The following is a 55,243-nucleotide window of genomic DNA, read 5'->3' as shown; positions in this document are numbered from 1 at the left end:
CGGCTTGGCCGCCAACCCCGGCACCGCCGTGGAGCCGACGTGCGCCACCCCGTCCACCAGCCACGCCCCGAGCACCTCGACCAGCCGGGCCCGCTCCGCCTCGGCCCGCACCGCCCAGCCCGGGTCGTGGGGGTGCACCTCGACCTTCTCGTACGCCCACGCGGGAACCGTCATGCCACCACGTTAGGACAAAGCCGGGCCCGTTCCCGGCACTTGGGAAAACGGGTCAGTCCGCGGTTTTCCCGACGCTCGCCTGGGAACGCGCGATCTCCGACGTCAACTGGTCGCCCACGTCGATCTCGTCGGGCCGGAACACGCCGAGCATGTGGGGTTCGACGCCCACCCGCCGGGTGGCCTCCGCCACCGCTTCCCGCAAAAAGGGGAAGAGGGTCTTTATGCCGACCTGGGTGACGAACCGCGCGACCAACTCCGGGGGATAACCCAGAATTCCCTTCGCGACGTAGGTGACCACCGCGTCCGCGTGCACCTCGGCGTCTTCGGTGAGCAGGCTGGTGCGGACCCGGATACCCAATTCCTGCGGCCTGATCCGGACCTGCACCCGCATATCTGCGGGAGCGTCGTCCCGGGCCTCGGGTTCGGCCAACGTGAAACCGGCGCGGGCCCGCGCGGATATCTCGAAGAAGCGCAGATCGTCGAACTCGACCTCGGTGACCATCCGTTCGAGGTCGGCGGGCCGCACGCTAGGCACTCAGCAGCCCGTCCTCGACGTTGCGCACGACCACCCGGAACGGGCGGTTGCGCCGCGCGGCGTGGGCGCCGGGGTTGGCCACCCGGGTCCGCGCCACGAACCGGGCGTCGCCGTTCCACTCGCCGTCGACCGGGATCGCGACCAGCCTCAGCGCGGCACCGGTGGCCCGCGCGTACCGCTGGAGGGTGCTCAGCCGGGGGTCTACCGCGGTGCGCTCCAGGTCGGACACGGCCGACTGGGTGGTGCCCATCCGCTCGGCCACCTGCTTCTGGCTCAGGCCGAGGTGGGTGCGCAGCTCGAACAGGCAGCGCATGAAGTCGGCCAGGTTGACGTCGTCCTCGGTGGCGGCCACGACTCCGGGGTCGTCCGGGTCCAGGCCGAGCAGACCGAACAGCTCGTCGGACATCGCGTCCTCCTCGCTCCGTGGAACACATGATGCATCGGTCTGGACCGATATCGCCAGTGGGCGACCGGACGTTACACCCGACCGGCCCAGTCCAGGAGCCGTCGCCGGGCAAGTTCAACCTCTCGTGGGACGATGCGCCGCTTCTTGCCCGTGAAAAGGAGGGCGAGCAGCACCAGGCCATCGGCCGACCGGGTGAAGAAAAGGCGGTACTCACTCCCGCGATGGGTGAGCCGGGCTTCGAACAGACCGCGTTTCAGATCTTTGACATCGCGCGGCAGCGTCTCCCCGGCGGCGATCCGGTTCATCAGGCCGGCCAGCCGGACCCGACCGCGTTCGTCGTTCCCGAGTGCGACCCCGAGTTCTTTGTCGACCGGACTGCCGCCGCCGGGGGCCTCGTAGAAACGCCAAGCGGGCTGGGTCACCCGTCCTCCAGTTCGCATGCTCGGTCGAGGCCCCCGGAAATAACCATACGCTTTCCTCGCGGGTACTCGACCACACGACCCGGGAAACGGGTGCCGGACAACGCGAGCAGCACTCCGGTTATCGGTGATATCGGCGATCTATTCGAGACCGGCGCGAATAGCGGACTTATCGCGGATCGAGTTCGCGCAACGCGTGGTGGAGCCGTTCGAGGGCCGGGCGGTGCGCCGCGTAGTGGCCCGCCGCCGCGGCGTCGGGGTGGATCACCCGGGTCGGCCGGATCAACGTCGCCGCCGCGCGCAGGTCCGGGAACTCGCCCAGCGCGTGCCACGCCAGCAGCGCCGCGCCGACGCCCGAGCCCTCGCTGTCCTCGGCGAGTTCGAGGTCCAGCCCGAGCGCCGACGCGAGCACCGACGCCCACAGGTCGCTGCGGAACGCGCCGCCCGTCACCCGCACGGCGTGCACCTCGGCCACCGAGCGGACCGCGTCGAGCACCAGCGCCATCTGCTGCGCCACGCCCTCCACCAGCGCGCGGGTGATCTCCGCGCGCCCGTGCTCCCGCCGCACCCCGATCAGCGCCGACCGCGCGTCCGGGTCCCACCACGGGGCCCGCTCGCCCAGCAGGTACGGCAGCGCGACCACGCCCGACGCCCCCGGCGGCACGGTCGCGGCCTCGCGCAGCAGCGTCGCCACGTCGGCCTGGAACGTGTCGGCGGCCCATTGCGCGACGACGCCGCCGTTGCTCACCGCGCCGCCCAGCACCCACAGCCCGTCGGCGACGGCGTAGCAGAACACCCGGCCCCGCTCGTCCACGGCGGGCTCGTCGCGCACCACCCGCAGCGCCCCGCTGGTCCCCATCGACACCGCCGCGACGCCCGGCACCACCGCGCCGACCCCGAGGTTCGCCATCGGCCCGTCACCACCGCCGAGCACCACCGGCACCCCGCGCGGGACCCCGGGCACGTCGAGGACCAGCGGGAACGCCGCCGTGGGCGGCAGGAGTTCGGGCAACGCCGCCGCGCGCACCCCGGCGAAGGCCAGCGCGCCGGGGTGCCAGGCCAGCGCCCGCAGGTCCATCAGGCCGCTGCCGGACGCGGACGAGTGCTCGGTGACCAGCCGGCCGGTCAGCCGCAGGGCGACGTAGTCCTTGAGCCCGCACCACGAAGCCGCGGTGGTCCCGCGCGCGGTGAACCAGGCGAGCTTCACCAGCGGCGACATGGGGTGCACGGGCGTGCCGGTGGCGCGGTGCAGCGCGCGCCCCTCGGCCGTGCCGCGCAGGGCGGACGCCTCGGCCACCGCCCGGTTGTCGGCCCAGCTCAACGACGGGGTGACCGGTACGCCGGCGGAATCGAGCCCCAGCAACGTGTGCATCGCGCCGGTCAGCACCAGCGCGCGCACCCGGTGCCCCTGCGCGGCGACCTCGGCCAGCGCCCGGAGCGCGGCCCGCAGCACCACGTCGGGGTCGTGCGTCGCCTCGCCGGACGGCGTGGTGCGCATCGGGTAACCGTGCTCGGCGGACCCGACCACGCGCGCGTCCCGGTCGACCGCGATGACCTTGGTCGCCGTCGTACCGAGGTCGACCGCCAGCACCGCCTCCGCCATGCTGCGAACCTACCCCGCACCCGACCGCGACGACCCCGCCCGAACCCGGCGGACCGGGACGGACGGGGTCGGGCGAGGGGGTGGCCGGCTACAGGCGGCCGACCAGCTCCTCCGCGATCTCGTAGGTGTTGAGCGCCGCGCCCTTGCGCAGGTTGTCGCCGCACACGAAGAAGTCCAGCGTGTTCGGGAAGTCCAGCGCCTGGCGCACCCGGCCCACGTACGTCGGGTCCTCGCCGACGACGTCCACCGGCGTCGGGAACTTCTTCGCCGCCGGGTCGTCCACCAGCACGATGGTCGGCTGCTCGGCGAGGATCTTGTGCGCCTGCTCGACGGTCACCTCACGGGCGAACGTCGCGTGCACGGCCAACGAGTGCGTGGTCACCACGGGCACCCGCACGCACGTCGCCGACACCTTCAGGTCCGGGATGCCGAGGATCTTGCGCGACTCGTTGCGGACCTTCAGCTCCTCGCTGGTCCAGCCGTCGTCCTTGAGCGAACCCGCCCACGGCACCACGTTGAGCGCCAGCGGAGCCGGGAACGGCGACTCGGCCACCGGCAGGCCGGCCGCCTCCAGCGCCTCCCGCACGTCGCCGGCGCGGACGCCGACCTGCTTGCCCGCCAACGCCTCCAGCTCGCCGTAGAGCCGGTCGATCGCCGACTGGCCGCCGCCGGACGCCGCCTGGTAGGACGCCACGACCAGCTCGCGCAGCCCGAACTCGCGGTGCAGCGCGCCGAGCGCGGCCATCATGGACAGCGTCGTGCAGTTCGGGTTCGCGATGATCCCCTTGGGGCGCGCGGAGATCGCGTCCGCGTTCACCTCCGGCACCACCAGCGGCACCTCCGGGTCCATCCGGAACGCCCCGGAGTTGTCGACCGCCACCGCGCCGCGCTCGGCCGCGATCGGGGCCCACTGCGCGGACACCTCGTCCGGCACGTCGAACATCGCGATGTCGACGCCGTCGAACGCCTCGGGCGACAGCGCGACCACGGTCAGCTCTTCGCCCCGCACGGTGATCTTCTTGCCCGCCGAGCGGGCCGAGGCGATCAGCCTGATCTCGCCCCACGGCACCGACGCGCGGCCGTTGATGATGTCGATCATGACGGTGCCCACGGCACCGGTCGCGCCCACCAGGGCGAGAGTCGGGCTCATCGTCCACTCCCCGCGTACACCACGGCCTCTTCGTCCCCACCCAACTCGAACGCGTCGTGCAGCGCACGCACCGCGTCGTCCAACTGGGTGTCGCGGCAGATGACCGAGATTCGGATCTCCGAAGTCGAGATGATCTCGATGTTGACGCCGGCCGTGGCCAGCGCCTCGCAGAAGGTCGCCGTCACGCCGGGGTGCGACCGCATCCCCGCGCCGATCAGCGACACCTTGCCCACGTGGTCGTCGTAGAGGACCGCCTCGAAGCCGATCTCCTCGCGCACCTTCTCCAGCGCCGCCACCGCGCGCGGCCCGTCGTCCTTCGACAGCGTGAAGGTCACGTCGGTGCGGCCGGACATGGCCTGGGAGACGTTCTGCACGACCATGTCGATGTCGAGTTCCGCCTCGGCCACGACCCGGAAGATCCGGGCCGCCACGCCGGGGTGGTCGGGGACCGCGGTCACGGTCACCTTGGCCTCGGACCGGTCGTGCGCGACGCCGGTGATCATCGCCTGTTCCACGGGAAGGTCCTCCACTGACCCGGACACGATGGTCCCGGGCTTGTTGCTGAACGAAGATCGGACGTGCACCGGGACGCCGTAGCGGCGGGCGTACTCGACGCAGCGGAGCATGAGCACCTTGGCCCCGCACGCCGCCATTTCGAGCATCTCCTCGTAGGTGATGGTCTCCAGCCGCCGGGCGTTCGGCACGATGCGCGGGTCGGCGGTGAACACGCCGTCCACGTCGGTGTAGATCTCGCACACGTCGGCTTTCAGGGCCGCCGCCAACGCCACCGCGGTGGTGTCGGTGCCGCCCCGGCCGAGCGTGGTGATCTCCTTGCTGTCCTGGCTCACGCCCTGGAAGCCCGCGACGATCGCGATGGCGCCGTCGGTCAGCGCGTCCTGGATGCGGCTGGGCGTCACGTCGATGATGCGCGCCTTGCCGTGCACGGACGTGGTGATCACGCCGGCCTGCGAGCCGGTGTACGAGCGCGCCTGGGCACCCAGCGAGTGGATCGCCATCGCCAGCAGCGACATGGAGATGCGCTCGCCGGAGGTGAGCAGCATGTCCATCTCGCGGGCGGGCGGCACCGGGGACACCTGGCGGGCGAGGTCGAGCAGCTCGTCGGTCGTGTCGCCCATCGCGGAGACGGCCACCACGACGTCGTTGCCCGCCTTGCGGGTCGCGACGATGCGCTCGGCCACCCGTTTGATCCGCTCGGCGTTCCCGACCGAGGAACCGCCGTACTTCTGGACGACGAGCGCCACAGATCCTCTCCCTCCGAGCCGATGCCTGAGCGGGAAACCCCAGCTCGAAGGGCAGACTACCCGTCCCGCGAGGTGGACAGCGGCGACCGTGACGGGCACTACCCTCATGGTCGTGTCAACCCTGGAGGCCGTCCCCGTGGAGCCGGAGGCCGCACCCGTGCCGGTGCGCGAGCGGCTGGCGCGCGCGGCCAGACACCGGGTGACCTTGGCGCTCGCGCCCGCCGTGCTCTACCTGGCGGTGCGCGAGAGCGGCCTGCTGGCGCTCCAGCTGATGGCCGAGCGGTGGAACAAGGACGTCACGCGGGCTCTCACGTCGTGGGACGGGCAGTGGTTCCTGGGCATCGCCGAGGGCGGCTACGCGAACGTGGACCGCGCCCTGGTCGACGCGTTCTCCCGGCGCACCGACGAGACGCCGCTGGCGTTCTTCCCCGGCTACCCGGCGCTGGTGCGGTGGGCCGACGGGCTGCCCGGCGTCTCGGTGGTCGGCGCGGCGTTCGCGGTGTCGCTGGTGAGCGGGCTGTTCTGCGCGTACGGGCTGCACCGGCTGGGGCGGCACGTGTTCGGCGGGTCGAACCGGGCCGGGCTGGTCCTGGTGGTGCTGTTCGCCGCGTCGCCGATGGCGGTCGTGCTGTCGATGACCTACTCGGAGGCCACGTTCTGCGCGCTGGCGGCGTGGTCGCTGGTCGGCGTGGTGGAACGGCGGTGGGTGCTCGCGGGCCTGTGCTGCGCGGCGGCGGGGCTGGTGCGGCCCACGGCGGCGGCCCTGGTCCTCGCGGTGTGCGCGGCGGCCGCGGTCGCCATCCTCACCCGCAAGGACGGCGTCCGACCGTGGCTGGGCGCGGCGATCGCCCCGCTGGGGCTGCTCGGCTACCTCGGGTACGTGGCGGTGCGCACCGGCCAGTGGGACGGCTGGTTCGCGGTGCAGCGGGAAGGCTGGGACTCCCGGTTCGACGGCGGCGCGGCCACCTGGAAGTTCGCGCTGCTCGTGCTGGGCGACCCGAGGTCGGTGCTGGAACTGGCCACGGTGTGGTTCCTGGTGGTGGCGATCGCGCTGGTGGTGCTCGGCGTCCGGCGCGGGCTGGAGTGGCCGCTGGTGGTGTACGGGGTGGGCGTGCTGGCCATGGACCTCGGGTCCAACGGGCTGATGAACTCCAAGGCGCGGCTGCTGCTGCCCGCGTTCACCCTGCTGATCCCGGTGGCGCTGGCGCTGGCGCGGCGGCGGACCACGACGGCGGTGGCCGTGCTCGGCGGGATCGTGGTGTTCAGCGCGTGGTTCGGCGCGTACGCCATCACCGCTTGGCAGTATGCGATCTGATGGAACTCAACCGGATCATCGCCGACCGCTGGAGCCCGCGCGCGTTCGACGCGGACGCGACCGTGGACCCAGCCGACCTGACCCTGCTGCTGGAGGCCGCCCGGTGGGCGCCCTCGCACGGCAACACCCAGCCCGCCCGGTTCGTCGTGGGGCACCGGGGCGACACCACGTTCCAGCGGATCTTCGACGTGCTGCGACCCGGCAACCAGACGTGGGCGTGGCGGGCGTCGGTGCTGCTGCTCGCCGCGCGGGCGACCACCGACGAGCGCGGACCGGTGCCCAACACCGAGTTCGGGCTGGGACTGGCCGTGCAGAACCTGGTGCTGCAAGCCGTCGACCTCGGTCTGGTGACCCACCAGATGGGCGGCTTCGACCACGACGCCGCGGCGCGGGCGTTCAACCTGCCCGAAGATGTTGTGCCGGTAGTGGTCGTCGCCATCGGAAAGCTCGGCGACGCGGCCGTTCTGCCGGAAGACCTCCAGGCACGCGAACAGCGCCCGCGCGAGCGCAAGCCCTTGGCGGAGATCGCTTTCACCGAAACCTGGGGAAACGCTCTGTAGGATTTGCCGCTGCTTCGCAGACGGCGGCGAGGTCGCCTGGAAGTCGGTAGGTCGAGTCTCATTTCACGTCGATCGAAGAGCGTGATCGACGTGAAATGAGACTCGACCTACCGACGCGACCTCGCGGGGGGCTACCGGGCTTGCGGGACCTGCTGGGTGTGCTGGGCGTGCTGGGCTCGGTGAGGGGCTCGCGGGGGTCTGGCGGGGGTCTAGCGGGCTACTACGCGGGCCAGCAGGCCGGTGACTACCAGCCAGAACACGGCTGCCAGGCCGTAGTTGACGATGACGTCTAGGTTGGCGTTGCCGAGCTGGAACAGGCCCGGGAAGAACAGTGCCAGCGGCTCCGCGAGCTGCTGGATGAAGCGGAAGAACGCGTTGGCCTGGTTCGCCCCGAAGAGGATCATGAGGATGTAGAGCACCTCGATGAGCGCGAACACTGCGCCGACGCCGCTGATCACTCGGGCAGCGGTGAAGCCTCCGCTGCGCGTTGAGGTTCGGGTTCGCCATCTGGACATGCCGTAGAAATTCCCACCCCACGATCGAGTGAAACTCGTACGGGTGAAGTTCCATCATCTGGGCGCCCGGTTCCACCGCCGGACGGATTCCGGCTAGGGTGTGGGCGTGGCACGTGCCCTCCTGCTTCGCCGCCGTGACGGGGTCTGACCAGACCGGCCCCCCGTCGCGGGTCGAGCGTTGCCGCCGGTCGTTTCCCGCACGCCCGGCAGGAGCAGCCACCGCATGACGACCTCACCCGACGCCTACACCTCCGGCGTCAGCCGCATCCGTCCCCCCGCGCGCCCCGCCCCGGCCGACCAGCCGGTGTGGAACCCGCAGCGCGGCACCTCGATGCCCGTGCACCGCTACCGGCCGTTCCACGAGCTGGTCGAGGTGGTCGACGTACCCGACCGGACCTGGCCGACCAAGCGGATCACGCAGGCCCCGCTGTGGTGCGCGGTCGACCTGCGCGACGGCAACCAGGCGCTGATCGACCCCATGTCGCCCGCCCGCAAGCGCAAGATGTTCGACCTGCTGGTGCGCATGGGCTACAAGGAGATCGAGGTCGGGTTCCCGGCCGCGTCGCAGACCGACTTCGACTTCGTCCGGGAGATCATCGAGGACGGGGCGATCCCGCCGGACGTGACCATCCAGGTGCTCACCCAGTGCCGCTCCGAGCTGATCTCGCGCACGTTCGAGTCGCTGCGCGGCGCGGGCAGGGCGATCGTGCACTTCTACAACTCGACGTCGGTCCTGCAACGCCGCGTGGTGTTCAAGTCCGACCGCGAGGGCATCAAGAAGATCGCCACCGACGCCGCCCGGTTCGCGCTGGAGGAGGCGAAGAAGTACCCGGAGACCGAGTTCCGCTACGAGTACTCCCCCGAGTCGTACACCGGCACCGAGCTGTCGTACGCGCTGGAGGTGTGCGACGCGGTGTCGGAGATCGTCCAGCCGACGCCGGACAAGCCGTTGATCGTCAACCTGCCGGCGACCGTCGAGATGGCCACGCCGAACGTCTACGCCGACTCGATCGAGTGGATGTCGCGCAACCTGGCCCGCCGCGACTCGATCATCCTGTCGCTGCACCCGCACAACGACCGGGGCACCGGCGTGGCCGCCGCCGAGCTGGGCTACCTGGCGGGCGCGGACCGGATCGAGGGCTGCCTGTTCGGCAACGGCGAGCGCACCGGCAACGTCTGCCTGGTCACGCTGGCGATGAACCTGTTCAGCCAGGGCGTCGACCCGCAGATCGACTTCTCCGACATCGACGAGGTCCGGCGCACGGTCGAGTACTGCAACCAGCTGCCGGTCGCCGAGCGCCACCCGTACGGCGGCGACCTGGTGTTCACCGCGTTCTCCGGCTCGCACCAGGACGCGATCAAGAAGGGGCTCGAAGCCCTGGAGGACGCCGCCAAGGCCGTCGGGCAGCACGTGGACGAGTTCCCGTGGGAGGTCCCGTACCTGCCGATCGACCCGAAGGACGTGGGCCGCAGCTACGAGGCGGTCATCCGGGTCAACTCGCAGTCCGGCAAGGGCGGCGTGGCCTACCTGATGAAGACCGAGCACCACCTGGACCTGCCGCGCCGGTTGCAGGTCGAGTTCTCCCGGGTGATCCAGGAGGTCACCGACACCCACGGCGGCGAGATCTCGCCCAAGGACATGTGGGACTCGTTCTCGACCGAGTACCTGGACGGGGCGGTGCCGCTCAAGCTGGTGCGGCAGAAGGTGACCGCGGACGGCGGCGGCCACGAGAAGATCAAGGCCGTGCTGGTCGTGGACGGCGAGACCCAGGAGGTCACCGGCACCGGCAACGGCCCGATCGCCGCGTTCGTGGACGCCCTGGCCACGATCGGCTACGACGTGCGGGTGCTGGACTACTCGGAGCACGCGATGTCGTCGGGCGACGACGCCCGCGCCGCCGCCTACCTGGAGTGCGCCGTGGGCGACCGGGTGCTGTGGGGCGTCGGCATCGACAGCTCCACGGTCTCCGCGTCGCTGCGCGCGGTCGTCTCCGCCCTGAACCGGGCCCACCGCTGAGGTCGGTCGGGCGGTGCGCACCGGGTCGGTGCGCACCGCCCGTCCACGGCCCGGATCCGACCGGTCACGGGCCGTTCACCTGAGGCTTTGCTGAAGAGGTCGGTCGCGGCGGAGTGATCGGGCCGCGGGTAGCGTTGCCCCATCATGACCGCTCTCCTGCTGCTGTTCGTGGTCGCCGCCGTGCCGCTGCTGCCCACGGAGGCGGTGTTGATCGGCACCGGGGTGCTGGCCGCGTCCGGGGAGTTCTCGCTGTACGCGGTGATCCCGGTGGCGACGGCCGGGTGCTTCCTGGCCGACCTGGTCAACTACTCGATCGGCCGCGGGGCGGGGCGGCCCGCGCTGCGCCGGTTCACCCGGCGGCCGGGGCCGCGCGCGGTGGTCGAGTGGACGGCGGACAAGCTCGCCGCGCGCGGGGAGACGATCCTGATCGCGGTGCGGTGGGTGCCCGGCGGCGGGGTGGTGGGCGCGCTGCTGGCCGGCTCGCTGCGGTGGCCGCTGCGCCGGTTCGTCCCGGTCGCGTTCGTCGGCTCGGCGCTGTGGTGCGCCTACACCGCGCTGCTCGGGTACTTCGGCGGCCAGGTCGTGGAGGAGCCGGTCGCCGCCATCGCGCTGTCCTGGGGCGCGGCGCTGCTGATCAGCCTGCCGGTGGGGATGGCGGTGCGGGCCGCGCAGCGCAAGGTCACGACGGCCGGGTAGCCCGGTCCAGCGCCTGGCGCACGGCGGTGCGGGCCCGCGCGTAGGCACCGGGGTCGTCGTGCAGCACGGACCGGGCGTTGGCCAGCTCCAGGTACGCGACCAGCTCGAACGCCAGCTGGGCCGGGTCCACCGCGAGGTCGGGCACGTCCGCCGCCGAGGTCCGGATCAGCTCGACCCAGCGGCGGTCGAACTCGGCGATCGAGTCGCGCACCCGGCCGGCGCGGGCGTCGAACTCGGCCTGCACGGAGTAGAAGAAGCAGCCGCCGGGGAACGTGCGCCGCTGCGAGTAGTCGAGCCAGCCGTCCAGCAGGCGGGCCAGCCGGGCCAGGCCGGTCTCGCCCTCGGCCGGGGCGACCACCTCGTCGACGAAGATCTTCGCCGCCGCCCGGACCGTGGCGAGCTGGAGTTCCTCCTTCGACCCGAAGTGCGCGAACACCCCGCTCTTGCTGACCTCCAGTTCGGTGGCCAGCCGGCCGATGGACAGCCCCTCCAGCCCCTCCACCGACGCGATCTCCGCCGCCCGCAGCAGGATCTGCCGCCGGGTCTGCTCGCCGCGCTCCACCCGTCCGTCGACCTTCACCCCGCCCACGCTAGCCCCCTTGACCACTCGAAAACTAATTGTACGATCGTTCGTACAACTTCTTAGGGGGCTTCGTGGACCTGCTCGACCTCGACCGCACCGCCATCGACCGCAACGCCGCGCTGGTCGCGCGGCTCACGCCGGAGGACTACGACCTGCCCACCCCGTGCGCCGGCTGGACCGTCCGCGACGTCGTGCGGCACCTGGTCGACATGGCGATCAAGTTCGACGCGGGCGCGCGCGACGGCGAACCCCGCACCGGCATCTCCGACGACCTCGTCGCGTCCTACGTCGCGGCGAGCGACCTGGTCACCGAGTCGTTCCGGACCGACGGCTTCCTCGATCGGGACGCGCTGATCCCCGGCTTCGGCCGGCACCCCGGCCGCAACCTGGTCGGCACGCACTTCGTGGACAACGTGGTCCACTCGTGGGACCTCAAACGCGCGCTGGGCGTGGACAGCGCGGTGGACGACGACCTGGTGCTCATCGCGTACAAGATCGCGGGCCGCTACCCGGCCACGCCGGACGTGCGCGGCCCCGGGGCGGCGTTCGCGCCGCCGGTCGAGGTCGCCCAGGACGCCCCGCCCACCGACCGGCTGGTCGCCCTGCTCGGCCGCGCCCCGGACTGGAAGCCCTGAACCGCCGTGCGGGGTGCCGTCCAGGGGGAGGCACCCCGCACGGGGGTCACGGGTTGAGCGCCTCGGTCACCGACGCCGGGCCGACCAGCGGGATGTCCGGCGAGATGCCGTCCTCCTCCACCAGCACGGCCTCGACCTCGTGCGGCCGGATCTTCCCGGCGCGGATGTCCTCCGCCCAGTGGCACGCGACCTTGTGCCCCGGCAGCACCTCGCGCAACCGCGGGCGTTCGGACGCGCACTTCGTGTCCTGCTTCCACGGGCACCGGGTGTGGAACCGGCAGCCGTCGGGCGGGTTCGCGGGCGAGGGCAGGTCGCCCTTGAGCAGGATCCGCTCGCGGCGGTCCTCCACCAGCGGGTCGGGCACCGGGATCGCCGACAGCAGCGCCCGGGTGTAGGGGTGCAGCGGCTCGGCGTAGAGGTCGTCCGAGGTCGCCTCCTCCACCAGGCCGCCCAGGTACATCACGCCGACCCGGTCCGAGATGTGCCGCACCACGGCCAGGTCGTGCGCGATCACCAGGTAGGTGAGCCCGAACTGGTCCTGCAATTCCTCCAGCAGGTTGACCACCTGCGCCTGCACCGACACGTCGAGCGCGGACACCGGCTCGTCGGCGATGATCAGGTCCGGTTCCACGGCGAGCGCGCGGGCGATGCCGATGCGCTGCCGCTGACCGCCGGAGAACTCGTGCGGGTACTTGCGCAGCGACCTCGACGGCAGGCCCACGGCGCCCAGCAGCTCGCGCAGCCGCTTGCCGGTGGCCTCCTTGCCCTTGTCCAGGTCGTGCGCCCGCAGGCCCTCGACCAGGATGGACTCCACGGACTGCCGGGGGTCCAAGGACGACATGGGGTCCTGGAACACCATCTGCATCCGCCGCCGCATGGTGCGCAGCGCCTCGCCCTTGAGCGTGGTCAGGTCCGTGCCGTCGAACACCACCTTGCCGGCGGTCGGCTCGGTCAGCCGCAGGATCGCCCGCCCGAGGGTGGACTTGCCGCAGCCGGACTCGCCGACCAGGCCGTAGGTCTCGCCGCGCCGGACGCTCAGGTCCACCCCGTCCACCGCGTACACGTGCCCGACCGTCCGGTCCAGCACGATGCCCCGCTTGATCGGGAAGTGCACCTTGATGCCCTGCACCGACATCAGTTCGTCCGCGGTGGACACGTCGGTGGCCGCGCCGGCCGACTCGTCGGCCGCGGCCGCGCCCTGCGGGCTCATGCCGACACCTCCTCGGGCACCGGGGGCAGGACCGGGTTGTGGCAGCGCAACAACCTGCCGGAACCCAGGTCCTCCTGCTCGGGCGTCACCTGGACGCAGCGGTCCAGCGCGTTCGGGCAGCGGGGCGCGAACGCGCACCCGTTGTCCCACGGGATGTTGTCCGACACCGAACCCTTGATGGGGTGCAGCTTCTCGCCGCGCGGCGCGTCCAGCCTCGGGATCGAGGCCAGCAGCCCGTGGGTGTAGGGGTGGCGCGGCTGCGCGAACAGCTCGTGCCGCTGCGCCTTCTCCACCACCCGCCCGCCGTACAGGACGTTGACCTCGTCGCACAGCCCGGCCACGACGCCCAGGTCGTGCGTGATCATCACCAGCGCGGTGCCCAGGTCCCGCACGAGTTCCTTGAGCAGGGCCAGGATCTGCGCCTGGATGGTCACGTCCAGCGCGGTGGTCGGCTCGTCGGCGATGAGCAGCCGGGGCCGGCAGGCCAGCGCGATCGCGATCAGCGCGCGCTGCCGCATCCCGCCGGAGAGCTGGTGCGGGTACTCCGACAGCCGCCGGGTCGGGTCGGGGATGCCGACCTTGTCCAGCAGGTCCGCCGCCTCCACCATGGCCTTCTTGCGGCTCATGTCCCGGTGCCGCTCCAGCACCTCGGTCACCTGCACGCCGATCGGGATGACCGGGTTCAGCGAGGACAGCGGGTCCTGGAACACCATGCCCAGGTCGCGCCCACGCCGGTCCCGCATCTCCTTGTCCGACAACGACAGCAGGTTCGTGCCCTCGTAGGACACCGACCCGCTGACCCGCGCGCCGCGCTTGGGCAGCAGGCCCATCACGGCCAGCGAGGTGACCGACTTGCCGCACCCCGACTCGCCGACCAGGCCCACGGTCTGGCCCGGCTCCACGTCGAAGCTCACGTGGTCGACGGCGGTGAAGGGCTGCTCCCCCTTGCGCTCGAAAACCACGGTGAGGTCACGCACTTCCAGCAACGCCATGACTCACCGCCTGCTCTTGGGGTCGAGGGCTTCGCGCAGGGTCTCGCCCATCAGCGTGAACCCGAGCGCGACCAGGATGATGCAGCCCGCCGGCCAGAACGCCAGCTGCGGGTGCGTGTCGAACACGTTCTGCACGTCGCCGAGCATCTGGCCCCACTCCGGGATCCGGTCGTCGGGGTTGCCCAGGCCGAGGAACGACAGCGCCGCCGCGTCGATGATGGCCGTGGCCAGCACCAGCGTGGACTGCACGATCACCGGGCCCAGCGAGTTGGGCAGCATGTGCCGGAACACGATCGCCCCCGGCTTCACGCCCAGCGCGGTGGCCGCGAGGACGTGGTCGCTGTGCCGCTGCGCGAGCATGGAGCCGCGCAACAGCCGGGCGAAGACCGGGATCTGCACCACCGCCACCGCGACGATGACGGTGAACTGGTTGGGTCGGGCGAACAGCGCGCTGATGCTGAACGCCAGCAGCAGGCTGGGCAGCGACAGCATGACGTCGACCAGCCGCATGACGACCGAGTCGACCCAGCCGCCGAAGGCGCCCGCCAGCGTGCCCAGCGTGAGACCGCCGGCCAGCCCGATCAGGGTGGCCAGCACGCCGACGATCAGCGTCTGCTGGGAGCCGACCAGGACCCGGGAGAAGAAGTCCCGGCCTTGCAGGTCGCCGCCCAGCGGGTGGCCGGGCTGGGCGGGCGGGATCTCGTTGCGCGCCTTGACCACCTGGTCGATGAGCATCGGGTCGGACGGGTCCTGCGGCGCCAACCACGGCGACAGCAGGGAGACCAGCACGAACAGCCCGATGATGACCGCGCCGGTGAGGAACACCGGGCTGCGGCGCAGCGTCCGCCACGCGCTCGCGGCCAGGCTGACCCCGGCGTCGGAGTCGGCCGTCGACGCGGCCAGCGCGTCGATCTTGTCCTTCTTCTTGCGTCCGAGTTTCTCGGTGGGAGTGACCATCGCGGGCTACCTCGTCCTGATCCGCGGGTCGATGAACGCGTACGAGAGGTCCACCAGCAGGTTGACCACCACGTAGACGATCGTGGCCATGATGATCAGCAGCAGCAGCACCGGGTAGTCGCGTCTCTCGAACCCGATGGCCAGCGCCTGGCCGACCCCGGGCAGCGAGAACACCTTCTCGGTCAGCACCGCGCCGGCGAGCAGAGCGCCGGTCTGGAGACCGATCGTGGTGACCACCGGGAGCATCGCGTTGCGCAGCACGTGCCGCCGCCGGATGGTCGGGGCGGTGAGGCCCTTCGACTCCGCGGTGCGCACGTAGTCCTCGTCGAGCACGTCGAGCACCGCCGCGCGGGTGATCCGGAAGACCACCGCGAACGGGATGGTGGACAGCGCGATGGCGGGCAGGATCAGGTGCTCCAGCGCGTCCCACGCCGCGTCCCACTCCTGCGTGATGATGCCGTCGAAGACGAAGAACCCGGTCACCCGGGTGGCGTTGATGGCGCTCTGGCGGCCTTCCGTGGGCAGGCTCAGCGCCGCCGACAGGGTGTCCTTGAGGACGTAGGCCAGGAAGAACACCGGGACGGCGACGCCGATCAGCGAGCCGCCCACGCTGAGGTTGTCGAACCAGCTGCCGCGCCGCTTCGCCGCCATGTACCCGAGCGGGATGCCGAACGCGATGGCGATCACGATCGCCAGGAAGCTCAGTTCGATAGTCGCGGGGAACCGCTGGAGGAAGATCTCCATGGCCGAGTCGCCCGGCTGGACGCCGGTGGAGACGCCGAAGTCGCCGGAGAGCGCGCGGCCGAGGAACTTGAAGTACTGGGTGACGATCGGCTGGTCCAAGCCGAGCTGTCGGGTGAGGGCTTCCCGCGACTCGGGCGTGGCGCGCTCCCCCAGGAGGGCCGAAACCGGCCCACCCGGGAGAGCGCGCAGCCACGCGAAGAGCAGCAGGGACAGCACCAGCACCACGCCGACCAGCTGGATGAGCCGTCGGATCGTGTAGCGGAGCATTGAGCTACCCCGTCGTCTCTGTCAGTTCGTCAGCCCTTGCTGGCCGAGCCGAACCGCTCGTCGGTCAACGGGCTGGGCGTGACCCCCTGGATCTCCTTCTTGAACACGATGGCCGGCGGGGAGTGCGAGATGGCGATGGCGGGCAGGTACTCCTCCATCAGCTTCTTGTTCAGGTCCTCGTACTGCTTGGTCCGCTTGGCGGCGTCCGGCTCGGCGTTCGCCGCGGCCAGCGCGTCGGCCAGGGTCTTGCCCCACGGCGCCTTGCCGGTGTTGAACCGGTTGTCGGTGCGGCCGAAGAACGTGCCGACCCAGTTGTGCGCGGTGCCGTTGTCACCGGTCCAGCCGAGCAGGAAGATGTCCGGCGCGCCGTTGTCGACGTCGGTCAGGTAGCCGCCGTTCCACGGCTTGCTGGTGGTCTCGATCTTGATGCCGGCCTTCTGCAGGTCGCCGGCGATCGCGCCGTAGAGGTCCTTCGGGCTGGGCATGTACGGCCGGGTGACCTCGGTCGGCCAGTAGAACTTCAGCGTCAGGTCGGACGCGCCCGCCTCGGCGAGCAGCGACTTGGCCTTGTCCAGGTCGTACTTCACCGCGGTCAGCGACTTGTTGTAGCCGTCCACGGTCGGCGGCATGAACTGGGTGGCCACGGTCGCGCCCTCGGGCAGCTGGGACTTGACCAGCTGGTCGCGGTTGATCGCGTACTGGAGCGCCTGGCGGACCTTGAGGTCCTGGAGCTTGGGGTTGTTGAGCTGGTTGATGCCCAGGTACAGCACGTTGAACGGCGGGCGCACCTTGACGTCGAAGCCGTCGCTCTTCAGGCCCGCCCAGTCGGCGGCGTTGGGCAGGTCGTAGCCGTCGATGTCGCCGGCCTTGAGCGCCTGCTTGCGGGCGGTCTCGTCCGGGATGATCTTGAAGACGACCTTGTCCAGCTTGGCCTTGGTGCCGTGGTAGTCCTCGTTGCGGACGATCTCCACCACGTTGTTGGCCTTGTCGAACTTGCCGAACTTGAACGGCCCGGTGCCGGTCGGGTGCTCGTTGGCGTAGGCCGGGTAGGTGAACGCGTCACCGGCCGCCACGACGTTGTCCGCCTCGTACTTCTTCAGCGCCTCGGGGCTGGAGATCGAGAACGAGGTGAAGCCCAGCACCGACGGGAACTGCGAAGTCGCCGAGGTCAACTCGACGACCGCGGTCTTCGGGTCCTTGGCCGCGCACGACTTGAACAGCGACGGCTTGTCCGGGGTGTCCGCGAAGCCGCCGAAGTTGTCCAACCAGTACTGCGAAACCGCCTCGCTCTGCGCGGCGCCCTTCTGGTTGTACCAACGGTTGAAGTTGAAGCACACCGCTTCGGCGTTGAACGGAGTGCCGTCGTGGAATTTCACATTTTCTTTGAGTGTGAACGTCCACGTCTTGCCATCCGTCGACGACTCCCACTTCGTCGCCAGAGCGGGCTCGACCTCGGCGGTGCCCGCCTTGAAGCCGACCAGACCCTCGTACATCTGGCGGGAGACCCGGAAGGTCTCGCCGTCCGTGGCGTAGAACGGGTCGAACAGCTTGGGAGCACCGGCCGCGCCGAAGGTCAGCGTGCCACCCGTCTTGCCGGACCCCGATTCGTCACCGCGGTCGGATTGCGCGCAAGCGGACAGTGCGAGCGCGGCGACGCCGGTCAGGCCGATCGCGGCCGTCCAGCGGCGCCGGGCCGTTCGGGAATGAGCCATCAAACACCCCTAGTGGAAATCCGGGATCTCACGGTGTGGTCAGCGACCCTAACCGGTCACCACAACCCTTCAGAGGTAACCCAGGTCACGATCCGGCCACGCGAATGGGCATTCTCGTACTTCTGGCGCACGTTCGCTGACCCAACGTGACGACGACCCATCGGGCAAACGCTCTCCTACGCTGTACAACGGACAACAGAAAGCCGCACACACGCGGAGGGGAGGTCGGGGATGGGCCCACAGGTCGAGTTCCGCGTCCTCGGGCCGTTGCAGGTGCTGGTCGACGGCGAGCAGGTGGTGGTCCGCGCAGGTCGTCAGCGGTCGCTGCTGGTCTCGCTGCTCATGCGGGCCGGCTCCAGCGTGTCGGTCGACGAGCTGGCGGAGCACATCTGGGGCGCGGATCCGCCCGCGCGGGCGCGCGGCACGTTGCAGACCTACGTGATGAGACTTCGGCAGGTGCTCGGCCCGGCCGTGCCGATCCGCACCGTCCCCGACGCCTACCTGATCGACGTCGACGAGCGGACCATCGACGTGGTCCGGTTCGAGCAGCTGGTCGAGGAGGGCGAGCAGGAGCGCGCGGCGGGCCGGCTGGAGTCGGCGTCCGCGATCTTCACCGCCGCGCTCGGCCTGTGGCGCGGTCCGGCGATGGTGGACGTGCCGTCGGAGGTGCTGCACCGCGACGAGGTGGCCCGGCTGGGCGAGCGCCGGCTGCACGCCGAGGAGCGCCGGGTCGAGGTCGACCTGGAGCTGGGCCGGCACGCCGAGCTGGTGCCGGAGCTGTTCCGGCTGACCGGCGAGCACCCGCTGCGCGAGCGGCTGTGGTCGCAGCTGATGGTGGCGCTGTACCGGTCCGGCCGGCAGGCCGACGCGCTCGGCGCGTACCGCAAGGTCGGCGACCTGCTGGCGGAGGAGCTGGGCATCGACCCCGGCGACGAGCTGCGCCGCGTGCACCAGCAGGTGCTGGCCGGCGCGCCCGCGCTGGACCTCGGCGCGGCCGCGCCCGACCGGCGCGACCGGGTGGTGCCCTCGCAACTGCCCGCCGACATCGGCGACTTCGTCGGCCGGGAGCAGGCCGTGCAGCTCATCGAGGCCCTGCTGCGCACCGCGCAGGGCGTGCCGGTGGTGACCCTGGCCGGGCCGCCGGGCGTGGGCAAGACGGCGCTGGCCGTGCACGCGGCGCACAAGATGCGGCGGCACTTCCCGGACGGGCAGCTCTACGTGAACCTGCGCGGCTACGCCCAGGGCCCGCCGCTCAACGCCGTGGACGTGCTGCCCCGGTTCCTGCGGGCGCAGGGCGTGCCGCCGGAGTCGGTGCCGCTGGACCAGGACGAGCAGGAGGCGATGTTCCGCTCCCGGCTCACCGACCAGCAGGTGCTGCTGGTGCTGGACAACGCGGCCAACGCCGAGCAGATCCGGCCGCTGCTGCCCGGATCGCCGGGCTGCGCGGTGCTGGTGACCAGCCGGGACACCCTGCGCGGCCTGGCGGTCAGCCACGCCGCGTCGAACGTGCGGCTCGACGTGCTCGACCACGAGGAGACCCGGGCGCTGCTGGCCGGGATGCTCGGCGAGGAGGCGGTCGCCCGGCAGGCGGACGCGGCGTCCGAGCTGGCCGAGCTGTGCGCGCACCTGCCGCTGGCGCTGCGGATCGCGGCGGCGAACCTGCTGTCCCGGCCGGAGACCACCATCGCCTCCTACGTGGAGGAGCTGCGCGCGGGCAACCGGCTGGCCGCGCTGGCCGTGGAGGGCGACGAGCGGGCCGCCGTGCACGCCGCGTTCGACCTGTCCTACACCGCGCTCAAACCCGAGCTGGCGACGCTGTTCCGGCTGCTGAGCCTCGCGCCCGGCGACATCACGCCGGACGTGGCGGCGGCGCTGGGCGGGTTGACCACCCAGGACGCCCGCCGCCGGCTGGACCGGCTGGCCACCGCGAACCTGGTGGACAACCACGCGCCCGGCCGCTACCAGTTCCACGACCTGCTGCGCGACTACGCGGCCGAGCGGCTGGCGTTCGACGACGGCCAGGTGGAGAGCGACCTCGCGCACCGCCGGCTGCTGGACTGGTCGATCCGCTCGGTGGACAACGCGACCGAGGCGGTCAAGGCGAGCATGATGCGGCTGCCCCGCGAGTCGACGGTGACCGGCGTGACGCCCCGGCTGTTCTCCACCCCGGCCGAGGCGCTGGCCTGGCTGGACGCCGAGCGGGCCAACCTGGTCGCGCTGGTGCTGCACGCGTCGGACCGGCAGCCCGACACCGACTGCTGGCAGCTCGCCGACGCCCTGCGCCGCTACTTCTACGGCCAGGGCCTGCCGGTGGAGTGGCTGGCCACGGCCAAGGCCGGGCTCGCCGTGGCGCAGGCGATCGGGGACCCGGTCGGCGAGGTGGCCATGCTGGCGTCGCTGGGCACCCTGTACTGGGTGATCGGCCAGCACCGGGTGGCCGTGGACTACTTCCGCCGCGCCATCCCGATCCAGCAGCGCACCGGGGCCGCGCCGGGCGCGGAGGCCGGCGTGCTGATCAACCTCGGCGGCGTCTACATCGACCTGGGCGAGCTGGAGACCGCGGCGGACTGCCTGGAGCGGGCGCTGGTGATCACCCGCGAGATCGGCGCGTTGCAGCAGGAGGGCATCGCGCAGATCAACCTCGGCGGGGTCTACCTCCAGCTCGGCCAGCTCGACCGGGCGGTGTCGTCGTTCGAGCAGTCGCTGGACGTCGGCAACCGGCTCGGCGTGTGGATCACCCAGGCCGACAGCCACCGGGCGCTGGCCGAGGTGTACCTGTTCCAGGGCCAGCCCGAGCGCGCGGCGGAACTCTACGAGCGCGCGGGCGACCTGTACGAGCGGGCCGGGGCGCGCGGCTTCGCGCACATCCCGCACGAGGGGCTGGCGCACACGTTCGTGATGCGCGGGCGGTACCCGGACGCGATCTCCGAAGCGTCCCGGGCGCTGGCGATGGCGGAGAAGCTGGGCAACCTCAAGGGCGTGTGCGACGCCAAGAACGTGCTCGGCGAGGCGCTGCACGGCGTCGGGCGCACCGAGGAGGCCGTGGAGCGGCACACCGAGGCGCTGCGGATCGCCGAGGAGACCGGCTACCCGTGGGGGATGTGCGCGGCGCGGCAGGGCCTGGCCCAGGCGCACCGCGCGGCGGGCCGGCCGGACGAGGCGAAGTACTCGGCGATCCAGGCCCTGGACAGCGCCGTGCGGTACCGGCTGCGGCTGGCCGAGGTCGGCGCGCTGGCGCTGGTCGGCCGGGTCTGGCTGGACCTGGGCGACGTGCCGCAGGCGGTGGACTTCGCGAAGCGGTCGCTGGACCTCAGCCGGGGCACCGGGCAGCGGTTCGTGCAGGCGCGGGCCGAGCACCTGGCGGGCGACGCGGCGGCGGCCACCGGCGACCGGGGCACCGCGCGTGGCCACTGGACCACCGCGCTGGAGTGGTTCACCGCGATCGGCTCGCCGGAGGCGGACGCGGTCCGCACGGCGCTGGACGGGCTCAGCCGGTCGTGACCACCCGGTCGGCGCGGGCGCGGGTGCCGTCCACGGCGAACCAGCCCCGTTCGAACGCCTGCCAGCGGACCAGGTGGGCGCGGCTGCGCTCGCCGTCGCGGGCGACCGCCCGCTCCAGCCGGGCCGCCGGGTCCGGGTGCTCGACCCAGACGGTCTCGTCGAGCCGGTCCGCGATCGACCGGCGGGCCGCCGAAACCCCTTCCAGCACCAGGGTTCGCGGCACGTCGAAGCCCACCTCGTCGCCCTGCCTGGGCCAGCCGTGCGACCAGTCCAGCCGCCGGTAGCACGCGGGCCGGCCCGCCCACAGGGGTTCGAGCACACCGCCGAGCAGCCGCGGCCACCACGACACCGGGTCGTCCCAGGTGGCGAAGTGGTCGGTCGGCACCAGCACCGCGCCCAGGTCGGCGGCCAGCGCCGCCGCGTAGGTCGACTTGCCCGAGCCGGACGGCCCGTCGACCGCGATCAGCCTCACATGCTGCGCCGGCCGGACAGCGCCCGGCCGAGCGTGAGTTCGTCCGCGAACTCCAGGTCGCCGCCCATCGGCAGGCCGGACGCGAGCCGCGTCACGGTCAGGCCGGGGAAGTCGCGCAGCATCCGCACCAGGTAGGTCGCGGTCGCCTCGCCCTCGGTGTTCGGGTCGGTCGCGATGATGATCTCGTTGACGTCCGTGCCGATCCGGGTCAGCAGCTGCCGGATGCGCAACTGGTCGGGGCCCACCCCGGACAGCGGGTCCAGCGCGCCGCCCAGCACGTGGTAGCGGCCCTTGAACTCGCGGGTCCGCTCGACCGCCAGCACGTCCTTCGGCTCCTCGACCACGCAGATCAGGGTCAGGTCGCGGCGCGGGTCGCGGCAGATGCGGCAGGTCGTCTCGGCCGAGACGTTCCCGCACACGTCGCAGAACACCACGCCGTCCTTCACCTTCTGCAAGGCGTCCTGGAGCCGGCCGACGTCGGCCGGGTCCGCCGCGAGCAGGTGGAAGGCGATGCGCTGGGCGCTCTTGGGACCGACACCCGGCAGCCTGCCGAGTTCGTCGATCAAGTCCTGGACGGGCCCCTCGTACATCAGCCGAACAGCCCGCCGAGGCCGCCCATGTCGTCCAGGCCGCCCATGCCGGACGCGAGCGGGCCCATCTTCTGCGCGGCCAGCTCCTGCGCGGCGCGGTTCGCGTCCCGCACGGCCGCGACGACCAGGTCGGCCAGCGTCTCGACGTCGTCCGGGTCGACCGCCTTCGGGTCGATCTCCAGGCTCTTCAGCTCGCCGCTGCCGGACACCACGGCGGTCACCAGGCCGCCGCCCGCCGTACCGGACACCTCGGCGTCGGCCAGCTCCTGCTGGGCGACGGCGAGTTGCTGCTGCATCTTCTGCGCCTGCTGGAGGATCTGCTGCATGTTCGGCCCACCGGGTTGCACCGCGGGTTCCTCTCCGTCGTGGTCAGGCCACCAGGGTAGCCGCGTGGATCAGCTCTTCAGCGGCCGAGCACCCAGCTGCTCGGCGAGCAGCTTGAGCACCACGGTCTCCGGGTCGAGCCGCTCGCCCGCCTCGTCGTCGCCGGGCAGGGCGGCCTCGGCGAGCATCTCCTCCTCGTCGACCGGTTCCGGCGGGAGGGGTTCGTCGGGCTCCGGGGGCTCCGGGGGCGGCGGGACGTCGTCGGCCCCGGACCGGCCCGGCGCGGGCCTCGACGGCTCCGGGGTGCGGGCGGCCTGGCTGGGCCGGGTCGGCGCGGGCCGCTGCGCGCGGGCCTGCTGGGGCGGGCGGGCGGCGGGCGGGGCCGCGTCGCCGTGCACGCAGGTGACCTGCCAGGTGCCGCCGAAGATCTGGCCGAACGCGGAGGCGATGGCGTCGACGTTGCGCTGCTCGGCGAGCCGGCGGGCCAGCGGGGCCGACTTGTGGCTGACCGTGACCGACGTGCCGGCCACGTCGCCGACCGTGGCGCTGGTGAGCAGCGCCCCGGCACTGGGCCCGGCGATCCCGCGCACGATCCCGCACAGGTCGGGCCACCGCCGCCGGATCTCCGCCGCGTCCGCACCGCCCGAGGCCGGTGCGGGCGGGCCGTCGACCGGCGCGTCCGGGTCCGGCGCGGTGCTCGGCGCGTCCGGCACGACCTGGTCCGACGCCGTCCGGTCCGGCGCGGGAGCGGTCTGCGCGGCCACGGCCGGCGGCTGGGCTGGTTCGGGTCGGGCTGGTTCGGGCTGGGCCGCTGGTTCGGGCTGGGCCGGCGCGGGTCGCACCGGCTCGGCGGCCGGGCGGCTCGGCGGCTGCGGGGGCGCGACCTGGTCGGCGGGGGCGGCGGCGCGTTGCGACGGCCGCTGGAAGGTCCGCCCGTTGTCCGGCGCGCCGGCGTCGACGCCGCTCGGCGTGCCGCCACTGCCCGTGCCGGCGGGCGCGGGGCCGGTTGCCTCGGGCGCGCCCGAGGGGGCGGCGACCGCGCCGGCGGGCGGGCCGTGCTTCTCCAGCTGCTCGACGCGTTGCAGCAGCGCCGCCTCGGTGTCGCTCGCCGAGGGCAGCAGCATCCGGGCGGTGACCAGCTCCAGCAGCAGCCGGGGCGCGGTCGAGCCGCGCATCTCGGTCAACCCCTGGTGCAGGACCTCGGCCCAGCGGGTGACCGTCGCGGGCCGGGTCGCCTCGCGCTGCGCGAGCATCTTGGCCACCACGTCGTCCGGCGCGGACACCAGACCCCGGTCGGCGGCGTCCGGCACGGCGTGCAGCAGCACCAGGTCGCGCAGCCGGTCCAGCAGGTCGGACGCGAACCGGCGCGGGTCGTGCCCGGCGTCGACCAGGCGGTCGATGGTGCCGAACACCGCCGAGCCGTCCCGGTTGGACAGGCCGTCCACCACGTCGTCGATCAGCGCCACGTCGGTCACGCCGAGCAGCGAGATCGCCCGGTCGTACCGGACGCCCTCGGCCCCCGCGCCGGACAGCAGCTGGTCCATGACCGACTGGGTGTCCCGGGCGGAGCCCCCGCCGGCCCGGATGACCAGCGGGAACACCGACGGCTCCACGGCCACGCCCTCGGCCGCGCAGTTGCGCTCCAGCAGGGCGCGCATCGCCGACGGCGGGATCAACCGGAACGGGTAGTGGTGCGTCCGCGACCGGATGGTCGGCAGCACCTTGTCCGGCTCGGTGGTGGCGAAGATGAAGATCAGGTGCTCCGGCGGCTCCTCCACGATCTTCAGCAGGGCGTTGAAGCCCTGCGTGGTGACCATGTGCGCCTCGTCGATGATGAACACCCGGTAGCGCGACTCCGCCGGCGCGTAGAACGCCTTGTCGCGCAGTTCGCGCGCGTCGTCCACGCCACCGTGCGACGCGGCGTCGAGTTCGACGACGTCGACGCTGCCCACGCCGTTGGGCGCGAGGCCGATGCACGAGTTGCACTCGCCGCATGGATCGGGCGTCGGCCCGTTCACGCAGTTCAGCGAGCGCGCCAGGATCCGGGCGGAGGAGGTCTTGCCACACCCGCGCGGCCCGGAGAACAGGTACGCGTGGTTGACCCGCCCCGCCCCGAGCGCCGTGCGCAGCGGGTCGGTGACGTGCTCCTGCCCGACCACCTCCGCGAAGGTGGCCGGCCGGTACTTGCGGTAAAGGGCGAGCGCCACGGCCCAGACCCTACCGAAGGGGTCCGACACGAAAAGGGGACCCCGTGCACCCACCAGAGCCCGCTTATCCTTGCTGCCTTCCGGCCCTGGGGAGGTTCGCGAGATGTGTGCCGCACGAGGTCCACGATCAGTGTAGCCGGTCGTCCCGACCCGCCCGCGACAGACCCAGCGCCGCCACCGCGGCGGCGTGCAGACCGGGCGCGGCGGCCAGGAAACTCGCTGATCCGGCGTGCCACGGCCGCCCGTCGGCGGTGGTCACCACCGCGCCCGCCTCGCGCGCGACCAGCGCCGCGCCGAGCAGGTTCTCCGCGTCCCGGCCGTACTCCCAGAACAGGTCCAGCCGACCCGCCGCCACGTCGGCGACCTGCCACGAGGTGGGCCCGAGGTTGCGCACGGCGGCGACCCGGTCGAGCACGCCGGGCAGCGCCCGGCCGGCCGCCGCGTTCGCCTCGGGCTGCGGGGGCAGCGCCGGCGGCTGGGCGGTCGCGGCGACGGCGGCGGCCAGGTCGGTCTTGCCCGACGGCCGCAGCGGCACGCCGTCGCGCCACGCGCCGACGCCCCGTTCGGCCGCGTAGGTCTCGCGCAGCGGCGGCGAGTGCAGCACCGCGAGCACCGGCAGGCCGTCCTCGACCAGGGTCGCGGTGACGCACCACTGCGGCAGGCCCTGCATGAACTGGATCGCGCCGTCCAGCGCGTCGACCACCCACTGCCCGGCGGGCAGCCGGGCGTGCAGGGCGTCGACCAGCGGTTCGTCGATCGCCCGGAACACCCGCCACATCTCGTCCAGGGACGCGGGCGGCGCGGCGGGCCGCAGGGCCGGGATGCCGGCGGCGACGTCCTCGACGATCTCGATCACGTGGTTTCGCATGGGTCGAGAGTCGCGGCGCGATCGCCGTCTAGGGTCTTCAGGAGGCAGAATCCGAGCGGAACAGGACAGCAATGGCCGTGGAACTGGCGGAATTCGACCAGCGCCTGATCTCCGCGCTCCAGGTGGACGGGCGCGCCGCGCCGGGCCGGATCGCCGAGGTGCTGGAGGTGTCGCCGCGCACCGTCAGCCGCGGCCTCACCCGACTGGCGCCACACGTCCGGGTGGTCCGGGTGCCCAGCCCGGAGCACGGCCTGCGCGGCGCGACCCTGCTCCGGGTCCGGGTGCTGCGCGGCCGGGTCGAGGTGCTGGCCGACGCCCTGGCGCAACGCCCCGAGGTGCTCTTCGTGGACGTGCTGACCGGCGGCGAGGAGATCGGCGCGGTGGTGCTGGGCGGCGTGCCCCGGCTGCCGTCGAACGCGATCACGTCCGTGCGGCCGATGTCCGTGCTGCACGTGTTCTCCGACGCGGCCGACTGGCGCACGGGCCTGCTCACCGCCGCCGAGACGGCCGCCCTGACCCCGCCCGCGCCGACCGACGAGGTCGTCCCGGACGACCTGGACCGGGCGCTGCTAGACCTGCTCGCGGTCGACGCGCGGACCGGCCCCGGACCGCTGGCGGTGGCGACCGGTGCGCCGGAGTCGACCGTGCGGCGGCGGGTGGACCGGCTCGCCGCCGGTGGGCACCTGCGCACCTACGCGATCGCCGACCCGCGCCTGTTCGGGCTGACCGTCGACGCGAACGTGTGGATGACCGTGCCGCCGGGCCGGCTGGACGCGTTGGGGCGCAAGCTCGCCCGGCACCCGGCCGTGCACGGCACGTTGGCCACCACGGGCCCGACGAACCTGACGGCCGCCGTGTTCTGCCGTGACCTCCCGGCGCTCTACGAGTTCGTGACGGGCCTGCACGACATCCCGTCGGCGGAGGTCACCGTGGTGGGTTCGGCGCTCAAACGGGCCGGGCTGCGCCGCTAGCGCGCGTCACGCGCGCACGTCGTTCCACGCGTCGATCAGCTCCTCGATCGCGTTGACGTCCAGCAGCACGGGGTCGCGCGGCTCGCCGATGCGCCAGTAGGTGATGAACCCGTCCTGGAGGCCGTACACGAGCGCGGTCCGCTGTCGACTGTCCACTTCGGTCACCACGACGCAGCGGAGCTGGTCGGTGACCACGCCGTCCAAGAGCATCCGGCGCAGGTCGCCCCACATGGTGAGCAGGCGGTCGGACTCCGCACGGGTGAACTCCACCGCCGACAGGTCGCTCTCCGCGAGCCAGGCCCAGACGCCGCCGTCCGCCAGGGCCTTCAACCACAGGTGCAGGCGCTCGCCGGACGCCGACGAGCACACGTAGCACTCCGCATCAACGGGCGGCACTTGTTCCCTCCAGCCGTGGTTCCGGGCGCGGCGCTCAGTCCCGTTGCCGTGCACCGAACCGACGCGCGATCTCCGTCAGCAGGTCCTCATCGGACACCGCGGACAGGTCCAATGGTCGCGCCCGGCGGCCGGGCGCGCTCGGGTCGTCGGCGACGATCCCGACCAGTCGCAGGGCTTCCGCGACGTCCGCACCCACGGCGCGCGCGACCCGTTCGACCGTGGTCTTGGTGGTGCCGACGGCGTAGCGGGCGCCGTCGCGCACGGCGTAGCCGCGTTCGAGCTGCCGCACCTTCGCGTGACTGACTTCCGCCAGTCGGGCTACCTCGGCCACCGACAGCCCGGCCACCCGGCGCGCCTGCCGTAAGTACGGACCCAGCGGCCAGTCCGGTAGCCGGTCCGGTCCGTCGTCCGGGTGGGTCATAGATCAAGTCTCCCGCGAACCCTCGCACACCAACAACCCGCGTCCCGTGCGCCGAACTCGGCCGTGCGCGGACGCAACGCCGACCACCTGCGCAAACTCCCGCAAACAGCTTCCATTTTGTTTGTTAGTTTGTCTACAGTTTGCGCCATGACCAGGTTATCGATCGATCGAGCCCGCCTGACGCACCTCCGGGTGACGTCACGACGGACCGTGACCGAACTGGCCGCCGAGGCCGGGTGCACGAAGGGCGCGCTGTCCGGCATCGAACGCGGCCACCGCGCACCCAGCCCCGCCCTGCTCGGCAGGCTGGCCGACGCGCTCCACGTCGCCCCGGACGACCTGCTGCTGCGGGAGTGCCGGTGAGCCGGGGGACCGCGCGGTGAACCGCGCCGAGGTAGCCGCACTGCTCGCCGCCGCGGCGGCCGTCGCCCCGGCGTTCCCGATCCTGGACGACGCCGGCCTGGCGACGTGGGCCGCGCAACTGGCCGACGTGCCCGTGACGACGGCGGTCGAAGCCCTGCAAGCCCACTACCTGCGCCACCGCCGGCCGATCGTGCCCGCGGACATCGTCGGCTACTGGCAGACGACGCTCCCGCAGCCGCCCGAGCGGCGCAGCACCGTGCTCGTGCTGCCCAACGCCCGCCTGCCCACCGACCCGAGGCACCGCGTCCAGGCGCTGTCCGACCTGCGCACCGCGACCGCGACCCTGGCCCGCGCGACCGGCGTGCCGCCGCTCGGCCCGTGCACGCTGCGGCTGAGGTGGACCGTCCCGGACGGCCACCGCCGCGACCCGGACCACGTGGCGGCGACCGTGATGGCGTGCGCCGACGGCCTCACCGACGCCGGCGTGATCGGCGACCTGGTGGACCACGGGTCGGAACTGGAGCGCGGCGACGCGGCGACCCTCGTCATCGAACTCAAGCCAACCCTCTGACCAGCCGTTTTGGCCGGGCATCACCCGTTGGGTAGGCTCTCCCACGGAGGATTCGCATAGTGGCCTAGTGCGCACGACTGGAAATCGTGTTGGGTTAACCCCCTCACGGGTTCAAATCCCGTATCCTCCGCAGACCAGAGCCCCGGTGCCGTCAGGTGCCGGGGCTCTGTCGTGGGCGGGCCGCCGTCGAGCCCCCGCACCGCCGGCACGAAAAGGCCCCGCCCGGTTCACCCGGACGGGGCCTCTCGGTTTTCATGCCCGCCGTCCCGGCCTCACGGCTGTCTGCGGGCTTTCGCACGTGTCACGGCCTCGGCAGGCACTCCAGCAGGTCCTCCAGCAGGAAGACCAGCTTGTCGACCTGGGCGATGCCGGTGCTCGGGCGCAGCTTGACGACCTGCGGGTCGTGGTCGCTGGCCTGGTCGGCGAACTCGGCGTTGATGTGCACCACGTCGTACCGGTACCGGTTGATGTTGGCGCTGATCAGGATGTGGTCGAGGGTCTGCGAGTTGCCGTCGAACACGTAGCTGTAGCGCTCCGCGGCCGGCAGCGTCGCGATCAGGTCCACCACCGAACCGCCCGCCGTGAGCGTGGCGATCGCCGGCGAGAACTGGAAGTCGTTGATGTCACCCGCCAGGACGACGTTCGCGCCCTTGTCGACCGACTTCACCTGGTCCACGAAGGCGCGCAACGCGGTGGCCTGTGCCGCGCGCTGCACCTCCGACGACCGCACCGGCTCCTGGTAGCGACCGTGCAGCGACTGGTCGCCGCCCTTCGAGTTGAAGTGGTTCGCGACCACGAACACCGTGCAGCCCCGGAACTTGAACTCGCCCGCCAGCGGCTTGCGGCTGCTGTTCCACGCCGGGTTCGCGGGGTCGATGCGGCCCGGCGACGCCGACAGCGCCGCGCGGCCGTTCTGCTTCACCACGGACACCGGGGTCGTCGCGTCGCCGCCGGCGCGGTCCACGAAGGACACCCGCGCCGGGTTGAACAGGAACGCCACCCGGATGTTGCCGCCCGGCTCACCGCCGTCGGTCTTGTTCTGCGGGTCGATCTGCCGCCACTGGTAGCGCGGGCCGCCTGCGGCCACGATCGCGTCCACGAACTTCGTGAACGTCGCATCCGCCGCCACCGTGCCGTCGTCGGTCGCGCCGTTGTTGTCCTGGATCTCCTCCAGCACCACGACATCCGGCGACGAGAGGTTCTTCACCACGGCCGCCGCCAGGCGGTCGAACTTCGCCTGGTCGTTGGTCGCGGCGAGGTTCTCCACGTTGTACGTGGCCACGGACAGCTCGTAAGAGCGCGCCGCGTCCGTCTTCTCCGGCGTGATGCCGCCGGACGCGTAGGTGCCCACGGTCTTCGTGGCCAGCGTGTAGCCGCCGAAGTTCGTGTACTCGACGTTGCCCACGGTCGCGCCGCGCCACACGTCGCCCACGTTGCTCGACTGCGGGGTGGCGCTACCGGCCTTGACCTTGATCCGGCCGCTGTTGGGCTGGTCGTAGCCGAGGTAGTTGGTGCCGCCGCGCACGGTCGGGTTCTGGGTCGGCTTCGTGGTGATCCACGTCTCGCCGAAGCTGTTCGTCGGGCCCACCACGCGGGCGTCGTCCACCTGGACGTACATGCCTTCGAGGGACTCGTAGTAGTCCTGGCCGTACGCCGCCGGGTCGAGGTCCAACGCCTCGATGCTGCCGCCGCCGGCCGTCGGGACGAACCCGTCCGGCGGGGTCAGCACGATCGGTGCGGGCAGCGCGTTGCCCTTGGACAGCACGGTGACCGTCGCGTTGGTGATCTCGGTGAGCGTCAGGTTCGAGTTGCTCGCCGTGTCACCGCCCGGCCGGTACTCCGCGACCGTGCCGCTCACCAGGACGGAATCGCCCGGCTCCACGGTCGGCGTAAGGCCCGCCGTGTAGACGAACACGCCCTCGCTGGTACGCGGGTCGTTGTCCGGAGTGGTGTCCTGGATCCAGAAACCGCGGTCGCCGGTGGCGCGGGTGGCCGTGACGACGCCGGGGACGCCCGCGACCTTCGTGCCGGTCAGCGGCGAGACCCGGGTGGTGCCCTGGATGTCGCGGATCCGCTTGTCGCCGGGTTCCGGCTCCGGCTCCTGGTCGCCGGGGCCCTGGCCCTTGGAGTTCACCGGCGTGGGCGCGCCCACCGCGAAGTCGGCGGCGTTGTTGTCGGTGTCCACCAGCGCCGGGCGCGCGGCGGCCGTGGCGTTGGACAGGTTGCCGGTCGGCGTGCCCTCGCGGACGACGGTCGACGTGCCGTAGCCGACCAGGTCGCGCACGCGGGTGTCGGCCGCGCAGTCGGCGGCGGTCTTGCAGGTCAGCGCCGTGGTGGCGGTGACCAGCGCGATCGTGCCGCCGGTGGCGGACATGGCGATCGAGCCGGTGGCGTCCGGCGCGGGCAGCTCGACCGTGCCGCCGGCGCCCTTCGCCTCGGCCACCAGGTAGCGCTTGCCGGGCTCGATCGCGCCGGTCAGCGGCGTGACCTGCCACTGGCTGGCCGCGCTCGCGCCCGCCGGCAGGTACTGGACGCTCCACCCGGCCAGCGACACCGGCGCGGAGCCCCGGTTGGCCAGCTCGACGAAGTCCTGGGTGAGCGTGGCGCCGGAGTTGCCCCCGCCGCCGTAGACCTCGGCGATCAGGGCGTCCGGGCTGGGCGCGGCGGACGCGGGTGCCACCAGGGCGAGGGACACGGCCGAAGCGGCGGCGGCCGCTAATCCGACGCGGAGCGGACTTGGTCTCAACGGATCCTCCGGAAGTTGGCGGGTCCGCGCATCCTCCCCGGAACGAGTGAACTGCGAAAGAAGCCGTCACTAACTGTTGACCATGCGTGTGAGTAGGCCACAGACCTAACGTCTGCGTGGCCTAACTCGCACGGGGGATTCCCCACGATCACTCGAACGTGTGTTCGACAATAGGGTAAGGTTGATCACGTGCCGGCCCGGTGGCCCTCCCAGCGCCGCGCCCGAGCACAGCGCACATGACGGAGGCGTCGGCGGCCTGACGAGGCAGCCGACGCCTCCGGCGGTCCCGCCTACTCGGGCTTCCGGAACAGGAAGACGTAGTAGCCGAGGTGGTCGCGGGTGTAGGAGCACGCCAGCCGGACGACGGGCTCCATCCGGTCGAACAACTCAACTCCATAGCGAGCGACGATCTCCTCCTTCCGCTGGGTGTAGAGCAGTTCCATCAGGTCGCCGCAGAAGGCGAGGTTCTGCGTCTGGTTCTCGACCGAGACGAGTTCGAGGCCGGCGGCGGCGGCCATCTCCAGCACCTTCGCGGGCGTGGTCGGCAGCGGGCAGAGCCAGGTCTGCCGGAACGCGGCCACCTCCCCCGGCGCCGGGGTGCCGCGCGCGGTGAAGTCGCTGACCAGGAAGCGCCCGCCGGGCCGCAGCACCCGGGCTGTCTCGCGGAACGCCCGCTGCCGGTCGGCGAGGTGGGGGTAGACCTCGATCGCCAGGGCCGCGTCGAAGGACCCGTCCGCGAAGTCGAGGCCCAGCACGTTGCCGTAGCCGAAGGACACCCGGTCGGCGAGCCCGGCCTCCCGGGCCGCCGAACCGGCCAGGTCGACCTGCCCGTGGCTGACGGTGACCCCGGTGACCCGGGCCCCGCTGCGCCGGGCGATCCGGACGGCGGGCCGCCCGTTTCCGCAGCCGATGTCGAGCAGGTGGTCCTCGGCGGTCAGGCCGAGCAGGTCGAGGTGGTGGTCGGTCTGCCGTTCCTGGGCGCGGTTGGCCAGGTCGGTGAGCGTCGTCGCGGGCTCGGTCGCACCGGGCTGCGACCACAACCCGACGTGCAGCCCGACGTCCCCGATGGTCAGTGCGTAGAGGTCGCCGAACTCGTCGTAAGCCGCCCCGACCTCGTCCGGGCTGGGCGCGTCCAGCTCATCGGTAACCGTCATCTCCAGTAACCCTCCCAACACTTTCCGTAACGTGACCCATCTCACGCTACTGCCCTCGCCAACCCTCCTTCACCGGCCCCGCACCCGCGCAGCGCCCCACCCGCGACCGCGGTGTGACCGGACCGAAGGGCTTCAAGGCCGCGGGCGTCGCCGCCGGCATCAAGGAGTCCGGCGCGCTCGACCTGGCGCTGGTCGTGAACGAGGGCCCCGGTCGGGCCGCCGCCGGCGTGTTCACCACGAACCAGGTGAAGGCCGCGCCCGTCCTGTGGTCGCAACAGGTGCTCAAGGAGCGCAGGCTCGCCGCCGTGGTGCTCAACTCGGGCGGCGCGAACGCGTGCACCGGCCCCGGGGGCTTCCGGGACACCCACGCCACCGCGGAGAAGGTCGCCGCCGTGCTCGGTGTGGGTGCCGTCGAGGTCGCGGTGTGCTCGACCGGTCTGATCGGCGAACGCCTGCCGATGGGCAGGCTCACGGCGGGCGTGGAGGCCGCCGCCGCGGAACTCGCCGCCGGCGACGCCGCCGGGCTGGCCGCCGCGACGGCGGTGATGACCACCGACACCCACCCCAAGCAGTCGTGGGCGGCGCACCCGGACGGCTGGTCGGTCGGCGGTTTCGTGAAGGGCGCGGGGATGCTCGCCCCGAACATGGCCACCATGCTCAGCGTCATCACCACCGACGCGATGATCGACGGCGACACCGTCATCGCCGCCCCCGCCACCCCAGGCCACCCGCCACCCCAGGCCACCCGGACACCCTCCGCCGCCCAGGCGGTGTCCTGTAAGCCGCTGATCAGGTCGTCTGACATCTGTGTGCGGTGGTCGGTCGTGGTGAGTCGACGGATCGGGCGTGGGCGGCGATCGAGCCGTTGCCGCCGGTGTCGGGTGGCGGTCGGCGGTGGCGCGATCACCGGCAGGTGGTCGACGCGATCCTGTGGAAGCTGCGCACCGGCGCGCCCTGGCGTGATCTGCGCCCCTGCCGGACGGCATCCGAGTCCGGCGCGACGGGCCGGGACGTCCGCGATCGCGACCCGACGTCGTGATCGCGGACAAGGCCTACTCGCATCCCTCGACACGCCAAGCTTTGCGACGGCGCGGGATCACGTTCGTCAGCCCCGAACGCACCGACCAGATCGCGCACCGCACAGCCAAAGGCTCGCACGGCGGGCGACCACCGGCGTTCGACCCGGAGCGCACCCCACCCCACCCACCTCCGCTCCCCACATCCAGCAGGCGGCTCACGCAGGCGACAACCCGACCAGGCGGCAATTCACCCTCGGCTGTAGTACAGCCACCGCTGTACAGTTCTCCGCATGCTGAAGTGCGAGACCCGCGAAGACGCCCTGGCCCGTCTGGGCCGGGCACTGGCCGACCCCACCCGGTGCCGCATCCTGGTGGCCCTGCTCGACGGCGTCAGCTATCCCGCACAACTGGCCGACCACCTGACCCTGAGCAGGTCGAACGTCTCCAACCACCTGTCGTGCCTGCGCGGCTGCGGCCTGGTCGTGGCCACCTACGAGGGCCGCCAGGTCCACTACGCCCTCGCCGACGAGCACCTGGCCCGCGCGCTGAGCGAACTCGTGAAGGTCGTCCTGGCCGTCGACACCGCCGAGCCGTGCCTGGACGAGCCCGTGACACCGCAGGGAGCCGTCCGATGAGCGACCTGGGCCTGACCACCCCGGGCGAGCCGAACACCTGCCCCGACGCCTGCTGCACCCCGCCCCGGACGACCCCGGCCCGCAGCGCGGTCCTGACCAGACGCGTGCGACTGCTGGTAGCCGCCACGATCACCTACAACGTGATCGAAGCCGCAGTAGCCCTCACGGCGGGCACGGTCGCCTCGTCCACGGCCCTGATCGGCTTCGGCCTGGACTCGATCATCGAGGTGGCCTCGGCCGCCGCCGTGGCGTGGCAGTTCGCCGGCCCGAACCCCAAGGCACGCGAACGCACCGCCCTCAAGGTCATCGCCTTGTCGTTCTTCGCCCTGGCGGGCTACGTCACCGTCGAAGCGGTCCGCACCCTGGCCGGAGCCGACACCGCCGACCACTCGCCCGTGGGAATCGCCCTGGCGGCCGTGTCACTGCTGGTGATGCCCTTCCTCTCCACGGCCCAGCGGCGCGCGGGCCGTGAACTGGGCTCGGCCAGCGCGGTAGCCGACTCGAAGCAAACCCTCCTGTGCACCTACCTGTCCGGTGTCCTCCTGGTGGGCCTGCTGCTCAACTCCCTGTTCGGCTGGTCCTGGGCCGACCCGGTCGTCGCCCTGACCATCGCCGCCGTGGCCGTGAAGGAAGGCCGCGAAGCCTGGCGCGGCAACCACTGCTGCTGACTACCGCAACTTGCGGCCGGACTTCTCCCGTCACGCCTTAGCGTGGACGCCTGGTCGTTCCCGGCGATCCCACCGCACCGGACGACCAGCGGAATCCGACCGCTCCGGGAGCCGAGGTGATCACCCTGTCCAGCGGAGTGGGCGACCTCGCGTGGAAGGTGGCGACAGCCGTCCTGGCGGCCCTGATCGCCTACCTCACCACCGAAGGGCTGAAAAGCCGGTTCCGCATAGTCCGGTTCACCTCACGCAACTACGACCGGTATTACTACCAGTTCGCCGAGCTGTACCTGGAACGCATCGAACCGTCCCAACAGATGTCGCCGGTGGTCATCGCGGACCACATGACCAACAAGAGAATCGCGCCACGGTCGAAACGCGCGTTACGAACGATGAGCCGCAACGCCCGGGAAACACCGCTCGCCCACCAACTCTTCCTGGCGGTGCAGCGCGGCAAAGTGCTGGGCTTCATCTGCGTCACGATCAACTTCGCCAAGTCGTACGCGCTGATCAACTACCTGGCCACGGCCACGCCGTCCGAACTGCCCGGCAACGTTCCCACCCGACTGTTCGCCAGAGTCCGCAGACTGACCACGAACATCCTCACCACCGAGAGCTACCTGTTCGAGATCTCGCCGCCGGTCACCGATTCGAGGTCGTCACTCGCCAAGTTCCGCCTCTTCCGGGAATACGGCCGCCGGCTGGACCTGCGCTGCGAACGATCACCCATCGGCTACGTGCAACCCGACATGGAACCCGAATCGCCGGACAAGGCGACCGAAGCCCTGGCCGACCTCTGCTTGATCGCCCGCGAAGACCACGTCAACACCCTCGACCGGGCCGCCTGGCTCGACCTGACGAGATCGATCTACTTCGACGTCTACCTGGCGACCTTCCCCGACCCGACGATCCGCCCGAAGTACCAGGAGTACCTCGCCACCCTGTACGCCCAAGCCGCCACCCGCGACTGACCGCATCGGAGACGTGGGGGCGGGTCACAGCCACCCCGCTGGTGACCTCGTTCCAGGTGCCCGGCACGGCCGCGTGAGTCCGGCCCTGTCCGACCTCCCCGTCAGGAAGGTCACCCGCGCACCGGAGTCGCTGGAGTTCGAGCACACCCGCACCAAGGGCAGCCACGCGGTCTGCCACTCACCAGGACGGCCGCACGGTCATCGTGCCCCTGCACGGCACCGTCAAGCGCGGAACCCTCGCCTCGATCACGGTAACCGGCCAACACTCAGCCAGTGGCTACTGAACCACGTCATGACAGGACGGCTGTTCGGGTCCACCTCGTTCCGGGCATCGGCAAACACCGGATCTACAAGCTCGAACCGGAACGCCTGGAGAAGCTCTACCGGAAGGTGACGACCACCGGGTCGAAGTCCGGGCGCGTTCACCAGGTGCAGCGCAACAGCGCGCGGTGGGCCATCGCCCTGGCGCTGGGGCTGCGGCAGGGCGAGGCGCTCGGGCTGCCTGACGGAACCGGTGACGCTGCTGGAGGGCCACAAGGCCGCTCAGGACCAAGAGCGCCGGACGGCCGGGCAACTGTGGACGGAGACCGGCTAAGTGTTCACCACGGCGACCGGTGGTCCACTGAACCCTCGGACGGACTGGTCGGAGTGGAAGCGGCTGCTCACCGACGCCGGCGTGCCCAACGGGCGGCTGCACGACGCCCGCCACACGGCCGCGACGGTGCTGTTGCTGCTCGGAGTCCCGGACCGGACGGTGATGGGCATCATGTGCTGGTCCAACACGGCGATGGCCGCGCGGTACCAGCACATCACCGCAGCGATCCGGCGCGACGTGGCCCAACGAGTCGGTGGACTGCTCTGGAAGCCCGCCGACGCGTCCGCCGAACCGGACGACGACGAGGGGGCGGCCGGGGTGCCGATACCGGCCTAGCGGCTCGCAACTGAGACGAAAACCGAGACGAGATGCAGAGAGCCCCTGTCGCCATGACCGGCGACAGGGGCTCTCATCTGCGGTGGCGGTGGGATTTGAACCCACGGAGGCTTTCACCTCACACGCTTTCGAGGTCTGCGAACCACCGACCAGCACCGTACGTGAAGCACGTTTTCCCAGGACAGCGAGATACAGCGGTCGTCCGCGAACGTGCCCGATCGTCGGCGAACGCCACCACGAATGCAACCACGGCGCACGCGCCCAGTCCATCTTCCCGTCGACCTTGCGCAGCCCGATCACGCTGCCACCAGGAAGCCTGCTGCTCGACGCGACGGTACCGCGAAGGCCGTCGAGATGGCGCTCCCGCACCGAACGGACCGGCGGCCGAAGGCGATCCCTGCCATCCGGGAAACCTGACCGCCCGCCGAAGACATGGGTTTCATTGATTACGGGCTACCGCTACCGCAAATCCGCGACCAAACTACCCAAAAAAGCAGGAAATACACCATGCCGCTGAACGATATTTCCGTCCGCCAGGGGCAGCAATAGACTATCCTTTCTGCCTTCAAAAATGAGTGAAACCTGCGCACCATGCGGCCAACGATTGAAGTTATCCACATCCCAGAAGTCATCCAAATTGATCTTCGAACCCGGGTCAGCAAATACTTTCACTTCACGAAGGCGACTCCTGCTCCAGGAACTGGTCGATACAGTCGACTGCTTCCCATCGCCATGGCGACCTGGTCGACGCCAATCGGACTTAATGAACCTATCCGGGGTAGCTACGACAATCTCACCTCCACTATATTCGCCATCTAGCCATACATCTGCGTCTACATACTCGATGTCATCCGCACCCAGCAACATGACAATGCGTGCCACCACATCATCCGGAATACGGGGCCGAATCGGGACTACTTGCGCTAGTTGCTCCCGCAACTTCGCTGCCGTCGACTCCAAAGTCGCCTCCATTATCTTGCATTACCATGAGAGAGAAAGAGTACGCCCCGTGTCCGATGTTCGCCATGTAGCAGTACGCCAGGGTCGGTCACACCCCTGGCCGCAGGCGGGCCGGAGTTGCGAAGCCGAGAGTCTCTTGACTACCTGCTTCATGCAGTTCAGAGGCTACGGCGTGTCCGTGGACGTCCAGTTCGTACACCTGCGGTCGAGGTGGTTGCCACTCAGTGCCAGTCGCTCGCCGGTGGGTTCCGCCACCGCCACCTTGTACGACTGACACTTTCCCCCTTCTTAGAGTTAGAAAACAAACCCGCAAACCCGCACGGTGCGGACGAAGTGCCCTCTGAACTGCGGTGATAGGGCGCGGGTTTGGGCGCGGGTTTGACATGGACGGCGGGTTTGAAACCCGCATCCAGAGCCGCCAAACCCCGCAGAACAGCCCTACTAGCTCCGCGCGGGCTAGCAGGGCTGCTCGTACGGCTTTACGAGACCCTGGCAGACCGAATGAAAACTGGAGTGTCGGCGGGTAAAGTCCCAGTGTAGGAAGTGTCTTCCCCGCGCACGCGGGGGTGGTCCCAACGCCGTGGTGAGGGCGGCCTTATTTGGGCTGTCTTCCCCGCGCACGCGGGGGTGGTCCGGCTTCCATCTCTGCGATGGCCCCAATGAACAGGTCTTCCCGCGCACGCGGGGGGGTGGTCCCTCGACCGGCTCGGCGAGGGCCGCAGTCTGCCAATCTTCCCCGCGCGCGCGGGGTGGTCCGAGGCTCTATCGCGTTTTCGGACAGTGCACGTGGTCTTCCCCGCGTACGCGGGTGACTCCCGGTCGACGTCGGCAATCAGAAGATTTGGGCGGTCCACCCCCGTACGTGGGCGCAGTCGACAGCCGCGTGCACTACTCGCGGGGGATGAACGTCCGCCAGTCCGCCTGACCTCTGGTCTTGGCGACCGCATCAAGGATCAGGTCATGACAGCCTCGGCCTGCTTGGCTCAACACCTGGTCCATGAGCGCGTTCGCCCCACCGATGTCGTCGTCCCGCAGTCGGCTCTCAAGCTCGTTGACGCACCGCGCGAGGTAGGCCCACATCTCGGCCACCTGGCTCTCTGTCAGCGTGATCTGGAACCCCACCGGCAACCCCCGTGTGCCTAGGTCGTCATCCGTCGCAACTGACGCATCAGTCTAGTGCGTCAAATCTGGGACAAGCGTCTCACCTAGCCACATCTGGAACGAATGGTCCATCAGAGTGAATGCGTGACGCGAAGCGAGCTGGTGAGTACGGGCGTAGCTGCCCAGGCCATTGGCGTATCCCGCGCCACGCTCGCGCGCTGGTGGGCGAGGGGCCTCGTAGAGCCAGAGTTGGTCACCGCGGGCGGCCAGGCGCGGTGGAAGGTCGAAACCTTGAAGGCGGATCTCCGTCGCATGGCGCAGCGCGAAGAGGGCTGACCCAGGCAGCTTTGTCGCCCAACACCAGGCAGCGCCTCTACCTTGCCTGGCCCCTGTGACTGCATCGAACACTGCTGAAGCCGGGGGGGCTTCACCCAAGGTTCACGAAAATCACAGATGCATCGTCAGATTTTTTGTTTCGAGGCCAGACGGTAGCCGACGAGTCGGAATCTTCGACTTGGCGCACCTGGCCGATCAGTTCGCCTGGGCCCTCAACGGAAAGAATGTTTAACACTTCCGACCAATTCAAGATTCCGAACATATCTACCGCGCGTGCGGCACCATCAGTGAGCATGGCAAGCCTGCGCACGTCGCTGGACTCGATTTCCCCAATCAAGGCATGCTCGGCGGCTCTGGGATCAGAACCGGCAATCCAATAGCCGCTTTCGGTGTTTCTTGCGGCAAGCTCCGCGTGCTTCATCTTTACGAGTGCAGTCGCCTTTTCGTGTGACCCGCTTGGCAAGGAGTCCGCGAAAGCACGTTCGGCGATCGCGGTCCTTTCAATCCTTCGGTCCGTCACAACCAGTTCATCTTCGCCACGGTCGAAAACGAGCGTGATGTCGCCAAGGGTCAGGTAGTGAAGTTGACGATCTTGAATCTGAACGATTCCGACTGCCGCGCACGGCGTTGCGGGATGCTTTAGGTCGCATGTATCGACATGCATGTCCGCGACGTGTTCTATGGCTCTACCGAGTGCCTGCTTGGGCGGCAAGGGTGAAAGTTCGGCGATTTTAGCTATGAGTTGGTCGGCAAACCATGCGACACCATGGAGGCAACCAGTGTCTGTACGCGCGGTAAGGCCATCCAAGATGACGAATAGGCCGGGATCGGCCAAGACGCGATCTTCGTTGGGCGTACCAGGTTGTCCGGCCGCCGTCGCCAAACGGATCTGCATCGCCGTCAGCCTTCGTGTCGGTAGATCGGCGTGGCCAGCGTGATGCTGCGAGTCGCCAGTTGACTTCCCTTCTCGAACTCGAAACGCACCACCGTAGAAAACCTGCGCGTCTTTAGATCCTTGTAGAGTTCACCGAGATTGTCCACAACATAGCGTGCAGCACCGAAAGTGCCGGGAGCGTGGGTGCCTGCCAGATAGAGAAATGTACCTTTTCCGTCCGGGCGCGGCAGGCGGCCCACGTATCCAAAGTCGGCATTTTCGCCATCATCGCGCGGGGACCTGAACTCTTGCCCGGTCGTGATGTCGACCAGGTGCCATCCGCGTTCGTCTGAGACATAGCGAATGTGAGGGTCTGCACCCATCACCTGACTGAGGAACGGCAGAAGCCTGGGATTGGTGAGAACGATGAGGTTCGGTCGGTTGAGGTCCACGTTGCCTGGCGCTGGTACGACCTCGTAGCTCGCATCCAGTCCAACGTGTCGAGCCGACTTGCTCAGGATTTCGAACGCGGCAAACGATTCGGCCGACAGTACGTCGCTCGGGTCCGCACGGTTCTCTTCACGCTTAGCGCCGATGGCCACCGTCAGCTTCCCGGTGCCGTAGAACGATCGTTCGGGGCGCATGCCTGCTGTGAGCAGCTGCGAAACGCGCCCCTTTGACATGTCGAGCAAGTCGGCGATCTGCTTCTGAGACATGCCTGTCGCCAACAATTCTTCCAGGGTTTCGCGTCGCAGGCGAGAAAGGTCACCGATCAGCACTTGGTGTTGGTCGATCATCTGGCCGATTGTCAGCGCTCGTTCGCGTGGATCCGCGATCGCAGTAGCGCGTTCCAAGTCATCCACCAGCACAGCTCCGCTCAGCGTCTAGGGGGCCTTAACTCTAGCCTACCTGCGACTTCCCTGGCTACGGACCAGCCGGGCGACTAGGTGGGCCAAACCCGATGGTTTAGGGGACTTGACGCGATGGGTTTACCCGTGGTGTCCTGTTGGGGGTCGGCACTGCTGGCCGCAGTGGACACCACAGGGAGGCTCGCAACGTGCGAGCTGAGAGACGTGCAGGAGACGCGATGGATGCCAACTTTGACTGGTTTACCCCGGTAGTCGACCAGGAGTCGCGTGAGGGTAGTCAGGTCTCGTTCGACGCGGATGGCTTGGACGTCTTGGCTGTGTCGTACACGCCGGACGGCCTGGAGTTGGCGGCGGTAGAAGCCCTGGTGGCGCAGGTGTCGGTGGAGATCGCCGCAGGGCACGAACCCACGTCAGCGTTGGTGGACGGATCGGCACGGGTGCGTCGGAACCTCAGGATCTTGGCGCGGGCGGTCAACGGCGAGGTCGCGCGATACGGGGTGTCGTTGGCGCAGGCAGTGCGGGAACTGGAGGACGAGTTCCCCAACTTGACGGTGGCCCACCGGCCGGTCACGTCGGTGCGTGTCGCGGCGGTCGGGCGGGTGGCGTGATGTCCGGCGGGGTCGGAGTGCCGTTCCGAGTGGCTGACCAGTACGACCGGGAGCGGGCGAGTGCCGGTCGGTCCAGGTTTGGTGCGTACCTGGCGGACCGCGCCCGTTTGTTCTGTGTGGACGGTGTGCCGGTCGAGGATCCGGCGGAGTTCGCGTTGGCGGCGCTGGTGATCGCGGTGCCGCCGGTGATGTCGCCCGGGTACGTGGTGGTGGATCCGCGGGTGACGGAGATCGGGCGGCACTGGGGTGAGGACGGCCGGTGGGCGGTGGCGCTGACGGTGGTGTCGGCCCTGCCCGCGGGGCTGGACCGCCGGCTGAGGTCGGGGTGGGACTCCTGGCGATCCGAGTCCTGGGGTGGCGAGAAGTCGTGGTTCGCGCCCGACGACAACCGCCGGCCGGTGGTGCTGCCGACGTTGACGGTGCGGGTGCCGCTGCCGGCGGGGCTGCCGATGCCGCGTTACCGCGCGGGTGTCCCGGATCTGGTCGCGGCCCGGGATGCGGTTCGGGCTGTGGTGGACGAGCTGAACCACCGGGTCGGCCCGGTGTTGTCCGGGCTGGCGTCGGCGGGGGCTGCGTGATGGGCCGCGACGCGTGCACGGCGTTGCCCGTTCCCGACCCCGACGGCACCGTCCGCAGCTGCAAGCAGGGCTGCGGCGTGACGACCGTGCTGGCCCGACTCGGGGACGGACGGATGGTGCGGGTGCACTCCGGCACCCACCGTGTCGCCTGCCCGGGCCGGCCCACCCGGCAGGTCGCCCGCGCACGGCCGACTGGGTTCGCGCGGCCCGCGTGCGCGGCCTGAGTTCCGTTCTCGTTCGCCCTTTCGAGAGTTCAGGAGAAACAGTGGATCTGTCCAGTCTCACCGCCGCGATCAGGAATTCCCATCGGTCGACGTGTGAAGACGACCTTGCGACGGTGGAAGCCTTCGAGACATCGAGGAACGCCCGGTACCTCGGCACCTCGACCAATCGCGATGTGCTGGCCGCCGACGACGAGCGCCACGCCGCGCTGAAGCGGGCGGTCCGCCGGCTCGCCGCCGAGTACGGCGTGACCGCGACAGACCTGTGATCCGGCAGCCCGGATCGACACATCTCGCCCGGACCGGCGGCCCACTCCCGCCAAGAAGAACGCCGCCGGTCCGGTCCCCACATCCCGCATCACTTCGCGAGACAGGAACCCCCAGCATGTCGAACAACACCCACGGAAGCGAACTCGCGGACGAGCGTTCCGGCGACACCGTCGACCGGCGGCCCATCCGGATCGTCTCGTTCGGCTACCTGCACGCCGCCCCGCCGGAAGCCGAGATCACGGTGGACGTGCGCAGGCTGTTGCGCGACCCCGCCCGCGTGGCGGGCCTGCTCGACTCCGACGGGCGCGAGCCGGCGGTGCGCGACGCGGTGCTGTCCACCCCCGGCGCGGCCACCCTGCTGGACACGCTGCGACAGGTCACCTACACCGCCGACGTGGCCCGCAAGCCGTTCACGATCGCGTTCGGCTGCGCGGGCGGCAAGCACCGCGCCGCCGCCCTGGCCGAAACCATGGCCGCACTGCTGACCGCCGACGGGTTCACCGTCGAACTGACCCACCGCGACGTGCACCGCCCCCGCGTGCTGCGCGACGGCGACAACCACGGGCAGGTGACCCCGTGACCATCCCCACCCCCTTGCTGCTACTCGTCGCAGCACTCGCCCTGGTGGCCGTGATCGCGCTGTGGAAGCTGCTCATGGTCGCCGGACTGATCGGCCTGACCCAGTGGCTGGTCATCACCCAGACCGAGAGCCCCACCGCCGTCCTGGTCGCGGTCGGGCTGCCCGCGCTCGCGTTGACCCTGCTGGCCCGGCGCTCCAGCTCATCGCACCACCGCTTCCCGTTGTCCCGCAACCGATCCCCGTTCCGCCTGACCCGACAGGAGGTGTCCCGATGAGCACGTGGCAGGACGAACGCCGCGCCAACCGGCGGGCCGACGCGGAGATCCGCCGGGCGGACATGGCCGCCGACGCCGAACGCCTTCGCGCCGACAAGACCGCTGAAGCCGAGCGGCGTCGGGCCGAGCGAGACCACGCGGACGCCCAGCGGCGTCGGGACAAGGACGCGGCGCGTGCCCGCCGGGCCCGGCTGCTCACGGCCGTGTCCGGCTGGATCCGGGCGCACACGATCGACCTGTTGTTCGTGCCGGTGATCCTGGTCCCGGCGCTGCTGGCGTGGTCCGCGATCGCCGGGTTCGGCCACGATCTGTACGGCGCGCCCGGCTGGACCATGCCCCTCTACAGCGAAGCGGCGATGTGGGCGTTCGCGTTCGCGCTGGCCGCCGCCCGCCGCGCCGGACGGCCGACCGGCCGGCTGCTGGTCGGGTTGTGGCTCTCGGCCGGGGTGTCCGCCACGCTCGCCTGTTTGCACGGCCTGTCCGTCGAGGGCGGCGGTGTGGTCGACGGGGTGGTGATGGCGCTGGTGGCGGTCGGCGGGGTCGTGGTCCACCAGATCGTGGACACCGCCGACCGCTCCGGACCCCGCAAGACCCGGGAACAGCGGGCAGCACTGCGGCTCCAGCGCTTGGCCGACCGGCGGGTGGTCGCGGTCCGCCGCGCCGCCCTGCGCCACGCCGCCGCCGTGCTCGCCGCCGACGGCACCGCCACCCTCGTGCACACCCCCGGCACCGTCCGCCTCCACCGCCGGCTCGGCCGCACCCGGCTGGTCCCGGCGACCGTGCCCGGCCTGCCCGTCGCGGACGGGGTCGGAACGCTCGGCGACGAGATCGCCGCGCAGATCGGCGACTACCTCACCGCCCTGCCCGCACCCACCGCCCCGACCGGCCACGCGCACACACCGGGAACAGCGGAAACGGTCGCCGCGCCGATCGACCCGAAGATCGTGCGCTACGCGGCCCGGGTCCGGGCCGCCATCGACGGAGAGCGGCTTCCCGCCGCCCCGTCCCGCACAGAGGTACAGCGCTTCCTGCGCTGCCGCGCGGAGCACGCCCGCGCGGTGCACAACGTCCTGTTCCCCACGACCCGTGACGACGGCCCCGACGAGGGCGGCACCCGACAGGAGGTGACGGCATGACCACCGCCCACGACCCCCAGCACCCCGCCGACGAGCACGAGGCCGGACAGGTCGTGCCGCTGCGCCGCGCGGACGGCACCGTGCCCGGCGCGGACCTGGTCGCCGACGACGCCATCACCGGGCAGGTGCTCACCGAAGCGGAGTCCGCCGAGCTGGACCGGCGTCTCGCCGCGCAGCGGGTGCGGGACGCGGCCGGGACCGTGGCCCGGGTGGTGCGCACCGGGGTCACCCACGACCGGACCCGCCGCGCCGGCCGTGTCGCGGTCCGCACCGCCGGCTACGCGCTGGCCGGGTCCCGGATCCGCCGGGAGGAACGCCGCAACCGGCGCAAGCACCTCGACCTGGAACAGGCCATCACCACCCTGCGGATCAACGCCAAGAGCGCCGAGGACTTCCACACCCTGCGCGAACTGGAAGAGACCCTGGAGCGCCGCCGGGCCGGGGTGGCGCAGCGCGGCCGGGAACGCCGGATCGAGGTGCTGCGCTGGTCGGGCGGGATCGTCCTGCTCGTCGGCGGGGTGCACGTGGTGGTCCTGGGCCACGCCGCCGTGCAGTCGGTGATCGGCGCGGGCTCGCTGGCCGACCGGTGGGACGGCGTCGTCGGCTTCTGGACCACGGTGGCCGAGCTGTCCCCGGCCGGCGGCCACTGGTGGGCGTGGGCGATCGGCGGCGCGGCCGTGTGGGCCGCGCGCACCATCCCGGTCGGACGCTCGCGCGGCACCCTGCCCCTGTGGGCCGCGAACTCGGAAGCGGTGCCGGCGGACGGGCGCGACATCATCCCGGACGAGTCGGCGGTGCTGTCCGCCCTGCGGCACCTCAACGGGCTGCCCGCGTTGCGGGATGCGTTCAAGCAGGGGTGGGGCGGCACCATCACCCCGACCTGGGTGCAGGTACCGCACGTGGACGGCCGGGGCTGGCGGATGCAGCTCGTGCTCCCGAAGGGCGTGCCGGTCGAGGAGATCGTCAAGCGCAAGAACCTGTTGGCGCACAACCTGGTCCGGCTGCCCGTCGAGGTGTGGCCGTCCGAACCGCGTGACCAGCCCGGCGTGCTGGACCTGTGGGTGGCCAACCCCGGAGCCCTGTCCGGCCCGGTCGACCCGTGGCCGCTGCTGGCCGACCTCGACCGGGAGACGGCGGACTACTTCGCCGGGGTGCCGTTGGGGGTCAACATCCGGGGCGAACGCGTGACCGGCCGGCTGTCCGAGGCGAACTACGCGGTCGCGGGGATCATGGGGTCGGGCAAGTCGACGCTGATCATCACCCTGTTGTGCGGGGCGATGCTGGACCCCCTGGTCGAGATCGACGTGTTCGTGCTGGCGCAGAACGCCGACTACGACCCGATGGCCCCGCGGCTGCGCACCCTGCGCACCGGGGCCGACGCCGACGTGGTCGGAGCGGCGGTCGACACCCTGTTGGCCCTGTACAAGGAGTTGGAGGTGCGCGGCCGGGCGCTCAAGGAACACGGCGCGCGGGCGGTGACCCGCAAGCTCGCCGAGAGGGACGCCCGGCTGCGCCCACGCGTGGTCGTGATCGACGAGTGCCAGGCGCTGTTCATGGACGCCGACCACGGCGAGGCGGCGGCGGACGTCGCGGTCAAACTGATCGCCGCCGCCCGCAAGTACGGCATCACGCTCGTCTTCGCCACCCCGGAACCGTCGACCACCTCCCTGCCGCGCAAGGTGATGGCCGTCGTCTCGTGCAAGATCGCGTTCGCCATCGGCGACCACGTCTCCAACGACGCCGTGCTCGGCACCGGCAGCCACAAGTCCGGCGTCACCGCCGTGTCGTTGGAACCCAAGACCGCCGAAGGACCCGGCGACGTCGGAACCAGCATGGTGCGCGGCGTCATGGCCAAACCCGGCCTGCTCCGCTCCCACTACCTCACCACCGACGAGGTGGCCGAGGTGACCGACCGGGCCATGACCCTGCGCACCGGTCACGTCCCCACCCCCACCAGCAGCAACGACGACGACGACGAGTCCACCCCGGACTTCCTGTCCGACCTGGCCCGCGTCCTCGGCGAGGACAAGCGCCTGCGCACCATCACCGTCCTGAACGGACTGGCCGACCTCAACCCCCACCACTACGGCGACTGGACCTCCAAGACCCTCACCGCCGCCCTGCGCGAAACCGGCGTCCCCATCGCCAAGAGCGACGGACAAAGCGTCCTCCGCCGCGACGACATCACCCTTGCCATCACCCTGCGTGACGACGAGTTGGGCGACGACGACACCGACGACGACGCCTGACCGCCCCTCGGAACATCCCGCCGGCGGCAGGGAAGCGGACAGGGAACCACCACCGGGACAGGGATTTTCCCCTGACCCCTTCCCTCACCCTGCTTCCCTGCCCCCACCAGCACCGACAACCCACAGGGAAGATCCACAACCATAGCGCGGGACCAGCGGAAACCCCCGGGAACCGGGCCGCTTCCTCCCTGCCCGCACCTTCCCTGACCACCCAGCACGCGCCACGCGCCGGCACCCGCGACACCGCCCGCGCGCCGACCCCGCACACGCCCACACCGCTACTCACGGTAACGAAAGAGGTCGGTTTGCCATGGCCAAACCCGTCACGCACATCGGCACCCGCTCCTGGTGGAACGGCCAAGTCACGACCCAGTGCGGCCGGACCATCCCCGAGGGCGACCGCGTCTGGTTCCCCCGCCTCTCCGGCCACACCGTCTGCCCCGCCTGCCAGGCGCGCGCCGCCAAACGCTGACACCACACCGGGAAACCCCACCTCACACCAGGGACGTGACATGTGCAGAGCAGGCGGACGCCGATGCCGCCACGGCGGCGGCAAAGCCACCCAGAACACCAGGCAGGCCGTCTCACGGGCACGCAAAGCCCTCCGCGACGCCAAGGCCGGCGGCGACCCCGACCAGGTCACCGCCGCGCGGCACCGGCTCGCCGACGCCAAGACCGCCCACCAGGCAGCCAAAGACGCCGCACGACCGGCCACACAGGACACCGGACGCGGAGACACGCACGCCCACGACACCGCAGGACAGGACAGGGACGTGACCGACACACCCCCGCCGCCCCGACCCGGCAGCACACGGATCGGCCGGATCACCGCCACCCACCTCACCCACATCGATCACCCCGCCGGCCCGGTCAACCTCGGCTCCGGCCACCAGTACACCGCCCAGAACGTCAACTTCGGACCCGGCACCGTCTTCCACTTCGGACCCGGCGGCGTCACCGTCGACACCCCGGACAGTCCGGACACCACCGGCCGGCACGGCAGCACGGCCCCGCCCACCCCGGCCGGACCGACCACCACCGTGGTCACCCACGGCGACTCCGCGTGGATCCACCACACCGGCGACCCCACCGGCACCGGCCGGGAAGCACGCGCACAGGCCCGCCGCGAACAACGCGCGGAACGACGCGCACGACGACACGGCAACCCCTGACACCCCAACGCATTCCGGCAGGACATACCGGGGACGTGACACCCGGCATGTCCTGCCGGACCGACCTTTCTGGAGTTCGCATGTTGACCGTGACGGATCTGTTCTGCGGTGCGGGTGGTTCGGGGTTGGGAGCGACGGCGGTCCCCGGTGTGGAGTTGGCGATGGCGGCCAACCACTCGCCGCGCGCCATCGAAACCCACCAGGTCAACTTCCCGTTCTGCGCGCACGACTGCGCGGACATCTCGCAGGTGGAGCCGCGCCGCTACCGGCGGACGAACATCCTGTGGGCGTCGCCGGAGTGCACGAACCACTCCGTGGCCAAGGGCCGCAAGCGCACGACCTCGGACGCGTTGGCGTTGTTCGACCAACCGGTGCCCGACCACGTCGCGGAGCGGTCCCGGGCGACGATGTGGGACGTGCCCCGGTTCGCCGAGGTGCACCGGTACGACGCGGTGATCGTGGAGAACGTGGTCGACGCGGCGAACTGGGAACCGTTCGGCGCGTGGCTGATGGCGATGGACTCCTACGGCTACGACCACCAGGTCGTGTTCCTCAACTCGATGCACGCTCCCGCGATCGCCGCGCCGCGCGCGCCGCAGTCCCGGGACCGGATGTACGTGGTGTTCTGGCGCAAGGGCAACCCGCACCCCGACCTGGAAGTCCGGCCGCGCGGGTGGTGCGCGGGGTGCGACCGTGAGGTGGAGGCCAGGCAGGCGTTCAAGGCCCGGTCGAAGACGTGGCCGCTGCCCCGGTGGGGCAGGTACCGGTCCCAGTACGTCTACGTGTGCACCACACCCGGCTGCGGCCGACAGGTCGAACCCCACACGCTGCCCGCATCCTCCGCCATCGACTGGTCCACCACCGGAGAGCGGATCGGCGACCGCGACAAACCCCTGTCGGACAAGACCCTCGCCCGCATCCGCGCCGGACTGGCCCGCTACGGCGGCCCGCAACCGGTCCCCTCGGGCGGCACCTGGAACGAAGACCCCCAACCCGTGTCCTCGCCGTTCCGGGCACGCACCACCCGGGAGAACGAAGGACTGATCGTGCCGGTCGAGGGCCGGACCGGCAACACCGCCGCACCGGTATCGGCACCACTCAGGACGCAGACCACCCGCCACGAGTCCGCCCTGGTCGTGCCCTACTACTCCACCGCCGAGACCGCCCACCCCGCCGACCGGCCCATCGGCACCCTCACCACCCTCGACCGCTACGGCCTGGCGTTCATCGCCGAACTCCGCGGTGGCGGCTCCACCGCACGCGACGTCCGCGAACCCCTCGCGACCGTCACCGCCAACGGCAACCACCACATGCTCGTCCGCCACAACACCCCACGCGGCCACGGAAGCCACCTGTCCACCCCGGTCGGCGAACCCATGCGCACCCTGACCACCGCCGGCCACCAGTCCCTCGTGGGCTGGGACACCCAGCCGCCACAGGTCGAGGACTGCACCTTCCGGATGCTCACCGTCCCCGAGATCCAGGCCGCCATGGCCTTCACCCCCGACTACATCGTCACCGGCACCAAACGCGAACGCGTCAAGCAACTCGGCAACGGCGTCACACCCCCCGCCGCCGAATTCCTGATCCGCGCCGTTGCCCGCTCACTCGGCCACACCGCCTGACCGACCACACCCCTGCTGCCCACCAGAGAGGACACCGTCATGACCGCTACCCATGCCACCGCCGCCGACGTCGCGCTGTGGGTGGCCCGCCGGCACGGCTGGCACGTGCTGCCTCTGCACCCCGGCACCAAACGCCCACTGGCCGGCTGCCCGGACTGTCGCGGCGGGGGAAGGCACACCGCAGCCGAGTGCCCGTGCCTGACCAGGGCCGAGGGGGCGCTGTGTCACGGGGTGTGGGCCGCGACCGCCGACACGCAGGTGATCGGCCGGTGGGCGGCGCGGTGGCGCACGAGCGTGTGGGCGGTGCACCTGGGGGTGTCCGGGCTGCTGGCCGTCGACCTCGACGCCCACGGCGGCACCCCGCCCGCCCAACCGCTCAACGGCGAGCCCTGGCCGGCGGACAACCCGCCGCCGGCGGACGGGATCGACACCTATGCCTGCCTGGCGGGTCTGCGCGGGCAGGCGTTCGACGTGGACACCCTGATCACGGAGACCCCCTCCGGCGGGCTGCACCTGCTCTACACCGCCGAGCCGGGCCAGTGGAAGTCCAGCAGCGGCCGTGTCCGCGACGGAGACGACACGGTGCGCACCGGCCTGGGCTGGCAGATCGACATCAAGGCCCACGGCGGCTACGTCGTACTACCCGGTTCCACCACCCCGGCCGGCACCTACCGACGCGCCTCGACCACCCTCGCCCCGGCCGCACTGCCCGACTGGCTCACCGTCGAACTGCTCCGCACCGGCCACGACCGTCACACCACCGCCATGCCGGCCGGCCCCACCTCGCCACGACCGGCGCCAGCAACGACCGACGGCGGCGACCGCCACGCCCGCTATGCCGCCGCCGCGCTCCGATCGGCCTGCGCCGAACTCGCCGAGATGACACCGGACTCCGGACGTAACCGCAAACTCTTCCGCTCCGCCACCCGACTGGCCGGGATGGCCCAGGCCGGATGGATCGACCGCGACCAGGTCGTGGCCGCGCTCGCCGACGCCGCCCACGCCGCCGGCCTGCCGGGTGGGGAGATCCGCTACGCGCTCGCCTCCGGGTTCGCCCGACCACACACGCCCACCGAACCTTCCGCCGCATGACCACCACCGACCACGCCCGGCACACCACGGGAGGGAGGCCCATCGCATGACCACCACCGGACCGGCAGCCGCCGACGCCATCGACACGGGCACCCCCGACGGGGCTGTCCCCGCAGACCGGACGGCCATCCGCATCGGCGGCGAAGCCGAGACCATCCGCACCCTCACCGCCGCCATCGCGGACGATGCCCTCCCGGACGTGTTCGTCTCCGGCGGACAGCTCGTGCATCTGTCCCGCGTCTCCGGCCCCACCGGCACCGACCAGACCGGCGGGCAGCCCGCGGCACTGCCGGTCCAGGCCGAACCACTCACCGCCCCTGCCTTGGCGTTCCTGCTCGCCCACCACACCTACGTCCACCGGCTCAAGAAGGACAAGGACTCCGGCGAGCTGTCGGAAGTCGAGGCCAGCCCCACCAAGACCGCGCTGTCCGCCGTGCTCTCCCGCCGCTACTGGCCAGGCGTCCGACCGTTGACCGGCATCGTCGGCTCACCCGTGCTGCGCCCGGACGGAACCCTCGTCCAGACCACCGGCTACGACCCCGCCACCGGCCTCTACTACGCACCCACCACCCCCATGCCCACCGTGCCCACCCACCCCACCACCACCGAGGTCGCCGACGCCCGGGCCTTCGTGCTCGGCCGGCTGCTGTGCGACTTCCCGTTCGTCGCCCCCGCCGACCGCGGCAACCACCTCGCCCTGCTCCTGGCCCCGATCCTGCGCCCCTACCTCGGCAGCCTCACCCCATTCGGCCTGATCTCCGCCACCACCCAGTCCAGCGGCAAGACCCTGCTCGCCGAAATCCCCGGCTACCTCTACGGCTGCAAAAACCTCGTCTGGCGCAAAGGCGACGACAGCGAATTGGAGAAGAGCGTCACCAGCGCCCTGCACAGCGCCTCGCCGATCATGCTCTGGGACAACATCGCCGAAGGAACCATCGTCTCCTCCGCAGTACTCGCCCAACTGCTCACCTCACCCGCCTGGTCCGCCCGGATGCTCGGCTCCTCCGGCGCGGGCTTCACCGCCACCAACAACCGGCTGTGGCTGGCCACCGGCAACAACATCCGACTCGGCGGGGACATGGCCACCCGCACCGTCCTGGTCCGCCTCGACCCCAACGACCCGCACCCCGACCAACGCGACCAAACCAGTTTCGGCATCCCCCACCTCGACAACTGGCTCAAACACCCCGACAACCGCGCCGTCGTGCTGCGGCACCTGCTCATCCTGGCGATGGACTGGATCAACGCCGGAGCACCCCGCTCCGGCCACACCATGCGCCAATTCACCACGTGGGCACAGGCGTCCGGCGGACTGCTCGCCCACCACGGCATCGGCGGCTTCCTCGACAACCTCACCGACCTGCGCGACACCGACGACGAAGACGCCGAATGGGTCGGCTTCCTCACCCGCTGGCACGAACTCAACCACGACCGACCCGTCACCAGTCGACACCTCCGACAAAGCGCCGAAATAGACATCGTCAACAACCAACCCGTCGACCGGTGGGAAGGCGCGTTCCTCACCGACGACCAAGGCCGCACACCGTCCACCAAATCCATCGGCCGGATCCTCACCGGCCACATCGGCCGCTGGCACGGCGACCACGTCATCCGCTCCGCCATGGACCCCCACGCCAAAGCCCGCGTCTTCTGGACCGAAACCCGCACCGGCACCCACCACCAAGCCGACGACGACCAGGCTCCGCCCGCCGAACCCGACCTCTGGCAGTAGCCCGACCAGCCCAACCGACCAGCCGGCCGCAGGGGCTGCGGGTTTGACGGGCACGCCTGCGGCTTTGGCTCGGGTTTGGCCCCGAACCAAAGCCGCACAGCATCACAGCAGGTCACAACCTCGACCAAGCCCATTGGCGGGTTTGCGGGTTTACCCACCCACACCCCCGCCGCCCACATGCACGGCCACTCCCGCCGTACTCCACGCCAACCCACCGGACAACCGGGGTGACGACGCATGCCCGAAATTTCCGCCAACGACAGACCTCTCCGCTGGAGGTCTGGCACGCCCACCCTGCTCACTTACGTCACCGGAGGTTCAGCGTGAACACCGATCGCCGCAACACTGAAATCGCGGAACTGTTTGCACGATTGACGGTCCTCATGACCGCACAGCCGACGATCGAGGTGCCCGATCAACGGCAGATGCCGACACGAGTTCTACTCACGGTCGAAGAAGCCGGTGAGCGGTTGGGCATCGGCAAGACCAAGGCGTACACGCTGGTGAAGTCCGGAAACCTCGAATCGGTGCTGATCGGCAGGCTGCGGCGGATTCACGTGGACGCGATCGACCGCTACGCCGCACGGCTGGTCACCGAGCAGACCCCCAACCGTCCGGCTGCGTAGGAGAAACGAATGCCTCGCGAGAAGAAGAGCCGAAACGCCAACGGCCGGTCCAGCATCTACTACAGCGAGAAAGACCACTGCTGGCACGGGTACGTCACGGTGGGCGTAAAGGACAACGGCAAGCCCGACCGTAGGCACGTGCGCGGCAAGAACCAGACCGAGGTTTCGGACAAGGTGCGCGAGCTGGAGCGGATGCGCGACGAGGGCCGCGTCCGCAAGGCGGGCCAGAACTGGACCGTGGAAGCCTGGCTTCGGCACTGGCTGGACAACATCGTCGCCCCGCCGGTCGTCACGGAGAACGCGTATAGCGCGTACGAGGTGGCAGTCAGGGTGCATCTCATCCCCGGTATCGGTGCTCACCGGCTGGTCAAGCTGCGGCCGGAGCACCTCGAAAAGCTCTACCGCAGCATCCTCCAGAAGAAGACCAAGATGGGGCCGACCACCAGCGCGGCGACCGTCCACCAGGTCCACCGCACAGTCCGGGCCGCGCTGAACATCGCCGTGCGGCGGAAGCACCTGACCGAGAACCCGGCACTGGAGGCCAAGGCACCCAAGGTCGAGGAGATCGAGGTCGAGCCGTACACCGTCGAGGAGGTCAAGGCGCTGTTGGAGGCGGCGCAGGAGCGGCGCAACAGCGCACGGTGGGCGATCGCTCTGGCACTGGGCCTGCGGCAGGGGGAAACGCTCGGCCTGCGGTGGGCGGACGTGGACTTGGAGGTCGGGACGCTCGCGGTCCGCCGGAACCGTCTGCGTCCGAAGTGGCGGCACGGGTGCACCGAGCCGTGCGGCAGGAAGTACGGCGGGTACTGCCCGAGTCGGGTGCCGTTGCGCGCCGAGACGGCTGGGACGAAGTCTGCGGCGGGCAAGCGTGGGATCGGGCTGCCCGACGAACTGGTGGAGTTGTTGAAGACCCACCAGGGCGAGCAGGCCAGGGAACGCGACACCGCCGCAGACCTGTGGATCGACACGGGCTACGTGTTCACCACGCCGACGGGCGGGCCGCTCAACCCGAGGACGGACTACGACGAGTGGAAGCGGCTGCTCGACGCCGCTGGGGTACCGGACGGCCGGTTGCACGACGCCCGCCACACCGCCGCGACGGTGCTCCTTCTGCTGGGAGTCGCCGAGCGGACCGTGATGGGCATCATGGGCTGGTCGAACACGGCGATGGCGGCCCGGTACCAGCACATCACCGCAGCGATCCGTCGGGACGTGGCCCAGCGGGTCGGAGGGCTGCTCTGGAAGCCCGCCGAGAAGCCCTCGGACAACACCGACGAACCGGGCGAGGGGGATGCCGCCGGAACACCGGTACCGGCGGCCTGAAGGGGCGATTGCCACCAGGAATGCCACCGAACGTCAGAGCCCCGGTTGCCGTGATCGGCAACCGGGGCTCTGAGCTGCGGTGGCGGTGGGATTTGAACCCACGGAGGCTTTCACCTCACACGCTTTCGAGGCGTGCTCCTTCGGCCGCTCGGACACGCCACCGCCGAGAACAATACAAGACCGCCGCACCCGATCTCCACCGGGGGTCAGCGCCACACCTTCATCACCTCGGCCAGGCGGACCCTGGCCCTCGCCAGGCGGCCCCGCACCGACTCCTCGCTGGCCCCGACGACCAGCGCGATCTCCGCGTACGACAGGCCGTCCACCTCGGCCAACAGCCACACCGCGCGCTGCGGTTCGGGGAGTCTGCGCAACGCCGAGCGCAACGCGGCCACCGCCGCCACCGTCTCGGCCACGGCCGACGGGTCGCGCGGCCCCTGGCCGAGCCCGACGGGCGTGGCACCGCGATCGGGCAGTTCGCTCACCGGGTCGGTCCGGGAGCGCCTCAGCACGCCCAGGCACTGGCGGTACGCCACGCGGAACAGCCAGGTGCGCACGGCCGCCGGTTCGGCCAGGGAGTCGAGCCTGCGCCACGCGGTGGCGAACACCTCCTGGGTGACGTCCTCGGCTTCCGCCCGGTCGCCGAGCACCCGGTACGCGAGGCCGAACACCCGGCCCGAGTAGCGGCGCACCAGCATCTCGAACGCGGCCAAGTCACCCCTGGCGACGCCGCCTGCCAGGGCGGCGTCCGCGATCTCGACGGACACCACCCGATCGTCGCAGCGGGCCCGCCTCCGCGCAGATCAGCGGGTTCCCCCACGTGGGCTATTTCCGGGTGGGGCCGCCGGAGGGTCCCGGGCACGCCGCCGGCCACGTCGTGGCGATCGCTGCGCCGGGACGTGGCGAGTCGGGCGGGTGGCGCGTCGGACGCCGAAAAGCCCAGGCCGGCTCCGGATGCGGAGAGGAGTCGACCTGGGCCCGGTGGCTTACTTGTTGTCGCCGGAGAACTTGTCCTTCGCGTCCTGCACGGCACCGGCGGCCTTGTCCCGCAGGTCGTGG

56 protein-coding genes, 2 tRNA genes, 1 other RNA gene and 2 pseudogenes (2 of these 61 running past the window's edge) are annotated in these 55,243 nt (G+C 70.9%); 30 read left to right on the top strand and 31 right to left on the bottom strand.

What is annotated here, in order from left to right:
* The 7 genes from AC0HI0_RS36270 to AC0HI0_RS36240 all read right to left on the bottom strand — a co-directional run.
* A protein-coding gene (locus AC0HI0_RS36270; RefSeq protein ID WP_480927984.1) for a GrpB family protein crosses the window boundary here: on the bottom strand, positions 1–174 show its beginning. It extends 360 nt beyond the left edge of the window; only the first 174 of its 534 coding nucleotides appear in the window; its start codon is at positions 172–174; the stop codon falls past the left edge of the window.
* A 52-nt stretch (positions 175–226) separates the two neighbouring features.
* Positions 227–709: a hypothetical protein gene (locus tag AC0HI0_RS36265; protein ID WP_480927983.1), complete on the bottom strand. Its 483-nt coding sequence runs from the start codon at positions 707–709 to the stop codon at positions 227–229.
* Entirely contained in the window at positions 702–1,115 is a 414-nt protein-coding gene (locus AC0HI0_RS36260) for a helix-turn-helix domain-containing protein (RefSeq protein WP_480927982.1), read from the bottom strand. The genes AC0HI0_RS36265 and AC0HI0_RS36260 overlap by 8 nt, the downstream gene beginning before the upstream one ends.
* A gap of 71 nt (positions 1,116–1,186) precedes the next feature.
* The gene (locus AC0HI0_RS36255) at positions 1,187–1,537 is read right to left on the bottom strand and encodes a type II toxin-antitoxin system RelE/ParE family toxin (protein WP_480927981.1); all 351 of its coding nucleotides are present in this window, start codon (positions 1,535–1,537) and stop codon (positions 1,187–1,189) included.
* Positions 1,538–1,703: 166 nt separating this feature from the next.
* Positions 1,704–3,137, bottom strand: a complete 1,434-nt coding sequence (locus AC0HI0_RS36250; protein WP_480927980.1) for a gluconokinase — start codon at positions 3,135–3,137, stop codon at positions 1,704–1,706.
* 88 nt (positions 3,138–3,225) lie between these two features.
* The gene (locus AC0HI0_RS36245) at positions 3,226–4,287 is read right to left on the bottom strand and encodes an aspartate-semialdehyde dehydrogenase (RefSeq protein ID WP_480927979.1); all 1,062 of its coding nucleotides are present in this window, start codon (positions 4,285–4,287) and stop codon (positions 3,226–3,228) included.
* Positions 4,284–5,549, bottom strand: a complete 1,266-nt coding sequence (locus AC0HI0_RS36240; RefSeq protein ID WP_480927978.1) for an aspartate kinase — start codon at positions 5,547–5,549, stop codon at positions 4,284–4,286. The genes AC0HI0_RS36245 and AC0HI0_RS36240 overlap by 4 nt, the downstream gene beginning before the upstream one ends.
* Before the next feature lie 106 nt (positions 5,550–5,655).
* On the opposite strand from AC0HI0_RS36240, the gene AC0HI0_RS36235 reads away from it, so the two are divergent.
* Complete coding sequence (locus AC0HI0_RS36235; RefSeq protein WP_480927977.1) at positions 5,656–6,864, top strand: hypothetical protein; 1,209 nt, start codon at positions 5,656–5,658, stop codon at positions 6,862–6,864.
* Complete coding sequence (locus AC0HI0_RS36230) at positions 6,864–7,424, top strand: nitroreductase family protein (RefSeq protein ID WP_480927976.1); 561 nt, start codon at positions 6,864–6,866, stop codon at positions 7,422–7,424. The genes AC0HI0_RS36235 and AC0HI0_RS36230 overlap by 1 nt, the downstream gene beginning before the upstream one ends.
* Before the next feature lie 209 nt (positions 7,425–7,633).
* Here the strand turns inward: AC0HI0_RS36230 and AC0HI0_RS36225 are convergent, their stop codons facing one another.
* Positions 7,634–7,939: a hypothetical protein gene (locus tag AC0HI0_RS36225; protein ID WP_480927975.1), complete on the bottom strand. Its 306-nt coding sequence runs from the start codon at positions 7,937–7,939 to the stop codon at positions 7,634–7,636.
* A gap of 223 nt (positions 7,940–8,162) precedes the next feature.
* Here AC0HI0_RS36225 and leuA point away from each other — a divergent pair, with 223 nt between their 5' ends.
* Both leuA and AC0HI0_RS36215 read left to right on the top strand, forming a co-directional pair.
* A complete protein-coding gene (gene leuA / locus AC0HI0_RS36220) occupies positions 8,163–9,956 on the top strand; it encodes a 2-isopropylmalate synthase (protein WP_480927974.1) in 1,794 nt (597 codons plus the stop codon).
* A gap of 144 nt (positions 9,957–10,100) precedes the next feature.
* On the top strand, positions 10,101–10,652 hold the full coding sequence (locus AC0HI0_RS36215; RefSeq protein WP_480927973.1) for a DedA family protein: 552 nt from the start codon (positions 10,101–10,103) through the stop codon (positions 10,650–10,652).
* Here the strand turns inward: AC0HI0_RS36215 and AC0HI0_RS36210 are convergent.
* On the bottom strand, positions 10,636–11,232 hold the full coding sequence (locus tag AC0HI0_RS36210) for a TetR/AcrR family transcriptional regulator (protein WP_480927972.1): 597 nt from the start codon (positions 11,230–11,232) through the stop codon (positions 10,636–10,638). The genes AC0HI0_RS36215 and AC0HI0_RS36210 overlap by 17 nt on opposite strands.
* A gap of 74 nt (positions 11,233–11,306) precedes the next feature.
* Here AC0HI0_RS36210 and AC0HI0_RS36205 point away from each other — a divergent pair, with 74 nt between their 5' ends.
* Positions 11,307–11,870 (top strand): TIGR03086 family metal-binding protein, encoded by a 564-nt coding sequence (locus AC0HI0_RS36205; protein WP_480927971.1) that lies wholly within the window; start codon positions 11,307–11,309, stop codon positions 11,868–11,870.
* Positions 11,871–11,916: 46 nt separating this feature from the next.
* Here the strand turns inward: AC0HI0_RS36205 and AC0HI0_RS36200 are convergent, their stop codons facing one another.
* From AC0HI0_RS36200 to AC0HI0_RS36180, 5 genes are all read right to left on the bottom strand, one after another.
* Positions 11,917–13,005 carry an ABC transporter ATP-binding protein gene (locus AC0HI0_RS36200; RefSeq protein WP_480934466.1) on the bottom strand — a complete coding sequence of 363 codons (1,089 nt, stop codon included), beginning with the start codon at positions 13,003–13,005 and terminating at the stop codon, positions 11,917–11,919.
* Between the two features lie 71 nt (positions 13,006–13,076).
* Complete coding sequence (locus tag AC0HI0_RS36195; RefSeq protein WP_480927970.1) at positions 13,077–14,072, bottom strand: ABC transporter ATP-binding protein; 996 nt, start codon at positions 14,070–14,072, stop codon at positions 13,077–13,079.
* A gap of 3 nt (positions 14,073–14,075) precedes the next feature.
* Entirely contained in the window at positions 14,076–15,029 is a 954-nt protein-coding gene (locus AC0HI0_RS36190; protein ID WP_480927969.1) for an ABC transporter permease, read from the bottom strand.
* A 6-nt stretch (positions 15,030–15,035) separates the two neighbouring features.
* Complete coding sequence (locus tag AC0HI0_RS36185) at positions 15,036–16,040, bottom strand: ABC transporter permease (protein ID WP_480927968.1); 1,005 nt, start codon at positions 16,038–16,040, stop codon at positions 15,036–15,038.
* A gap of 29 nt (positions 16,041–16,069) precedes the next feature.
* Entirely contained in the window at positions 16,070–17,752 is a 1,683-nt protein-coding gene (locus tag AC0HI0_RS36180) for an ABC transporter substrate-binding protein (RefSeq protein WP_480927967.1), read from the bottom strand.
* A gap of 231 nt (positions 17,753–17,983) precedes the next feature.
* On the opposite strand from AC0HI0_RS36180, the gene AC0HI0_RS36175 reads away from it, so the two are divergent.
* Positions 17,984–21,253 (top strand): AfsR/SARP family transcriptional regulator, encoded by a 3,270-nt coding sequence (locus AC0HI0_RS36175; protein WP_480927966.1) that lies wholly within the window; start codon positions 17,984–17,986, stop codon positions 21,251–21,253.
* Here the strand turns inward: AC0HI0_RS36175 and AC0HI0_RS36170 are convergent.
* From AC0HI0_RS36170 to AC0HI0_RS36145, 6 genes are all read right to left on the bottom strand, one after another.
* Complete coding sequence (locus AC0HI0_RS36170) at positions 21,240–21,725, bottom strand: uridine kinase family protein (protein ID WP_480927965.1); 486 nt, start codon at positions 21,723–21,725, stop codon at positions 21,240–21,242. The genes AC0HI0_RS36175 and AC0HI0_RS36170 overlap by 14 nt on opposite strands.
* Positions 21,722–22,315 (bottom strand): recombination mediator RecR, encoded by a 594-nt coding sequence (gene recR, locus AC0HI0_RS36165; RefSeq protein WP_480927964.1) that lies wholly within the window; start codon positions 22,313–22,315, stop codon positions 21,722–21,724. The genes AC0HI0_RS36170 and recR overlap by 4 nt, the downstream gene beginning before the upstream one ends.
* Positions 22,315–22,641: a YbaB/EbfC family nucleoid-associated protein gene (locus tag AC0HI0_RS36160; RefSeq protein WP_480934465.1), complete on the bottom strand. Its 327-nt coding sequence runs from the start codon at positions 22,639–22,641 to the stop codon at positions 22,315–22,317. The genes recR and AC0HI0_RS36160 overlap by 1 nt, the downstream gene beginning before the upstream one ends.
* 69 nt (positions 22,642–22,710) lie before the next feature.
* Positions 22,711–24,846, bottom strand: coding sequence for a DNA polymerase III subunit gamma and tau (locus AC0HI0_RS36155; protein WP_480927963.1), 2,136 nt, complete (start codon positions 24,844–24,846; stop codon positions 22,711–22,713).
* A gap of 31 nt (positions 24,847–24,877) precedes the next feature.
* Positions 24,878–24,972, bottom strand: an RNA gene (gene ffs / locus AC0HI0_RS36150) — signal recognition particle sRNA small type.
* A gap of 1 nt (position 24,973) precedes the next feature.
* Positions 24,974–25,714 (bottom strand): inositol monophosphatase family protein, encoded by a 741-nt coding sequence (locus AC0HI0_RS36145; RefSeq protein ID WP_480927962.1) that lies wholly within the window; start codon positions 25,712–25,714, stop codon positions 24,974–24,976.
* Between the two features lie 71 nt (positions 25,715–25,785).
* On the opposite strand from AC0HI0_RS36145, the gene AC0HI0_RS36140 reads away from it, so the two are divergent.
* On the top strand, positions 25,786–26,685 hold the full coding sequence (locus AC0HI0_RS36140) for an Lrp/AsnC family transcriptional regulator (RefSeq protein WP_480927961.1): 900 nt from the start codon (positions 25,786–25,788) through the stop codon (positions 26,683–26,685).
* A 6-nt stretch (positions 26,686–26,691) separates the two neighbouring features.
* Here AC0HI0_RS36140 and AC0HI0_RS36135 read toward each other — a convergent pair whose 3' ends face one another.
* Together AC0HI0_RS36135 and AC0HI0_RS36130 are read right to left on the bottom strand one after the other, a co-directional pair.
* Complete coding sequence (locus tag AC0HI0_RS36135; RefSeq protein ID WP_480927960.1) at positions 26,692–27,081, bottom strand: hypothetical protein; 390 nt, start codon at positions 27,079–27,081, stop codon at positions 26,692–26,694.
* 34 nt (positions 27,082–27,115) lie between these two features.
* Entirely contained in the window at positions 27,116–27,502 is a 387-nt protein-coding gene (locus AC0HI0_RS36130; RefSeq protein WP_480927959.1) for a helix-turn-helix domain-containing protein, read from the bottom strand.
* 147 nt (positions 27,503–27,649) lie between these two features.
* Between AC0HI0_RS36130 and AC0HI0_RS36125 the strand changes: the two genes are divergently transcribed.
* The 3 genes from AC0HI0_RS36125 to AC0HI0_RS36115 all read left to right on the top strand — a co-directional run bounded on the left by AC0HI0_RS36125 (position 27,650) and on the right by AC0HI0_RS36115 (position 28,566).
* Positions 27,650–27,865 (top strand): helix-turn-helix domain-containing protein, encoded by a 216-nt coding sequence (locus AC0HI0_RS36125; protein WP_480927958.1) that lies wholly within the window; start codon positions 27,650–27,652, stop codon positions 27,863–27,865.
* A gap of 16 nt (positions 27,866–27,881) precedes the next feature.
* Positions 27,882–28,436 (top strand): hypothetical protein, encoded by a 555-nt coding sequence (locus AC0HI0_RS36120; RefSeq protein ID WP_480927957.1) that lies wholly within the window; start codon positions 27,882–27,884, stop codon positions 28,434–28,436.
* A 45-nt stretch (positions 28,437–28,481) separates the two neighbouring features.
* Positions 28,482–28,566: transfer RNA gene (locus AC0HI0_RS36115), tRNA-Ser, on the top strand.
* A 171-nt stretch (positions 28,567–28,737) separates the two neighbouring features.
* Here the strand turns inward: AC0HI0_RS36115 and AC0HI0_RS36110 are convergent.
* Positions 28,738–31,131: an endonuclease/exonuclease/phosphatase family protein gene (locus AC0HI0_RS36110; protein WP_480927956.1), complete on the bottom strand. Its 2,394-nt coding sequence runs from the start codon at positions 31,129–31,131 to the stop codon at positions 28,738–28,740.
* Between the two features lie 341 nt (positions 31,132–31,472).
* The gene (locus tag AC0HI0_RS36105) at positions 31,473–32,336 is read right to left on the bottom strand and encodes an SAM-dependent methyltransferase (protein ID WP_480927955.1); all 864 of its coding nucleotides are present in this window, start codon (positions 32,334–32,336) and stop codon (positions 31,473–31,475) included.
* Between the two features lie 113 nt (positions 32,337–32,449).
* Between AC0HI0_RS36105 and AC0HI0_RS36100 the strand changes: the two are divergent.
* The 6 genes and pseudogenes from AC0HI0_RS36100 to AC0HI0_RS36075 form a co-directional block, all read left to right on the top strand.
* A pseudogene (locus AC0HI0_RS36100) lies at positions 32,450–33,022 on the top strand (bifunctional ornithine acetyltransferase/N-acetylglutamate synthase); the annotation flags it as partial.
* Positions 33,023–33,371: 349 nt separating this feature from the next.
* A pseudogene (locus AC0HI0_RS36095) lies at positions 33,372–33,518 on the top strand (IS5-like element ISMt1 family transposase); the annotation flags it as partial.
* Between the two features lie 127 nt (positions 33,519–33,645).
* Complete coding sequence (gene cmtR / locus AC0HI0_RS36090; protein WP_480927954.1) at positions 33,646–33,990, top strand: Cd(II)/Pb(II)-sensing metalloregulatory transcriptional regulator CmtR; 345 nt, start codon at positions 33,646–33,648, stop codon at positions 33,988–33,990.
* Entirely contained in the window at positions 33,987–34,658 is a 672-nt protein-coding gene (locus AC0HI0_RS36085; RefSeq protein WP_480934464.1) for a cation efflux transmembrane domain-containing protein, read from the top strand. Before cmtR ends, AC0HI0_RS36085 begins: the two co-directional genes overlap by 4 nt.
* Before the next feature lie 116 nt (positions 34,659–34,774).
* On the top strand, positions 34,775–35,626 hold the full coding sequence (locus AC0HI0_RS36080) for a hypothetical protein (protein WP_480927953.1): 852 nt from the start codon (positions 34,775–34,777) through the stop codon (positions 35,624–35,626).
* A gap of 595 nt (positions 35,627–36,221) precedes the next feature.
* Positions 36,222–36,557 carry a tyrosine-type recombinase/integrase gene (locus AC0HI0_RS36075; RefSeq protein ID WP_480927952.1) on the top strand — a complete coding sequence of 112 codons (336 nt, stop codon included), beginning with the start codon at positions 36,222–36,224 and terminating at the stop codon, positions 36,555–36,557.
* Positions 36,558–37,016: 459 nt separating this feature from the next.
* Here the strand turns inward: AC0HI0_RS36075 and AC0HI0_RS36070 are convergent, their stop codons facing one another.
* From AC0HI0_RS36070 to AC0HI0_RS36055, 4 genes are all read right to left on the bottom strand, one after another.
* Positions 37,017–37,439 (bottom strand): hypothetical protein, encoded by a 423-nt coding sequence (locus AC0HI0_RS36070; RefSeq protein WP_480927951.1) that lies wholly within the window; start codon positions 37,437–37,439, stop codon positions 37,017–37,019.
* 966 nt (positions 37,440–38,405) lie between these two features.
* Positions 38,406–38,639 carry a hypothetical protein gene (locus AC0HI0_RS36065; protein WP_480927950.1) on the bottom strand — a complete coding sequence of 78 codons (234 nt, stop codon included), beginning with the start codon at positions 38,637–38,639 and terminating at the stop codon, positions 38,406–38,408.
* A 406-nt stretch (positions 38,640–39,045) separates the two neighbouring features.
* Positions 39,046–39,849 (bottom strand): hypothetical protein, encoded by an 804-nt coding sequence (locus AC0HI0_RS36060; RefSeq protein WP_480927949.1) that lies wholly within the window; start codon positions 39,847–39,849, stop codon positions 39,046–39,048.
* Between the two features lie 5 nt (positions 39,850–39,854).
* Complete coding sequence (locus tag AC0HI0_RS36055) at positions 39,855–40,691, bottom strand: sigma-70 family RNA polymerase sigma factor (RefSeq protein WP_480927948.1); 837 nt, start codon at positions 40,689–40,691, stop codon at positions 39,855–39,857.
* 317 nt (positions 40,692–41,008) lie between these two features.
* On the opposite strand from AC0HI0_RS36055, the gene AC0HI0_RS36050 reads away from it, so the two are divergent.
* From AC0HI0_RS36050 to AC0HI0_RS35985, 14 genes are all read left to right on the top strand, one after another.
* A complete protein-coding gene (locus tag AC0HI0_RS36050; RefSeq protein WP_480927947.1) occupies positions 41,009–41,305 on the top strand; it encodes a hypothetical protein in 297 nt (98 codons plus the stop codon).
* A gap of 125 nt (positions 41,306–41,430) precedes the next feature.
* The gene (locus tag AC0HI0_RS36045) at positions 41,431–41,883 is read left to right on the top strand and encodes a hypothetical protein (protein ID WP_480927946.1); all 453 of its coding nucleotides are present in this window, start codon (positions 41,431–41,433) and stop codon (positions 41,881–41,883) included.
* Complete coding sequence (locus tag AC0HI0_RS36040; RefSeq protein WP_480927945.1) at positions 41,883–42,107, top strand: hypothetical protein; 225 nt, start codon at positions 41,883–41,885, stop codon at positions 42,105–42,107. Before AC0HI0_RS36045 ends, AC0HI0_RS36040 begins: the two co-directional genes overlap by 1 nt.
* A gap of 41 nt (positions 42,108–42,148) precedes the next feature.
* On the top strand, positions 42,149–42,373 hold the full coding sequence (locus AC0HI0_RS36035; RefSeq protein ID WP_480927944.1) for a hypothetical protein: 225 nt from the start codon (positions 42,149–42,151) through the stop codon (positions 42,371–42,373).
* 116 nt (positions 42,374–42,489) lie between these two features.
* Positions 42,490–42,954, top strand: coding sequence for a RapZ C-terminal domain-containing protein (locus tag AC0HI0_RS36030; RefSeq protein ID WP_480927943.1), 465 nt, complete (start codon positions 42,490–42,492; stop codon positions 42,952–42,954).
* On the top strand, positions 42,951–43,229 hold the full coding sequence (locus AC0HI0_RS36025; protein ID WP_480927942.1) for a hypothetical protein: 279 nt from the start codon (positions 42,951–42,953) through the stop codon (positions 43,227–43,229). Before AC0HI0_RS36030 ends, AC0HI0_RS36025 begins: the two co-directional genes overlap by 4 nt.
* The gene (locus tag AC0HI0_RS36020) at positions 43,226–44,365 is read left to right on the top strand and encodes a hypothetical protein (protein WP_480927941.1); all 1,140 of its coding nucleotides are present in this window, start codon (positions 43,226–43,228) and stop codon (positions 44,363–44,365) included. Before AC0HI0_RS36025 ends, AC0HI0_RS36020 begins: the two co-directional genes overlap by 4 nt.
* Positions 44,362–46,614 (top strand): FtsK/SpoIIIE domain-containing protein, encoded by a 2,253-nt coding sequence (locus AC0HI0_RS36015; RefSeq protein ID WP_480927940.1) that lies wholly within the window; start codon positions 44,362–44,364, stop codon positions 46,612–46,614. Before AC0HI0_RS36020 ends, AC0HI0_RS36015 begins: the two co-directional genes overlap by 4 nt.
* Before the next feature lie 773 nt (positions 46,615–47,387).
* A complete protein-coding gene (locus AC0HI0_RS36010; RefSeq protein ID WP_480927939.1) occupies positions 47,388–47,786 on the top strand; it encodes a hypothetical protein in 399 nt (132 codons plus the stop codon).
* Positions 47,787–47,866: 80 nt separating this feature from the next.
* Positions 47,867–49,411 (top strand): DNA cytosine methyltransferase, encoded by a 1,545-nt coding sequence (locus AC0HI0_RS36005; RefSeq protein WP_480927938.1) that lies wholly within the window; start codon positions 47,867–47,869, stop codon positions 49,409–49,411.
* Positions 49,412–49,450: 39 nt separating this feature from the next.
* Entirely contained in the window at positions 49,451–50,503 is a 1,053-nt protein-coding gene (locus AC0HI0_RS36000; protein ID WP_480927937.1) for a bifunctional DNA primase/polymerase, read from the top strand.
* Between the two features lie 46 nt (positions 50,504–50,549).
* Positions 50,550–52,235 (top strand): hypothetical protein, encoded by a 1,686-nt coding sequence (locus AC0HI0_RS35995; RefSeq protein ID WP_480927936.1) that lies wholly within the window; start codon positions 50,550–50,552, stop codon positions 52,233–52,235.
* A 383-nt stretch (positions 52,236–52,618) separates the two neighbouring features.
* Positions 52,619–52,861, top strand: a complete 243-nt coding sequence (locus AC0HI0_RS35990; RefSeq protein WP_480934463.1) for a helix-turn-helix domain-containing protein — start codon at positions 52,619–52,621, stop codon at positions 52,859–52,861.
* 9 nt (positions 52,862–52,870) lie between these two features.
* The gene (locus AC0HI0_RS35985) at positions 52,871–54,184 is read left to right on the top strand and encodes a tyrosine-type recombinase/integrase (RefSeq protein ID WP_480927935.1); all 1,314 of its coding nucleotides are present in this window, start codon (positions 52,871–52,873) and stop codon (positions 54,182–54,184) included.
* A 77-nt stretch (positions 54,185–54,261) separates the two neighbouring features.
* Here AC0HI0_RS35985 and AC0HI0_RS35980 read toward each other — a convergent pair.
* The 3 genes from AC0HI0_RS35980 to AC0HI0_RS35970 all read right to left on the bottom strand — a co-directional run.
* Positions 54,262–54,346 (bottom strand) — tRNA-Ser (locus tag AC0HI0_RS35980).
* 44 nt (positions 54,347–54,390) lie between these two features.
* On the bottom strand, positions 54,391–54,951 hold the full coding sequence (locus AC0HI0_RS35975; RefSeq protein ID WP_480927934.1) for an RNA polymerase sigma factor: 561 nt from the start codon (positions 54,949–54,951) through the stop codon (positions 54,391–54,393).
* A 219-nt stretch (positions 54,952–55,170) separates the two neighbouring features.
* Positions 55,171–55,243: the end of a CsbD family protein gene (locus AC0HI0_RS35970; protein ID WP_480927933.1), read on the bottom strand. The gene runs 143 nt beyond the window's last position; the window shows 73 of its 216 coding nt (coding positions 144–216); its start codon lies off the right edge, out of view; it ends in the stop codon at positions 55,171–55,173.

This window comes from Saccharothrix sp. NBAS 001, from assembly GCF_056640475.1.
This window is presented reverse-complemented; position numbering and strand designations above follow the sequence as displayed.

What these genes read in the sequence shown, in the direction of transcription:
- AC0HI0_RS36260 (WP_480927982.1), bottom strand. Translation starts at nt 1,115, where the DNA reads ATGTCCGACGAGCTGTTCGGTCTGCTCGGCCTGGACCCGGACGACCCC.
- AC0HI0_RS36250 (WP_480927980.1), bottom strand. Translation starts at nt 3,137, where the DNA reads ATGGCGGAGGCGGTGCTGGCGGTCGACCTCGGTACGACGGCGACCAAG.
- AC0HI0_RS36245 (WP_480927979.1), bottom strand. Translation starts at nt 4,287, where the DNA reads ATGAGCCCGACTCTCGCCCTGGTGGGCGCGACCGGTGCCGTGGGCACC.
- AC0HI0_RS36235 (WP_480927977.1), top strand. Translation starts at nt 5,656, where the DNA reads ATGGTCGTGTCAACCCTGGAGGCCGTCCCCGTGGAGCCGGAGGCCGCA.
- AC0HI0_RS36230 (WP_480927976.1), top strand. Translation starts at nt 6,864, where the DNA reads ATGGAACTCAACCGGATCATCGCCGACCGCTGGAGCCCGCGCGCGTTC.
- AC0HI0_RS36225 (WP_480927975.1), bottom strand. Translation starts at nt 7,939, where the DNA reads ATGTCCAGATGGCGAACCCGAACCTCAACGCGCAGCGGAGGCTTCACC.
- leuA (WP_480927974.1), top strand. Translation starts at nt 8,163, where the DNA reads ATGACGACCTCACCCGACGCCTACACCTCCGGCGTCAGCCGCATCCGT.
- AC0HI0_RS36215 (WP_480927973.1), top strand. Translation starts at nt 10,101, where the DNA reads ATGACCGCTCTCCTGCTGCTGTTCGTGGTCGCCGCCGTGCCGCTGCTG.
- AC0HI0_RS36200 (WP_480934466.1), bottom strand. Translation starts at nt 13,005, where the DNA reads ATGTCGGTGCAGGGCATCAAGGTGCACTTCCCGATCAAGCGGGGCATC.
- AC0HI0_RS36195 (WP_480927970.1), bottom strand. Translation starts at nt 14,072, where the DNA reads ATGGCGTTGCTGGAAGTGCGTGACCTCACCGTGGTTTTCGAGCGCAAG.
- AC0HI0_RS36190 (WP_480927969.1), bottom strand. Translation starts at nt 15,029, where the DNA reads ATGGTCACTCCCACCGAGAAACTCGGACGCAAGAAGAAGGACAAGATC.
- AC0HI0_RS36185 (WP_480927968.1), bottom strand. Translation starts at nt 16,040, where the DNA reads ATGCTCCGCTACACGATCCGACGGCTCATCCAGCTGGTCGGCGTGGTG.
- AC0HI0_RS36180 (WP_480927967.1), bottom strand. Translation starts at nt 17,752, where the DNA reads ATGGCTCATTCCCGAACGGCCCGGCGCCGCTGGACGGCCGCGATCGGC.
- AC0HI0_RS36175 (WP_480927966.1), top strand. Translation starts at nt 17,984, where the DNA reads ATGGGCCCACAGGTCGAGTTCCGCGTCCTCGGGCCGTTGCAGGTGCTG.
- recR (WP_480927964.1), bottom strand. Translation starts at nt 22,315, where the DNA reads ATGTACGAGGGGCCCGTCCAGGACTTGATCGACGAACTCGGCAGGCTG.
- AC0HI0_RS36160 (WP_480934465.1), bottom strand. Translation starts at nt 22,641, where the DNA reads ATGCAGCAGATCCTCCAGCAGGCGCAGAAGATGCAGCAGCAACTCGCC.
- AC0HI0_RS36145 (WP_480927962.1), bottom strand. Translation starts at nt 25,714, where the DNA reads ATGCGAAACCACGTGATCGAGATCGTCGAGGACGTCGCCGCCGGCATC.
- AC0HI0_RS36140 (WP_480927961.1), top strand. Translation starts at nt 25,786, where the DNA reads ATGGCCGTGGAACTGGCGGAATTCGACCAGCGCCTGATCTCCGCGCTC.
- AC0HI0_RS36130 (WP_480927959.1), bottom strand. Translation starts at nt 27,502, where the DNA reads ATGACCCACCCGGACGACGGACCGGACCGGCTACCGGACTGGCCGCTG.
- AC0HI0_RS36125 (WP_480927958.1), top strand. Translation starts at nt 27,650, where the DNA reads ATGACCAGGTTATCGATCGATCGAGCCCGCCTGACGCACCTCCGGGTG.
- AC0HI0_RS36105 (WP_480927955.1), bottom strand. Translation starts at nt 32,336, where the DNA reads ATGACGGTTACCGATGAGCTGGACGCGCCCAGCCCGGACGAGGTCGGG.
- cmtR (WP_480927954.1), top strand. Translation starts at nt 33,646, where the DNA reads ATGCTGAAGTGCGAGACCCGCGAAGACGCCCTGGCCCGTCTGGGCCGG.
- AC0HI0_RS36085 (WP_480934464.1), top strand. Translation starts at nt 33,987, where the DNA reads ATGAGCGACCTGGGCCTGACCACCCCGGGCGAGCCGAACACCTGCCCC.
- AC0HI0_RS36060 (WP_480927949.1), bottom strand. Translation starts at nt 39,849, where the DNA reads ATGCAGATCCGTTTGGCGACGGCGGCCGGACAACCTGGTACGCCCAAC.
- AC0HI0_RS36040 (WP_480927945.1), top strand. Translation starts at nt 41,883, where the DNA reads ATGGGCCGCGACGCGTGCACGGCGTTGCCCGTTCCCGACCCCGACGGC.
- AC0HI0_RS36030 (WP_480927943.1), top strand. Translation starts at nt 42,490, where the DNA reads ATGTCGAACAACACCCACGGAAGCGAACTCGCGGACGAGCGTTCCGGC.
- AC0HI0_RS36020 (WP_480927941.1), top strand. Translation starts at nt 43,226, where the DNA reads ATGAGCACGTGGCAGGACGAACGCCGCGCCAACCGGCGGGCCGACGCG.
- AC0HI0_RS36015 (WP_480927940.1), top strand. Translation starts at nt 44,362, where the DNA reads ATGACCACCGCCCACGACCCCCAGCACCCCGCCGACGAGCACGAGGCC.
- AC0HI0_RS36005 (WP_480927938.1), top strand. Translation starts at nt 47,867, where the DNA reads ATGTTGACCGTGACGGATCTGTTCTGCGGTGCGGGTGGTTCGGGGTTG.
- AC0HI0_RS36000 (WP_480927937.1), top strand. Translation starts at nt 49,451, where the DNA reads ATGACCGCTACCCATGCCACCGCCGCCGACGTCGCGCTGTGGGTGGCC.
- AC0HI0_RS35995 (WP_480927936.1), top strand. Translation starts at nt 50,550, where the DNA reads ATGACCACCACCGGACCGGCAGCCGCCGACGCCATCGACACGGGCACC.
- AC0HI0_RS35990 (WP_480934463.1), top strand. Translation starts at nt 52,619, where the DNA reads ATGACCGCACAGCCGACGATCGAGGTGCCCGATCAACGGCAGATGCCG.
- AC0HI0_RS35985 (WP_480927935.1), top strand. Translation starts at nt 52,871, where the DNA reads ATGCCTCGCGAGAAGAAGAGCCGAAACGCCAACGGCCGGTCCAGCATC.